Annotated in this window: 53 protein-coding genes (2 of these 53 cut by a window edge); 17 read left to right on the top strand and 36 right to left on the bottom strand. The window is 38.7% G+C overall.

Annotation, left to right across the window (positions count from 1 at the left end; genetic code table 11):
- The 4 genes from KO529_RS03930 to KO529_RS03945 all read right to left on the bottom strand — a co-directional run.
- A protein-coding gene (locus tag KO529_RS03930; RefSeq protein ID WP_215946601.1) for an SDR family oxidoreductase crosses the window boundary here: on the bottom strand, positions 1-201 show its start. 1,224 nt of this gene lie to the left of the window's left edge; the window shows 201 of its 1,425 coding nt (coding positions 1-201); its start codon is at positions 199-201; its stop codon lies beyond the left edge, outside the window.
- A 43-nt stretch (positions 202-244) separates the two neighbouring features.
- The gene (locus tag KO529_RS03935) at positions 245-1,555 is read right to left on the bottom strand and encodes an ABC1 kinase family protein (protein ID WP_215946602.1); all 1,311 of its coding nucleotides are present in this window, start codon (positions 1,553-1,555) and stop codon (positions 245-247) included.
- A gap of 9 nt (positions 1,556-1,564) precedes the next feature.
- Positions 1,565-2,221 (bottom strand): TetR family transcriptional regulator C-terminal domain-containing protein, encoded by a 657-nt coding sequence (locus tag KO529_RS03940; protein ID WP_215946603.1) that lies wholly within the window; start codon positions 2,219-2,221, stop codon positions 1,565-1,567.
- Positions 2,222-2,507: 286 nt separating this feature from the next.
- A complete protein-coding gene (locus KO529_RS03945; RefSeq protein ID WP_215946604.1) occupies positions 2,508-3,407 on the bottom strand; it encodes a MerR family transcriptional regulator in 900 nt (299 codons plus the stop codon).
- Between the two features lie 201 nt (positions 3,408-3,608).
- On the opposite strand from KO529_RS03945, the gene KO529_RS03950 reads away from it, so the two are divergent.
- Both KO529_RS03950 and nhaA read left to right on the top strand, forming a co-directional pair.
- Positions 3,609-5,843: an FUSC family protein gene (locus tag KO529_RS03950; RefSeq protein ID WP_215946605.1), complete on the top strand. Its 2,235-nt coding sequence runs from the start codon at positions 3,609-3,611 to the stop codon at positions 5,841-5,843.
- A gap of 230 nt (positions 5,844-6,073) precedes the next feature.
- The gene (gene nhaA / locus KO529_RS03955; protein WP_215946606.1) at positions 6,074-7,381 is read left to right on the top strand and encodes a Na+/H+ antiporter NhaA; all 1,308 of its coding nucleotides are present in this window, start codon (positions 6,074-6,076) and stop codon (positions 7,379-7,381) included.
- 46 nt (positions 7,382-7,427) lie between these two features.
- Here nhaA and KO529_RS03960 read toward each other — a convergent pair whose 3' ends face one another.
- From KO529_RS03960 to KO529_RS03970, 3 genes are all read right to left on the bottom strand, one after another.
- The gene (locus KO529_RS03960) at positions 7,428-8,582 is read right to left on the bottom strand and encodes a PepSY-associated TM helix domain-containing protein (RefSeq protein WP_215946607.1); all 1,155 of its coding nucleotides are present in this window, start codon (positions 8,580-8,582) and stop codon (positions 7,428-7,430) included.
- Positions 8,583-8,603: 21 nt separating this feature from the next.
- Positions 8,604-10,982, bottom strand: a complete 2,379-nt coding sequence (locus KO529_RS03965; RefSeq protein WP_215946608.1) for a TonB-dependent receptor — start codon at positions 10,980-10,982, stop codon at positions 8,604-8,606.
- A 343-nt stretch (positions 10,983-11,325) separates the two neighbouring features.
- Positions 11,326-12,168 (bottom strand): universal stress protein, encoded by an 843-nt coding sequence (locus KO529_RS03970; RefSeq protein WP_215946609.1) that lies wholly within the window; start codon positions 12,166-12,168, stop codon positions 11,326-11,328.
- 158 nt (positions 12,169-12,326) lie between these two features.
- Between KO529_RS03970 and KO529_RS03975 the strand changes: the two genes are divergently transcribed.
- The 3 genes from KO529_RS03975 to KO529_RS03985 all read left to right on the top strand — a co-directional run bounded on the left by KO529_RS03975 (position 12,327) and on the right by KO529_RS03985 (position 15,267).
- A complete protein-coding gene (locus KO529_RS03975; protein ID WP_215946610.1) occupies positions 12,327-12,776 on the top strand; it encodes a hypothetical protein in 450 nt (149 codons plus the stop codon).
- Positions 12,777-12,980: 204 nt separating this feature from the next.
- A complete protein-coding gene (locus KO529_RS03980) occupies positions 12,981-14,072 on the top strand; it encodes a DUF2157 domain-containing protein (protein ID WP_215946611.1) in 1,092 nt (363 codons plus the stop codon).
- Positions 14,073-14,277: 205 nt separating this feature from the next.
- On the top strand, positions 14,278-15,267 hold the full coding sequence (locus tag KO529_RS03985) for a bile acid:sodium symporter family protein (protein ID WP_215946612.1): 990 nt from the start codon (positions 14,278-14,280) through the stop codon (positions 15,265-15,267).
- Positions 15,268-15,326: 59 nt separating this feature from the next.
- Here the strand turns inward: KO529_RS03985 and KO529_RS03990 are convergent, their stop codons facing one another.
- The 7 genes from KO529_RS03990 to KO529_RS04020 all read right to left on the bottom strand — a co-directional run bounded on the left by KO529_RS03990 (position 15,327) and on the right by KO529_RS04020 (position 22,884).
- The gene (locus KO529_RS03990) at positions 15,327-16,748 is read right to left on the bottom strand and encodes a sulfatase family protein (protein WP_215946613.1); all 1,422 of its coding nucleotides are present in this window, start codon (positions 16,746-16,748) and stop codon (positions 15,327-15,329) included.
- Positions 16,749-16,824: 76 nt separating this feature from the next.
- On the bottom strand, positions 16,825-17,907 hold the full coding sequence (locus KO529_RS03995; RefSeq protein ID WP_215946614.1) for a phosphotransferase family protein: 1,083 nt from the start codon (positions 17,905-17,907) through the stop codon (positions 16,825-16,827).
- Between the two features lie 5 nt (positions 17,908-17,912).
- Complete coding sequence (locus KO529_RS04000) at positions 17,913-19,091, bottom strand: acyl-CoA dehydrogenase family protein (RefSeq protein WP_215946615.1); 1,179 nt, start codon at positions 19,089-19,091, stop codon at positions 17,913-17,915.
- 87 nt (positions 19,092-19,178) lie between these two features.
- Positions 19,179-20,513 carry an enoyl-CoA hydratase-related protein gene (locus KO529_RS04005; RefSeq protein ID WP_215946616.1) on the bottom strand — a complete coding sequence of 445 codons (1,335 nt, stop codon included), beginning with the start codon at positions 20,511-20,513 and terminating at the stop codon, positions 19,179-19,181.
- 55 nt (positions 20,514-20,568) lie between these two features.
- Positions 20,569-21,357 carry a glucose 1-dehydrogenase gene (locus KO529_RS04010; protein ID WP_215946617.1) on the bottom strand — a complete coding sequence of 263 codons (789 nt, stop codon included), beginning with the start codon at positions 21,355-21,357 and terminating at the stop codon, positions 20,569-20,571.
- Between the two features lie 59 nt (positions 21,358-21,416).
- Positions 21,417-22,160, bottom strand: a complete 744-nt coding sequence (locus KO529_RS04015) for an SDR family NAD(P)-dependent oxidoreductase (RefSeq protein WP_215946618.1) — start codon at positions 22,158-22,160, stop codon at positions 21,417-21,419.
- Positions 22,161-22,413: 253 nt separating this feature from the next.
- Positions 22,414-22,884, bottom strand: a complete 471-nt coding sequence (locus KO529_RS04020; RefSeq protein ID WP_215946619.1) for a hypothetical protein — start codon at positions 22,882-22,884, stop codon at positions 22,414-22,416.
- 196 nt (positions 22,885-23,080) lie between these two features.
- On the opposite strand from KO529_RS04020, the gene KO529_RS04025 reads away from it, so the two are divergent.
- Positions 23,081-24,652, top strand: a complete 1,572-nt coding sequence (locus KO529_RS04025; RefSeq protein ID WP_215946620.1) for a hypothetical protein — start codon at positions 23,081-23,083, stop codon at positions 24,650-24,652.
- A gap of 379 nt (positions 24,653-25,031) precedes the next feature.
- Positions 25,032-25,520: a Dps family protein gene (locus tag KO529_RS04030; RefSeq protein WP_215946621.1), complete on the top strand. Its 489-nt coding sequence runs from the start codon at positions 25,032-25,034 to the stop codon at positions 25,518-25,520.
- A 238-nt stretch (positions 25,521-25,758) separates the two neighbouring features.
- On the opposite strand, the gene KO529_RS04035 is transcribed toward KO529_RS04030, so the two are convergent.
- The 10 genes from KO529_RS04035 to KO529_RS04080 form a co-directional block, all read right to left on the bottom strand.
- A complete protein-coding gene (locus tag KO529_RS04035; RefSeq protein ID WP_215946622.1) occupies positions 25,759-26,790 on the bottom strand; it encodes a helix-turn-helix domain-containing protein in 1,032 nt (343 codons plus the stop codon).
- Between the two features lie 25 nt (positions 26,791-26,815).
- Positions 26,816-26,977, bottom strand: a complete 162-nt coding sequence (locus KO529_RS23640) for a lmo0937 family membrane protein (RefSeq protein ID WP_215946623.1) — start codon at positions 26,975-26,977, stop codon at positions 26,816-26,818.
- A gap of 44 nt (positions 26,978-27,021) precedes the next feature.
- Positions 27,022-27,162, bottom strand: a complete 141-nt coding sequence (locus KO529_RS04045) for a hypothetical protein (RefSeq protein WP_215946624.1) — start codon at positions 27,160-27,162, stop codon at positions 27,022-27,024.
- Between the two features lie 397 nt (positions 27,163-27,559).
- The gene (locus KO529_RS04050; protein WP_215946625.1) at positions 27,560-30,139 is read right to left on the bottom strand and encodes an ATP-binding protein; all 2,580 of its coding nucleotides are present in this window, start codon (positions 30,137-30,139) and stop codon (positions 27,560-27,562) included.
- A gap of 13 nt (positions 30,140-30,152) precedes the next feature.
- Positions 30,153-30,599 carry a response regulator gene (locus KO529_RS04055; RefSeq protein WP_215946626.1) on the bottom strand — a complete coding sequence of 149 codons (447 nt, stop codon included), beginning with the start codon at positions 30,597-30,599 and terminating at the stop codon, positions 30,153-30,155.
- 12 nt (positions 30,600-30,611) lie between these two features.
- Complete coding sequence (locus KO529_RS04060) at positions 30,612-31,175, bottom strand: helix-turn-helix domain-containing protein (RefSeq protein ID WP_215946627.1); 564 nt, start codon at positions 31,173-31,175, stop codon at positions 30,612-30,614.
- Between the two features lie 250 nt (positions 31,176-31,425).
- Positions 31,426-31,746, bottom strand: coding sequence for a hypothetical protein (locus KO529_RS04065; RefSeq protein WP_215946628.1), 321 nt, complete (start codon positions 31,744-31,746; stop codon positions 31,426-31,428).
- A gap of 212 nt (positions 31,747-31,958) precedes the next feature.
- Complete coding sequence (locus KO529_RS04070) at positions 31,959-32,150, bottom strand: hypothetical protein (protein ID WP_215946629.1); 192 nt, start codon at positions 32,148-32,150, stop codon at positions 31,959-31,961.
- 71 nt (positions 32,151-32,221) lie between these two features.
- Complete coding sequence (locus KO529_RS04075) at positions 32,222-32,383, bottom strand: DUF1328 family protein (RefSeq protein WP_072862602.1); 162 nt, start codon at positions 32,381-32,383, stop codon at positions 32,222-32,224.
- A 140-nt stretch (positions 32,384-32,523) separates the two neighbouring features.
- Positions 32,524-33,408 carry a mechanosensitive ion channel family protein gene (locus tag KO529_RS04080; protein WP_215946630.1) on the bottom strand — a complete coding sequence of 295 codons (885 nt, stop codon included), beginning with the start codon at positions 33,406-33,408 and terminating at the stop codon, positions 32,524-32,526.
- A gap of 484 nt (positions 33,409-33,892) precedes the next feature.
- Between KO529_RS04080 and KO529_RS04085 the strand changes: the two genes are divergently transcribed.
- Together KO529_RS04085 and KO529_RS04090 are read left to right on the top strand one after the other, a co-directional pair.
- On the top strand, positions 33,893-35,176 hold the full coding sequence (locus KO529_RS04085; RefSeq protein WP_215946631.1) for a DUF2254 domain-containing protein: 1,284 nt from the start codon (positions 33,893-33,895) through the stop codon (positions 35,174-35,176).
- A gap of 105 nt (positions 35,177-35,281) precedes the next feature.
- Positions 35,282-36,643, top strand: a complete 1,362-nt coding sequence (locus KO529_RS04090; RefSeq protein ID WP_215946632.1) for an NAD-dependent succinate-semialdehyde dehydrogenase — start codon at positions 35,282-35,284, stop codon at positions 36,641-36,643.
- A gap of 24 nt (positions 36,644-36,667) precedes the next feature.
- Here the strand turns inward: KO529_RS04090 and KO529_RS04095 are convergent, their stop codons facing one another.
- From KO529_RS04095 to rho, 4 genes are all read right to left on the bottom strand, one after another.
- Complete coding sequence (locus tag KO529_RS04095; protein WP_215946633.1) at positions 36,668-37,285, bottom strand: nitroreductase family protein; 618 nt, start codon at positions 37,283-37,285, stop codon at positions 36,668-36,670.
- A gap of 582 nt (positions 37,286-37,867) precedes the next feature.
- Positions 37,868-38,557, bottom strand: a complete 690-nt coding sequence (locus KO529_RS04100; RefSeq protein ID WP_215946634.1) for a hypothetical protein — start codon at positions 38,555-38,557, stop codon at positions 37,868-37,870.
- A 31-nt stretch (positions 38,558-38,588) separates the two neighbouring features.
- Positions 38,589-39,281, bottom strand: coding sequence for a hypothetical protein (locus KO529_RS04105; RefSeq protein ID WP_215946635.1), 693 nt, complete (start codon positions 39,279-39,281; stop codon positions 38,589-38,591).
- Between the two features lie 198 nt (positions 39,282-39,479).
- The gene (gene rho / locus KO529_RS04110; protein WP_215946636.1) at positions 39,480-41,174 is read right to left on the bottom strand and encodes a transcription termination factor Rho; all 1,695 of its coding nucleotides are present in this window, start codon (positions 41,172-41,174) and stop codon (positions 39,480-39,482) included.
- A gap of 197 nt (positions 41,175-41,371) precedes the next feature.
- Between rho and KO529_RS04115 the strand changes: the two genes are divergently transcribed.
- Positions 41,372-41,782, top strand: coding sequence for a DUF4293 domain-containing protein (locus KO529_RS04115; RefSeq protein ID WP_215946637.1), 411 nt, complete (start codon positions 41,372-41,374; stop codon positions 41,780-41,782).
- Positions 41,783-41,959: 177 nt separating this feature from the next.
- On the opposite strand, the gene KO529_RS04120 is transcribed toward KO529_RS04115, so the two are convergent.
- The gene (locus tag KO529_RS04120; protein WP_215946638.1) at positions 41,960-42,457 is read right to left on the bottom strand and encodes a metallophosphoesterase family protein; all 498 of its coding nucleotides are present in this window, start codon (positions 42,455-42,457) and stop codon (positions 41,960-41,962) included.
- A 224-nt stretch (positions 42,458-42,681) separates the two neighbouring features.
- Here KO529_RS04120 and truA point away from each other — a divergent pair, with 224 nt between their 5' ends.
- Together truA and KO529_RS04130 are read left to right on the top strand one after the other, a co-directional pair.
- Positions 42,682-43,434: a tRNA pseudouridine(38-40) synthase TruA gene (truA, locus tag KO529_RS04125; RefSeq protein WP_215946639.1), complete on the top strand. Its 753-nt coding sequence runs from the start codon at positions 42,682-42,684 to the stop codon at positions 43,432-43,434.
- A complete protein-coding gene (locus KO529_RS04130; RefSeq protein ID WP_215946640.1) occupies positions 43,427-45,193 on the top strand; it encodes an ABC transporter ATP-binding protein in 1,767 nt (588 codons plus the stop codon). The genes truA and KO529_RS04130 overlap by 8 nt, the downstream gene beginning before the upstream one ends.
- A 16-nt stretch (positions 45,194-45,209) precedes the next feature.
- Here the strand turns inward: KO529_RS04130 and KO529_RS04135 are convergent, their stop codons facing one another.
- On the bottom strand, positions 45,210-45,995 hold the full coding sequence (locus KO529_RS04135) for a diadenylate cyclase (RefSeq protein WP_215946641.1): 786 nt from the start codon (positions 45,993-45,995) through the stop codon (positions 45,210-45,212).
- 110 nt (positions 45,996-46,105) lie between these two features.
- Positions 46,106-46,945 carry a dihydropteroate synthase gene (gene folP, locus KO529_RS04140; RefSeq protein WP_215946642.1) on the bottom strand — a complete coding sequence of 280 codons (840 nt, stop codon included), beginning with the start codon at positions 46,943-46,945 and terminating at the stop codon, positions 46,106-46,108.
- 108 nt (positions 46,946-47,053) lie between these two features.
- On the opposite strand from folP, the gene KO529_RS04145 reads away from it, so the two are divergent.
- The 5 genes from KO529_RS04145 (at position 47,054) to KO529_RS04165 (ending at position 50,892) form a co-directional block, all read left to right on the top strand.
- The gene (locus KO529_RS04145) at positions 47,054-47,602 is read left to right on the top strand and encodes a DUF1599 domain-containing protein (protein ID WP_215946643.1); all 549 of its coding nucleotides are present in this window, start codon (positions 47,054-47,056) and stop codon (positions 47,600-47,602) included.
- An 81-nt stretch (positions 47,603-47,683) separates the two neighbouring features.
- Complete coding sequence (locus KO529_RS04150) at positions 47,684-48,781, top strand: BT_3928 family protein (protein WP_215946644.1); 1,098 nt, start codon at positions 47,684-47,686, stop codon at positions 48,779-48,781.
- Positions 48,782-48,858: 77 nt separating this feature from the next.
- Positions 48,859-49,611, top strand: a complete 753-nt coding sequence (gene tpiA, locus KO529_RS04155) for a triose-phosphate isomerase (RefSeq protein WP_215946645.1) — start codon at positions 48,859-48,861, stop codon at positions 49,609-49,611.
- 147 nt (positions 49,612-49,758) lie between these two features.
- Positions 49,759-50,595, top strand: a complete 837-nt coding sequence (prmA, locus tag KO529_RS04160) for a 50S ribosomal protein L11 methyltransferase (RefSeq protein WP_215946646.1) — start codon at positions 49,759-49,761, stop codon at positions 50,593-50,595.
- 21 nt (positions 50,596-50,616) lie between these two features.
- Positions 50,617-50,892, top strand: coding sequence for an ATP-dependent Clp protease adaptor ClpS (locus tag KO529_RS04165; protein ID WP_072862636.1), 276 nt, complete (start codon positions 50,617-50,619; stop codon positions 50,890-50,892).
- A 168-nt stretch (positions 50,893-51,060) separates the two neighbouring features.
- Here KO529_RS04165 and KO529_RS04170 read toward each other — a convergent pair whose 3' ends face one another.
- From KO529_RS04170 to KO529_RS04190, 5 genes are all read right to left on the bottom strand, one after another.
- Positions 51,061-51,474 (bottom strand): DUF6691 family protein, encoded by a 414-nt coding sequence (locus KO529_RS04170; RefSeq protein ID WP_215946647.1) that lies wholly within the window; start codon positions 51,472-51,474, stop codon positions 51,061-51,063.
- Between the two features lie 132 nt (positions 51,475-51,606).
- Positions 51,607-52,170 carry a YeeE/YedE family protein gene (locus KO529_RS04175; RefSeq protein ID WP_215946648.1) on the bottom strand — a complete coding sequence of 188 codons (564 nt, stop codon included), beginning with the start codon at positions 52,168-52,170 and terminating at the stop codon, positions 51,607-51,609.
- A 94-nt stretch (positions 52,171-52,264) separates the two neighbouring features.
- The gene (locus KO529_RS04180; RefSeq protein ID WP_215946649.1) at positions 52,265-54,322 is read right to left on the bottom strand and encodes a chitobiase/beta-hexosaminidase C-terminal domain-containing protein; all 2,058 of its coding nucleotides are present in this window, start codon (positions 54,320-54,322) and stop codon (positions 52,265-52,267) included.
- A gap of 16 nt (positions 54,323-54,338) precedes the next feature.
- The gene (locus tag KO529_RS04185) at positions 54,339-55,832 is read right to left on the bottom strand and encodes a DUF1501 domain-containing protein (protein WP_215946650.1); all 1,494 of its coding nucleotides are present in this window, start codon (positions 55,830-55,832) and stop codon (positions 54,339-54,341) included.
- Positions 55,833-55,834: 2 nt separating this feature from the next.
- On the bottom strand, positions 55,835-57,671 hold the 3' portion of the coding sequence (locus KO529_RS04190) for a PSD1 and planctomycete cytochrome C domain-containing protein (RefSeq protein WP_215946651.1). The gene runs 536 nt beyond the window's last position; the window shows 1,837 of its 2,373 coding nt (coding positions 537-2,373); its start codon lies beyond the right edge, outside the window — the gene reads right to left on this strand; its stop codon occupies positions 55,835-55,837.

A 57,671-nucleotide genomic window follows, 5' to 3' on the forward strand; every position in this document is an offset into this window, starting at 1 on the left:
TATATCTTTAGGAATGTATTTTAGGGTTTCTGGTTTTAAGAAATCGGCCTCTACAATACTAATATTTTCATCATCAAGGTAGTTTTTATCAGCTCTTAATGTGTCACGTACAGCACAGACCACATGATGCCCTTCGTTGGTTAAAATAGGGATCAATCGTTTGCCGATATACCCTGTGGCGCCTGTTACGAGAATTTTCATTTGTTATATAGTTAAGGATAAGTTGTTCAACTTCACTGTAACATTAAAATCCATTGAAGTTATTGATCTTAATGTTGTCGGCTTTTAAATCGAACATAAGATTATATAGGCCAAAAAAGGTCCTATTGATATAGATAAAATGTTTGGAACCTCTATTGCCGTTCATTTTGCGCAGTTCCGTACTCTTGGAGTAGCGCTGCCCCAGTTCCGTGATTTTTCCGAAAAATTCACCATCCGAAAAGTCGAAGGTTTCCACCTGAAACGGCTGGGTGAAAAGGCTTAGCAATTCATGGAACATTTTCGTGAAGAATTCTGTTTCCTCTTTTGAATCGTCTTCACGTAAAATTTCCAGTTCGTATAATTTGGAGACAAAGAATTTCTGGTCCGTAATATTTTCTGGTTTGGCCAGTTCAAAATATGGAACATAGAATTCATTGGGAATTATTTTCATGCAGCCAAAATCCAGGGCAATCAATTTACCTTCCTTGGACACCAAGAAATTTCCGGGATGTGGGTCTGCATGTACCTTTCTCAGCTTATGCATTTGAAACATATAAAAATCCCATAATGCCTGCCCTAGCTCATTGGCTTTTTCTTGATCGGTATTGTAGGCCGTAAACTCCGAAAGGTGTTCGCCTTGCATATAGTCCATGGTAATAATTCGATCGGAGGACAATTCTTCGTAATATTGAGGAAACAAAAGGTTGGGAATGCATGAGCAGGCTTTGGCAATTTCCTTGCTCTGTTCCATTTCCAACACATAATTTGTTTCCTCTTTTAACTTTCCTTCAACTTCCTTAAAGTACTTGTCCGAATCTTTGCCTTTTATGTTAAACATTTTAATTGCAATGGGTTTAACAAGGGCAAGGTCGGAGGCTATACTCTCGGCAACTCCAGGATATTGGATTTTCACAGCAAGTTTTTTCCCATATTTTGCTGCCTCATGGACCTGTCCAATACTGGCAGCGTTGACTGAAGTAGTGTTGAAGGAATCAAATAGTTCATTAGGCAGTTTGCCAAAATAATTTTTAAAGGTTTTAATGACCAATGGAGGCGATAATGGGGGAACGGAAAATTGGGCCAAAGAAAATTTTTCCACATATGCTTGGGGCATTATGCTTTTTTCCATACTCAACATTTGAGCTACTTTTAGAGCACTTCCTTTAAGCTGTTTAAGACTGTCATATATGTCCTCGGCATTGTTCTCGTTGAGCCGTGATCTTGCCTCAAGCTCAGTTTTTGTAAGTTTATCTCCATAGTACTTGAGATAGTTAACGCCAACTCTGGCGCCCGTGGATACTAATTTTGAGGCACGATGTATTTTTGAAACCGGTATATTGTCTATTGTTTTCATCCAATGTTTTTAATTCATGTTCATTTTTTCCTTGAAAATGAATTTTCCAAAGTCGAGCACACTTTTAAGAGGCGCAATGCTTAAAACATCAAAACTAGTGTTTACCGCTTTCTCTATAAATATGTCGGTCTTTTCAAAGGCCGCCGATGTGTCCTCCATCCAGAATTTCATGGTCAATAACAATTGTAACCAAGCCGATTCTTGTAACGCGCGCCTTTGAATTTTATCTATTTGCTCATGTTTTATGTCCAGGGTTTCTATGTCTAAATCCTCAATGTAGGAGGTAAAGGACTTTTTAAGTTCTGAAAGGACTGTTAGTCCTTTGAGGCCGTTTTTGTAGCGATGCAGTGAGTATATTACATAACTCCTATTGGCCGTTAAATTTTCAAAAAAGGTGAAGTAAAAACTTAACAGTTTATTGCGCGCATCAAAGGATTTATAATCTTCGCTTTTATCCAAAACGGAAAGGGTGTTCTTAAAAAAAGCTTCGAAAATATGTTTTTCTAGGGCTTCAAACGAACCAAAAAAATCATAGAATTTAGACTCTTCAAAATTGTTGCCTTTTGCAAAAGCGTAAACCGATTTGGGATTTTCATTATGTTCAAGGACATAATCCATATAAGATGAAATGATGTCGTTTTCTGTAATTGATTTCTTTTTTGCCATGACTTTAAATTGTATGGTACAAGATACAAAATGTTTAACGTTTTAGTTTATATATTAAACAAAATTTAACTTGGATTTATGCTGTCCTTGCTTACAAAGCCTATAACGGCATTATTATTTGCATATAATTTTAGAACTCAATAAAAGCGCTACTATTTAAGGGAGGTGGGTTTACAATCTTGGATGTAAGTAGGATTCGCTGGGATTTCTTCCCAAACCGGTTTACGGAGTACTGATGATACTCAGCTTGAAAAGAAGGTTCAAAAACTATTTAAGCCTTGGGTTGTCAAAGATTTTGGACCAATTGATCTATCTGGGAAAAGGCAACAACATTTTTGGGCAAATTTTTTTGATTTATTTCCTGGAGCATTTTTCCCGATATCCAAAGCTCGGAAGTAGTATTTTTCAGCAGCAAGTCATGAAAATCCTTTAGATATGGCATAATGTTTTCCTTGTCCGGTTGTACTGTGAAATAGGAAACGAATACAATATTATCATACAATCGTATTAAATCCTTCAAGCTAAATATAGGGATGCTTTGTCCAAGAAAAATGGCTTGATAGCCTTTGGACAGGATTTCATAATTAATGAACATTAAGCCCAACTCGTGAATTTCGTTATCCGGAAGATACAGTACAAATGTTTTGGAGTTATTGGTGGGTGTGCTGAATTGCAACTTTTCGGTATTTACCAAGATCTTTTGTTTGATCAAGGCGCAAATAAAATGTTCATGGGAGGGCTTTATGGTGTCAGTTTGCCAAAGCAGTCCTACTTCGTTTAAAAAAGGAATAAAGTCTTCATAGAAGATTTCCCTAAACGACTTTTCCTTTAAAAGGGCATTATACGTTTTAAAAAATAGTGCCTGATCAAAATTCATCATGGACATTTTAAAGGAATTTAAAACATGTCCGTTATCGCTTTGTTCTGAAACCAAATTTCTAACAACGCTCGGAATTTTATCTTCCCCTAGCTGCGAGATCTTGGAAATCTTATAACCGTTATTGTACAGAAAAGTAACATTAAGAAGTTTTTGTAGGTTCTCAATATCATAACATCTTATGTTGGTGTCCGTTCTGTTAGGCTGAAAAAGATTGTAGCGCTTTTCCCATATTCTAATGGTATGGGCCTTTATACCAGAAAGATTCTCAAGGTCTTTAATGCTAAAGGTACTCTTAACGTTGTTCATTAATTTTTAAAAAAGGTTAAACAAAAATATCATTTTTATAGTTTATTTCAAAGTTTCTACAGACGTTTAATTTACGGGGTGCGGGCTTGTGATTTAATCATGAGGGAGTTACTTTCCTAAGGAATATTTCCTAAAAACAGACTATTCCAATATTTGTCATAGCCATGGCAAATCGTATCTTTATGGTTGAACAATTATGTATTGAAAGCATACAGCCAAATCATTTTCAATAATTTTAGGGAACTGCTTCACTTCTTAAAAAGCACCAATTTCTCCAAGGCCATTCTGATTGCCATTGCAGTTACGGTACCTATTTTACTTTCCATTAGATGGGGACATTTAGAAATTGGACTTGCGCTTTGCTTTGGGGCCTTTTGGAGTTCGCCCAGTGATGTGAGCGGCAATTTTCGCCACAAAACGTTTGGGATCTTATTTTCTGCAATATTGGTAATGGTGGTAAGTTTTATTGGGGGGTATTTGAAGTTGGAAACTTGGCTGCTGGTTCCTTTTTTGGGGCTTCTAACTTTTGCAATCGCATTTATTTCGGTCTATGGGTTTCGGGCTTCCCTAATCAGTTTTTCTGGTTTGTTGGCCCTGGTATTGAGTTTTGCCCATGAATCGCAGGAACTAGAAATTTATGAATACGCACTTTTAATAGGTGCTGGTGGACTCTGGTATTTGCTCTTGGCAATACTTTGGTACCGAATAAACCCCAAAGCGCAAACCGAAGAACTTTTTTGGGAGACGTATAGGCTTACTGCTGAATTTTTGGAAACACGGGGTAAATTGGTAGGTCCGAAGACGGATCGATTGGAATTGCAATCCCATTTATATGAAATACAAAGTAAGTTAATTGAGCATCATGAAACCTTAAGGGAAATTTTACTTCTCTCAAGGAAGAGCTCTGGGAGATCCAGTTATCAGGCCAAGAGACTGTTGATTTTTGTTGAATTGATAGATATGCTTGAAACCGCTATCGCCAATCCGGTCAATTATGATAAAATGGATGCTCTTTTTGGGGACCACCCCGAGTTTGTAGAGAGCTTTCAGAATCTAATATTCGAAATGGCCAGTCAATTAAGGATAATAGCCGAAGTGGGAACCGACCATAGCAAATTTCCCAAAAATTCCAAATTGGGCATATGTTTTGAAAAGGTTGAACACGAAATATCCAATTTTAGGAAGGAGACGGACACTGAAGATTATGAGGGATTTCTCATGCTTCAAAACCTTTTGGAATATTTGGAAAAACAATTTGAAAAGCTCAAAAAGATAAAATGGCTCCTGGGGAATCCGGATATGGGTTCGGTGGATTTGGTAGACCAGGCTGCAGCCAAACGTTTTGTAGTTGCCCAAGATTATGATCCCAAGTTATTGCTGAGCAACTTTAGTTTTAAGTCTGCCATATTTAAACATTCGTTAAGATTGGCAGTGACTGTAATGATAGGGTATGCCCTAGGTAACTTCTTCGATTTTCAAAATCCGTATTGGATACTCTTAACTATTATTGTAATTATGCGGCCCAGTTACGGCCTTACCAAATCCCGTACAAAAGATAGAATTATAGGAACTCTTTTAGGAGGTGCTATTGCAACCGGTTTTGTTTTTTTAATACAGAACCCCTATGTGTTTGGGGTCTTGGGAGTGGTGTCTTTGGTTATTGCCTTTTCAATGGTCCAGAAAAATTATAGGGCAGGGGCAACATTCATAACACTTACAGTAGTATTTGTCTATGCCATTATTCGTCCAGATGTGATAACCGTTATACAGTACAGAATACTGGATACATTGATTGGAGCAGGACTGTCCTTTGTGGCCATGTTGTGGATTTTGCCGGCTTGGGGATTTATGGAGATCAGGGAGCAAATAGAAAAAAGTGTCAAGGCCAATAGAGAGTTTCTTGCCCAAATTGCCAAATATTACGAACAAAAGGGAAAGGTGACTACGACCTATAAGGTGTCGCGTAAAGAGGCTTTTGTGGAAACGTCCAACCTTAGTTCGGCCTTTCAAAGAATGGCACAAGAACCTGTATCCAAGCAAAAAAATCTGGATAAAATATATGAACTGGTAGTGCTGAACCATACCTTCCTTTCGTCCTTGGCATCATTTAGTACTTATATACAGAACAATCCTACCACAGAGGCTTCGTTAAAATTTAAAAATTTTATTTCTGAAATTGATGAAAATCTGGCGCAGGTACTTCTTGCTTTGGAGGGCTCTTATTCTGATAAGGCACCTATGGACCAACATGGCGATCAATTCCCCAAGGAACAGCTTCCCACCTTTGTACCGCAGAATATTGAGCTCTCCCCTAAGGTAGACTTAAAATTGGAGCGCGAACTTCAGGAAGCCCACTTGGTCACTGAACAATTGCACTGGCTGTTTTCCTTGAGTGGAAAAATGTTAAGGCTGGTCTCGAAAATTGAGTTTGAATAGAGGATTCACAGTAGACTTTTGGCTGTTGTTTCTTGATTAAGAGGCGAAAATTGGTGACGAATAACTCCTTACTTTATACTGATAGGCATCTGAAGGAATTGACCTTTAATCATTGAGGTTGCAACTTCCCTATTAAACAAAATCCATTAATAATTACTGGTTCTTGGCAGTTTGAAGCATTTGTGTATTTTTACATTTATGACATTTTTGTTCACTCACATTTAAATTATATGATCAAAAGAATTATTCTTACACCCTTTCAAAAATTCGTAAAAATTGAGAGTTTAAGTGGTATCCTTTTATTTAGTGCTACGCTAGTTGCCATGATCTGGGCAAATTCCGGGTTTAGTGAATCTTACAATTCCTTATGGCAATATAAAATAGGTTTTGGCTCTGAAACTTTCCAACTAACAAAACCGCTTATTCTATGGATCAACGACGGATTAATGGCTTTATTTTTCTTTCTGATCGGATTGGAAATAAAAAGGGAACTTCTGATCGGGGAACTCAACGGACTTCGAAAAGCAATGTTTCCACTCTTTGCAGCAATTGGGGGAATGATTTTTCCTTTGTTGTTGTTTCTTTTCTTAAATGATTCTCCACAAACGGCCCAGGGCTGGGGTATTCCCATGGCAACCGATATTGCCTTTTCCTTGGCAATCCTGAAACTATTAGGGGATAGGGTTCCCCTAAGTTTAAAAATATTCCTTACTGCATTTGCCATAGTGGACGATTTGGGAGCCGTAATGGTCATTGCCATTTTTTATAGCGGCGGGGTGGATTGGCTATTAATTTTATATGCATTGATTCCTTTGTTGATACTCTCTTTTCTTGGGTTTAAGGGCATTTATTCCAAGTACTGGACAGTAATTCTTGGAGTCATAATTTGGGTGCTTTTTTTAAAGTCGGGTATACATCCAACTATAGCGGGTGTACTTGTAGCCTTTACCGTGCCTATTCGGCAAAAGATCGATATGCATTATTTTAAGGAGAACTTATCCAAAATAATGACAGGTATTGCCCAATCCAATAACGAGAATGTTCCGGTGCTGTCCAATGAACAAATAGGGCATATGGACGATCTGGAAGATTTGACCGATAAATTTACCTCGCCATTACAAAAATTGGAACATCGACTTCATGGTTGGGTAGCTTATTTTATTATGCCCATTTTTGCCTTGGCCAATGCAGGAGTTGTCTTTGGTACTAATATGGAATTGAATACCTCATTAATGTTGAACATTGCTATAGCTTTGTTTTTTGGGAAATTGGCGGGTGTTACATTATTATCCTGGATAGGGGTTAAATTAAAGATTGCGGTATTGCCAGATGATATTAATTTCCTCCAGATTTCTGGAATAGCTATTTTGGCCGGCGTTGGCTTTACCATGTCCATTTTTATAGCCAACTTGGCATTTGCAAACAATTTAGTATTTATTGATTCGGCCAAGGTGGGTATCCTAATAGGGTCTGTTGTTTCAGGTTTGGTCGGATTTGTTGTATTGCGATGGAGTGGGAGAAAAGAAAAGGGCCAATAAAGGCCCTCTGTGTACGCCAATATGTTGAAACCTCAAGGAAATAGGTTTAAACAAATGCAGGTTGTTTTTTTTTCGACTTTTTTATTTTCAGTTTGTTGATCCAGATAAGGGTACCCGTAATAGGCAAACTTGTGGCGATAAGGCAGGCAATAAAATAAATTATTTTAGAAAAGTTGCCGTAAATGGTGCCCATATGTATAGGTTTGATCAAAGAGGCTATCTGAACGTTCAATGGCTTATCGGCAAAAAGCTCTTTATGTAGCAGGGTGCCATCTCTGTCAAACACAAGCTTATCGGTTATGACAGGTGAAAATCTTGAATTGTTGTTTTTGGTTATGGTATAGACCTCTTTGTCCGTTGACGGGATAGTAATGGTGGTCTCGCCTTCATAATTCAGCTCCGTTGAAGCAATCTGTAGTATCTCCTCAAAGGTTTTCTCCGTTGTACCGGGCTTTAGTGCCGATTCAAATTTTGGCCCACCGCCGCGATTTCCAAAAACTTTGGTGCCCAATACCTTGCTCCCAGCGTCCCGATACCATTCAAAGGACCAAAATAGCCCGGTAAGGGACATGATAACCAAAAAGATACAGGCATAAAATCCAAGGGTGTTGTGCAAATCGTGGTTGATCCGCTTCCAGTTTGCCTTAAGCTTAATTTTGAAGCCTGGTTTAAAATTCTTCCATTTCATTTTTTTTGGAAACCAAAGGATAATACCACTGATGGACAAGAACAGAAAGATTATGGTGGCAACACCTACAATAGGCCTTCCTATTTCCGTATCCAACAATAACCACCTGTGCATTTTGAACATGGTCATAAAGAATCCGTCGAAACTGGATTTTTGAACTTTTTGGTATTCCCCGGAATACGGATCAACATAATAGGTTGTACCCCTTCTCTCTTTCGGGGAGGTTTTTACACTGAAATTTAGGGCTTTGTCCCTAACTGCCGGGATGGTGATGTTGCCAACGATGCCTTCCTTGGACAGAGATTCCGATAGTTCCTTCATGGAAAGGCGGCTTCCCGATGCAATGGCAACTACAAATTCTTTGGCAAACAGGTCTTTTATTTCCTCTTCAAACGTTAATATGGTGCCACTTAAACAGACAAGGAATAAAATAATTCCACTGCCTATCCCCAACCAAAGATGCACATCGTTGATGAATTTTCTTAACGTATATTTTTTATTCTTTTTGGACATGTTTGGACTATTTGTGAGCTGTTAAAGAGTATATCTTAATATTCCTGCAAAGGATCTTGGATCGGTCTGGTTAATATAGCTGGTGCGATAGGCATTGTAACCAATTTGATCAAAGACATTGTTCACCATTAGCCGAACATCCCAATGATGGTTAAACTTAAATCCGGCCTGAAAATTGGTCAAGGTATAAGCTTCCACATTGAAAGGTTTTTCATTAGGGACTATACCTTCGTGGGTAACTGCGCCCGACGACCAATCGTTGATGGGTCTTTCACCGGTGTAGTATACGCCACCTCCCAATGAAAGTCCCTCGAGAGGACCTTGAAATTTATAGTCCAGGTATACATTGGCCGTATGTTTGGGGGTGTTAAGAGGGGCAGAACCATAAACGTAAGAGGTGTGTTCCTTGTATTGAGCATCAATGTAGGAATAGCCGGCAACTGCGGTCAAGTTTTCCAGAATTCGACCGGTTAGCTCCACTTCAACTCCCTGTCTTTGGTCGTTACCACCTTTTTGGTAATATCCGGTGGCTACCCAGTTTTCATCGTACACGGGTAGGTTAATGTTCTTATTGTTTATTTTAAAAAGGGTAAGGTTAAATCGTAGACGGTCGGCAAGCCAACTAGTTTTTACTCCGGCTTCCAATTGATCAAATCTTTCATTTCCTAAGGCTTCGCCATTGACACCTAAGCGTGCAGCGGTTCTGGGATAAGCACTATTGGTGTAGGAAGCAAAAACGTTAATATTTTTAAAAGGATTAACTATAATGCCGCCGAGAGGACTAAAGGCATCACTTTTGTCATTTTCTACATCTGTAATGGTTTCCGTAGTACTATATCTAATTCCCAAAAATGTCTTGAACCAGTCCGTCCAGGAAACCACGTCCTGTGCCACAAGGCCCAAGGATTTGCTTTCGGCACCTCCAGGATTCCCACTGCTGAGTGCCACATTGGGCAAAGTATTGGAATTGTTCTCAAAAACATTGATGGTGTCTATGGCGCTAAGGGATTGGCTGCTTGTAGCATATTTGGAAGTTTTGTAGTCGAACCCTACCTGAAATGTGTGTTTTATGTTTCCGGTTTTAAAATCATCGCCAATTAGATCAATCTGTAATACACCGTTATCATCGTTTCGGGTAGAGGTAGAGTAGCCTCTGGTACGCAGATTGAATTGTTCCACATCATCTATGGAAACCACGCTTCCAAGGCTTGCTCCTTTGTCGTCCAGTTTTAGATGTGATTTATAAAAAGCGGTTTTCAAAGTAAGTTTATCGTTCAGTTGTCTATCGAACCGCAGCGAATAGGTTGTGTTTTTAGTAAGTGAACGGTCGTTTTCGAACCCTAGAAACTGATCGGCAGGAAGATCGTAAATGGCACTTACATCATTGGAGGCCAGATTTACCGTACCGAGATCGGGGGTTCTGCTATCATCAAAATGATCAAACTCCAGGGTAATCTTCGTCCTGTCGTCTATTTTCCATTGTAGCGAAGGGTTAATGTAGATGCGCTCGGAACTGACACCGGTCCTAAAACTATCGGCCCGTTCCAAGGCACCATTGATACGGAAGGCAATAGATTGATTGTCATCTAGAGGGCCATAAATATCGAAGGTGGGCCTTACCTGTCCAAAACTGCCGAAGCGTTGTGTAACCGCTCCTCCAAATTGGTAGATCGGGGTCTTGGTTACAATGTTAATAACCCCTCCCGGGCTTCCCAAATCTGTTGCAACCCCCTGAGTTATGGAAGCTGCGCCTTTAAGCACTTGTATGTTGTCCACTCCCTGCATATCCGTTAAAATACCAACACCCCTAAAATCGGAATGTACCCTTACCCCATTTTTTAGTATGGGTATCCCTCTAAAACCGCGGGAGGACATACTCTCACGTTTGTTGCCATAGGTAGCAAAAGTATATACCCCGGGAACATTTTTGGTAGCTTCTGAAATGGTAAGCGCACCTTGATTTGCTATTAATTTTTCGGAAATGACAGATATACTCTGAATTTGTTCGTAAGGCTCCAATGGAAGACGTGTAAGGGCTTCAATCTTGTCTGGGTGCGACATTCGTCTTCCGAATACCTCTACTTCGCTCAGGGCATTGTCCATATTCAGTTTAATAACCATATTGCTGATTTGTGGAGAGGACAGGTTCAAAGGAAATTTTATAGTTCTAAACCCAACCGAACTAACTTTAATCTGCCATTCGCCATAAGGTATTTCGGTTAGGGTATAATGGCCAAACTCATCGGCCATCCCACCTTTTTTTAGGTTTTCTATATAGATATTGGCGAATGGAACAGGACTGTTGTCACTATCCAGTATAGTTCCGCTAACGGTTCCATAATTTTGGGCAAATATGGAGGTGGTTATTAACAGATTAATAAATAACAATAAATTTCTCATCTTATTTTAAATTAGACTGGTTATAAATAAGGCGCTAAAATAGAATGGAAATTTTTATTGTCCAAAACTATTTAGAATAATTTTAAATAAGAATGTAAAAATGATTGTTGAGTCCTCATTTTATGGGATTGGGCAAGCAATAGCTCTTATAAAGAAATTCCCAAATCCATCAAATTAAAATAATTTTATGAGCAAATGTAAATGGGTTTCCATAGTTAGAACCCTAGAAAAGGCACGGAAAAAAGGTATAATGGGCAGAACTTCAGGATTGATGTCTATTGTGTAATTATTGTTAAGACTCTGCAAAGGAGAATTTTACAAGCTCGGTAATTTGAAGCACGGCTTATAGTCCCCCAATATTAAAACTAATAAGGGGAATGGTAATACCCGATACCATTTTATTGATCATATCTGTTTGCAGGAATTTTTGCGAAAAGGAGTTGTCCTTTCTCTCCAACATTGCCAACAGGCTGGCATTGGACTTCTCCAAATACCTATTTAATCCTTCAAAAATGTCATCGTCCAAGATCAGATCGAATTCCATTTTGTCATAGGTCACTTTTTGATTTAGCATTTCTTTAAACCATTCCATTTGCTGATCACCAGCATATTCCCGGCTGGTGGATATATGAACGATACTTATTTTCGAGTTGAATTTCTTGGCAATTTCCACAAGTCTATTGATGGCAAAAATGTCGGCCTGTTCAAAATCAGTGGCATAAACCATGGTTTTGAAATTTTCGGGTGAGGACATGGCAGGAACTGCCAAAACAGCACAAGGCGCCTTTTTGATCAAAGCTGTGGTTGCACTTCCCATAAGAAATTCCTTGATGGTACTAGTACCTTTGGTACCTACAACAATGAGATCAACTTCAAGTTTTGTAGCCTTCTCCAAGACGCCCTGAACTACCGAAACATCTTCTTCAACTAAAAAATTAATATTACCACCTTCCCAGGTATCCCCTAAATGTTCCGTGCAAAACTTTTTCAGCTTGGAGTGGTTTTCTATCATTAATCTTTTCTCCTTTTTTATGTGGCTTATAGATACTGTGCTCAGGGTTACCGGAATATCAAAAACATGCATTACAAACAATTTTGCGTTAAATTTTTTCGTCATTAGGTGGGCCAACCGTAATGCCGCGACCGAATTTTGGGAATAGTCCGTTGCGTAGAGAATGGTTTTCATCTTTTGCTGATTTCGATTTCAGTTCCTAAACTACTGTATAAATTCTATGTGCAAAATGACCGTTGTCATGCATCACTTATAGCTCACCTGATATATGTCATTTTCAAAGACCCGTGACTAGACTAATTTTAATGCTTTAACCTTTAATATTTAATATCATGGAACATACCAAAAACAACAAGGAACTTCAATTTGTTGAGGACGGACCATGGTCCGAATTGTATGTTTTAACGGAGCATTGGAAATCTGATTTGGAGTTTTATAAGGACGACCTTCGCTTTTTACATCATTTAATAGATAAATACTTTATGTGGATTACCAAACCGGAAAATTTGGATATGGTAAAAGAGTTAAAAGTTGGATTGTTCGACTTAAAGAATAAATGCCAGGATTTATTGAAGAAAGTAGGAAGACATGGGACTCATTTGGGCCAAATGGTTGAGGATTATAATAAGGCTGACGCCAGTATAATCAGGACAGAACATGAACATCTTGAAGAGGAGGTGGCAAATTTCGTAACGCTGTTTCGTAGCAATAGGAAAGAGGTCTTTGCAATAACAGAATTTATAATTGATAGTGAGTCCCTTGCAAATTTGATGGACAATTGAAATTAACAACTTTGCCGACCCTAGCTGCATTTTTGTGCAATATTATTAATAGTAATACTTTCCCTTGTAACATATAGGGACTGCAAATATTTTAGTGGCCAAGGATTTTGGGAGAAGAGCAAATTAGCAAATTTTTGGCAAATTCAACTAATTCCAATGAGTTATGAGTGGATTCATTGATTATTAATTTTAAAGGTGTAGAACATGCGCATTCTGTTAATGTCATTAATGATTCTACATGGCCTTATACATTTTATGGGTTTTGTCAAAGCTTTTCAATTTGGGGAGATGGCACAATTCACCAAAGAAATTTCAAGGCCAATGGGAATACTTTGGTTTTTGACTGCCGTACTCTTTATAGTGGCAGCAATCGGATTCTTTTTAAGTAAAAATTGGTGGCCATTACTTGGTATTGTATTGGTCGTTATTTCCCAAGGCCTGATTTTTACTGCCTGGGTGGATGCCAAATATGGAACAATTGCGAATGTCATTATTTTGGGCGCGGCTATCATAGGTCAATCCAACTTGATATTTGAAGGAAGTTTTAAAGAAGATGTTGCTTCTGCCATGAACACGGTTGCCACAACTCCGGAAGTTTTAAGTGAAGAGGATTTGGCTCCTTTGCCCATGTGCGTTCAAAAGTATCTAGGTTACGTAGGAGCTGTAGGAAAGCCCAAGGTTTACAATATGAAAATTGTGTTCAAAGGCGAAATGCGGGACAAGGGCAAAGATTGGTTCCATTTTACGTCGGAACAATACAATTTTATGGTTTCTCCAATGCGTTTGTTTTTTATGAAGGCCAAGGTAATGGGCCTGCCCACTTATGGTTATCATAAGTATACCCCAGAAACGGCAAGTATGCAAATAAAACTCCTATCTCTTTTTTCTGTGGTGGACTTGAGGGAGCCGGAATTGTATCCTACGGAAACCGTCACCTTTTTTAATGATCTATGCCTATTTGCCCCAGCTGCCTTAATAGACGACAGAATTAGTTGGGAAACCTTGGATACCTTGAGCGCAAAAGCCACCTTTAATAACAATGGAACCATTATATCTGCCATTTTATATTTTGATGAAAAGGGACAATTGGTGAATTTTGTTTCCAATGACCGCTATTCCGTTTCGGAAATGAAAGCATATCCCTTTTCAACTCCTGTAAGTAATTATAAAAATATAAACGGCTACCAATTGCCTTCCTATGGCGAAGCTACATGGCATTACCCTGATGGAGAATTTGTCTATGGAAAATTTGCGGTTGTTGATATCACCTATAATGTTGCCGATTCCAATAGGTAGTTATTATATGTAATAAGAAAGGTTTAGGAATATCTATGACTGCCTTATAAAATTATATTCTAATTTTGACACCGTAATTTATGCTTGTTAGAAGTCCGTATAGGTCGGATTCTTAAAGGTAAAGGCCGTGGTTTTAATACAAATCCATACGTCTTGGTTCTACCACAATTATTTAAATGGGCATACTATAAAACAGGGATTGAGTATGAAATTTAGGATCGATGGGTTTGTCCTATCCATAATGGCTGTCATTGGCATAGCTTATATTTTTCCACAATGGGGTAAGGCAGACAGTCGTGTTCCTATCGATACGATTAGTGCAATAGGAATTTCTTTAATCTTCTTTTTTTATGGATTAAAATTAAGTCCCTCCAAATTAAAGGCGGGACTTAAGAACTGGAAGTTACACTTATTGGTGCAGGCATCCACGTTTTTGATTTTTCCCCTAATTGTTTTGGCATTTTATCCGCTCATGCAAAATGCAGAACAGCAGACCTTATGGTTGGCCTTCTTCTTTTTGGCAGCCTTACCATCCACGGTATCTTCATCCGTAGTAATGGTCTCAATGGCCAAGGGCAATATCCCGGCTGCAATTTTTAATGCCAGTATTTCTGGGATTATTGGCATCGCTATTACACCACTTTGGATGGGGCCCTTTGTGCAGGAAACAGGAACAGATTTTGACTTTACCGACATCTATACGAAACTCATCCTGCAAATTATTCTACCCGTAATACTCGGATTGTTTTTACAGCGATTTCTTGGGGTATTGGCGCAAAAATATAATAGGTACTTAGCTCTTTTTGATAAGTCCATTATCCTACTTATCATCTATAAAAGTTTTGCCGGATCATTTGAAGAAAATATTTTTGGAGCGGTATCCTATTTGGATTTGTTGATACTATTTGTAGCTGTTTTGGCTTTGTTTTATACAGCTTTCTTTTTAACAGGTTTTGTAGCCAAAAAACTGAAATTCAATACGGCGGACCAAATTACGGCCCAGTTTTGCGGAACCAAAAAATCCTTAGTGCATGGGACCGTTTTCTCCAAAATTCTTTTTGGCAATATGGCGTCTATAGGCATAATTTTACTGCCCCTAATGATATTCCATGCTACCCAGATTTTAATTTTGAGCATAATTGCTGGAATACGGGCCAGTAGACCAGAGGAGCAGGAACCTATCGTAGAAGCATAGTACTAAAATACAATGGACCAAGTATCCATTATAATTTAGGGCTGTTTTCTTATAATTATTTATTCAATATCCACCAGTTGGTCTTTTCCTTTTACTAAATTGGACTGGTGCTCCTTGACCATAAGATCAATTTCGGCAAGAATTTCTGGGTGACTTGCCCCTAAATCAAAGTTTTCGGATGGGTCCACACTTAAATTGTATAGGATTGGTGGATTATGTACTTCCTTTTCGCCAAACTGGCCATAGGAACCCTCAGTAATATAATGCGCTTTGTAATCTCCAAGTCGGGCCGCATACAATTGTGTTCCCCTATAATAGAAAACACCCTTTCTTGGAGTTGGATCGCCTTTCAATAAGGTGCCACTTATGTCAAACCCATCCATAATTCTGTCCTTGGGCATTGGAACACCGGCTAAGGCACTAAAGGTTGAGAAAAGATCCATGGTTGTACCCAAATCGGATATCACTGCTGGCTTAATGTTGGTAGGTGACCAAAATATACAGGGTTCACGCATGCCACCTTCCCAGGTCATCCCTTTTCCGGCTTTTAATAAGCCTGCACTTCCGCCATTAACCCCATAGGAAAGCCAAGGGCCGTTATCCGAGGTAAATACCACAATGGTATTCTTGTCCAATCCTTCTTCTTTTAGGGCAGCAATAATTTGACCTATGCCATGATCAATTTCCTCCAATACATCACCATAAATTCCTCTTTTACTTTTACCCAAAAAGTCCTCTGAGGCAAATAGGGGTATGTGGGGTAGGTTGTGGGCCAAGTAAACAAAGAAAGGATTGTCCTTATTTTTTTTGATGAAAGAAATGGTTTCCTCTGCGTATCTTTTGGTGATGGTATTTTGATTGGCAGGCCTTTCTATAATTTCAGTATTCCTCATTAAGGGGACATTAAAATTTTCGGTGGGCAAATTTCCTCTGGCCTCCTTAAATTTTGTTCGGTCGCCCACAAAATCCATGTCGTTGGAGTAGGGGATGCCAAAATAATAATCAAAACCATTTTTGGTAGGCAGGTATTCTTCCTTATGGCCTAAATGCCACTTGCCAACACATGCCGTACTATAGCCTACTTTTTTTAATTGTTCTGCCAAGGTTATTTCCGAGCTAGGTAAACCATATTTAGAGTTTGGGAACAACACCCTTTTTGTATCACTTGCCATTCCGCTTCTTACGGGTAACCGGCCAGTTAATAAGGCCGCCCTACTAGGGGTACATACACTGGCCCCCACATAAAAATTGGTCCATTTTTGACCCTCGGCCGCCATTTGATCCAAATGCGGTGTTTTAATGGTGGGGTGACCATAAATACCTAGATCGCCATAACCTAGATCGTCCGCAAAAATGATGATGAAATTAGGGGTTTTACCTAAATTTTCCTGGCTATAGCCAATGCTGCAATAAGAAGATAATAGTGCTAGAGTGAATAAGGTTTTAAAATTTATGCCTGTTTTAAGCCAATGTTTGATCATTTTTTTTGGTTGTTGTTATTTCGGATTTGAAGATAACAAAAAATGGTAAAGTAAGATTTAAGAACACACAAAAGGTTCAAAACAGATTGTCCAATCTTTTTTTTGCAATAGCCTGCTGTGCTATTTCCCCAAGTAGGTTTACTCCATCGATAAGTTTTGCAAAGCGCTTGTCCTTAGTGAAGCCTTTTTTATAGCGAAAGTATATTTGTTGGATGATTACTGCTATTTTGAAAAGGCCGTAGACATAATAAAATATAATATCGTTTACTGCTTGCCCACTTTTTAGACTGTATTGATGCACCACTTCTTCCCTCGAAAGATTACCTGGTAGGTGGGTCGGGGTAAGGTTTAAGGCCTTCACAAAGTCCGGGTCATTGGGGTTTACCCAATATCCCAAGGTGGTTCCCAGATCCATCAACGGATTTCCTATGGTGGCCATTTCCCAATCCAGCACTGCATTTACATTGGTCCAATCCTGGGGATCCAGTACCAAATTGTCGTATTTAAAATCGTTATGGATCAGAGAATAGTTTTTGGGTTCCTTGGGCGTATTCTGTCCCAACCATTTGGCCGCAGCCTCAATTCTTGGTATTTCATCGGTTTTGGATTTGAAATATCGTTTGGTCCAGCCTTCTATTTGACGTTGCATATATCCTTGGGGTTTACCAAAATCATCCAAGCCAATATCCTTGACATTGAGTTGGTGCAGATCAACAAACGTATCTACAAAACTGTTGGATATGCCCGTCATCAGTTCTGTTGAGGGAATCATCCCAACAGGCATTTTTGCCCTTAAAATAACTCCTTCTACCCGTTCCATCAAGTAGAAGGGGCAGCCTAAAATGGTTTCGTCTTGGCAGTAAAGTATTGGAGCCGGGACTTTACCGTAGTTAGGTTTTAAGGCCGTTAAAATGTCGTATTCGCGCTTCATATCGTGGCCGGATTTTATATTGGCCCCTATGGGCGGTCTTCGCAATACATATTCCATCTTTCCCAATTGAACCAAATAGGTCAGGTTGGAATAGCCACTTGGAAATTGGGTTACTTTTAAATCGCCCTGGTTGGCAAAGAATTGTTGCAAATAGGATTGCAAATTATACATTGGTAGTTCTTCCCCTTTTCGGATGGTCGTGGATTTATCGTTCCATGTGTCCAACATAGCTTTTAAATTTTGTATTCTTTTAAAATTTGTCTGGCCAGGCTGCTTTTGTGCACCTCGTCTGCCCCATCGTAAATTCGGGCAGCCCGCTCATGCCTGTAATAAAAAGCCAGAATGGTATCGTCCGTCAGGCCCAAGGCACCATGGACTTGTATGGCCCGGTCCACCACTTTTTGTAGGACGTTGGCACAGTAAAATTTAATAATGGAAATTTCCTTTCGGGTTTTATAGGCTCCCTGTGTGTCAATTTTATGGGCAGCATCCTGGATCAACAATCGGGCGGCATTAATTTCGGCCCGGGATTCGGCAATCCAGTTTTGAACAGTCTGTTTATCGGCCAATGTTTTTCCATATGCCAATTCCCTGGATATGGCGCGTTGGCACATTAGGTCAAAAGAGCGTTCGCATATACCCATCCAGCGCATGCAATGGTGTATACGCCCTGGTCCCAAACGTTTTTGGGCAATGGTGAATCCTTCGCCATCACCCCCAAGGACATTGGTCAATGGTACTTTTACATTGTGGAATTTAATTTCTGAATGACTCTCCCAGCCATTTCCGGCATGGCCCATAACGGGAATGTTTCTAATAAATTCCATGCCTGTGGCATTGGTGGGGACAATAACTTGACTTGCTTTTTTATGCGCTTCCGCTGCTTCTGGATTGGTTACCAACATTACAATGGCAAAGGCCGCCCCATCAAATCCTGTTGTAAACCATTTATGACCGTTTATTACATAGTTGCCATCTTTTTTAAAGGCCATTGTACCCATATTTACGGGATTGGAGCCCGCAAAATCGGGTTCGGTCATCGCGAAACAGCTTCTAATATCTCCCGCTAGAAGAGGGTAGAGGTATGCCTCTTTTTGTTCCTTGGTTCCGAATTCGATCAATATTTCCATGTTGCCGGCATCAGGGGCCTGACAATTGAAACAATAATGTCCGTAGGGACTGGTCCCTAAGATTTCGCTGATTTCCCCGTGCTCGGTATTGGTTAGCCCTAAACCCCCGTATTCCTTTGGAACCTGCGGTAACCAAAGACCTTCGTCTTTTACTTTTTGACGTAGTTCATTGAGTTTTGGCAGTTTTTCATCCCAGCTGCAATTTAATATCCAGGGTTCCAAAGGAAAAAGATTCTCCTGAACAAATGCTCTTATCCTACTTTTTATATCATCGAAATTCATTTGTTTTGTTTTTTGGAAGTTCTGATCTTCATTTGTAATCGGCTAGGGATATCTTTTGAATTCGGCGGCACTACATTCAATAAAGTATTATTTGCCTATAAATTTAGCGGGACGCTTTTCCAAAAAGGCATTGACACCTTCTGCAAAATCGCGACTACCAAACGTGGCAACTTGCTTTTCCGCTTCATAAGCAATGGTGTCGTATAGATCATGTCCCATGGCATAGAACATATCTTCTTTGGTAACACCAAAAGCTAGGGTTGGGCGTTTGGCCAATTCATGTGCCCAGGCTTTGGCGGTTTTAAGCAAATCGGAGTCGTCCTGTACCAACTTATTGGTGAGTCCAAGACCCAAACATTCCTTAGCCATTATTTTTTTACCTTCCACGGCTATTTGTAATGCTTTGCTATATCCAACTTGTCTTGCCAAAAGCCAACTACCACCCCCGTCGGGGCCTAATCCAATATTAATAAAGGCGTACAACAAAGCACTGCTTTCGGACATTACCCTAAAATCGCAGGCAAGGGCCAGGGAAGCACCTACTCCGGCCGCAGTTCCGTTAATTGCCCCGATAATGGGTTTGCGAAGTGTAAAGAGAGTGCGCATCAATGGTTGGTAAGTGCTGGTAATATATGCCCTGCCTTCTTCGGGTGTAATTTGGCCAAAGACAGCCATATCCGCACCTGCACAAAAACCTTTTCCAGCCCCTGTAATAACCACTGCGCGAATGTCATCATCCTTGCGGATTTTGTTTATGGCAATGGTAATTCCGTTCACCACATCGTCGGTAACCGCATTGTATCTTGAAGGCCTGTTCAGGGTAATAATTCCGATATCGCCTTCCTTTTCAAAAAGTACGCTCTCATTATTGTTGTTTTCAATTTTACTTGGGGTGTCTTTTTTAGGTGAGGAAGTTGTTTTCTTACTATTGGGATTTGAATAGGCTTGGGCTATAAATTCGGCAACACATGCGGGTTTTTCTTCCCCTTTTAGTTCAAATACAAGCTTCAATTTGTATTTGGCCCCGCCTTCAAATGGGCTGAATTCCATTAAAGACACTCTAGCCCTTAACAAGGCGCCTACCGGAGTGGCATTCATGAACCGCACTTTATCCAATCCATAGTTTACCCCCATTGCAATATCCTTTATCTTGAGAGTTTCAAAGCAGAATTTTGAGGCGAGGGACAGGACTAGAAATCCATGTGCCACCGTTTTTTTATAGGGTGAATGTTTGGCAGATTTTTCAGGGTCTATATGAATCCATTGGTTATCGTCCGTTGTTCTGGCAAAGGTGTCGATCATATCCTGGGTTATTGTCATCCAATTGGATATCCCCAATTCCTTGCCCTGATAATGGGTCAAATCCGACAGCTGTGGAATTTCTGTGGAATACGCCTTGTTGATTAGTTTTTCTTCTGCCATTCGGTTCGTTTTTTTTCTTTTAAATTGTTTGGTATGTTCTAGCTTCGTTCAAATACTAATTAAATCCGCCAGCAATCATGTGCCCTCCATCAGCTGTAAAAACCGATCCGGTACAATAGCTGGACGCATCGGAGGCCAAAAAACAGGCTAGGCCGGCCATTTCGTCCGGAACGGCCATTCTTCCCGCCGGTAAATGCCGGGTTACCTGGTCCAATATTTTTTCGTTCTGCCAGAGGGCCGAACTGAATTTGGTCTTGATAAGTCCAGGGCAGATGGCGTTGGAACGGATACCAAACTTGCCCCATTCCACGGCCTGTGATTTTGTCAACATAATTAAAGCCGCCTTACTAACACTGTACAGCCCCAATCCAACACTTGGTTTCATTCCTTCTACCGAGGCAATATTAATAATACTTCCGCCTCCCCTTTTTTTCATAATGGGATAACATAGATTGGCCAAAAGGAAAGGGGCCTTGGTATTTATATCCATTATTTTGTCAAATAAAGCGTTTTCCATGGTGTCCAAGGGTCCATAAAACGGATTGGTAGCGGCATTGTTCACTAGGATATCCAAACCTCCAAAAGCATTTACCGTTTCCTCTACCAATTTTTTTAATTGATTTTCATCACCAACATGGCAGGCTATCCCCAAGGCATCGTATCCATTCGCTTTTAAATTGTTTGCAACTTGGTCAACTGCTTCTTGGCTACGGGAACTAATGACTACCTTGGCGCCGTATTCGGCAAGACCTCTTGCAATAGATTCTCCTATGCCTTTACTGGCACCAGTGACAATGGCCACTTTGTTCTTTAAATCGAATTTTTGTTTTATCCTTGTTTGCATCCCGCTTATTTTATTAGAGTTATAGGTTCTAAATATTTCTTATGGGTATGAGGCTCAAATTAAACCGGCATAGCACCTCCATTGGCATGCAAGGTGTGGCCACTTATAAATCCGGCTTCCTTGGAAGCCAGAAATAAATAGGCGTGTCCCATATCTTCCGGTGTGCCAATCCGGCCTACGGGAATCATCGAAATCCCTGCTTGGATAACATCCTCAGGCATTGAATCTGTCATTTCAGTTTTAATAAATCCCGGGGCAACAGCATTTACGGTAATATTGTATTTGCCAACTTCCCTGCAAAGGGAATGTGTAAAGCCTACTATAGCAGCTTTACTGGCGCTATAGTTGGTCTGCCCAAAGGCGCCTTGGAAGGCATTCACGGAAGAAGCGGAAATAATCCTGCCGTAATTGGCCATTTTCATATGTGGCACAATTGCCTTGGCGGTTATGTAAAGGGAGTCTAAATTTACCCGCATAACTTGGTCCCATTCCTCGCGACTCATTTTTAGGATAGATCGGTCACGAATTATTCCGGCGTTGTTAATGAGTACATCTATCTTTCCATATTCGGAGATGACCTTTGCAACAGCCTTGTCAACAGAATCTTGGCTGGAAACATCCACATTCTGGTAAAATATTCTGCCGCCATCCTTGGCAATTTTGTCCGCAGTTTTCTGGCCTTCTTCCAAAACATCCCATAGGGCTACAGTGGCGCCTTCATTGCAGAATACTTTACAGATTCCTTCACCTATACCTCTTGCTCCGCCGGTAATGATTACAACCTGACCCTCTAGTTTTTTCATTTTTTTTTAATTATTTAACTGGTTTTAATTCAGTAATTTAAAAAACTTTGAAGACAAACTCTAATGAAGTAACAAGTATTATTGGCAGAGGACAACTGTGGTAAGCCCTTATGGCAATCTGGGTAATTAAAAGTTTGAAATAATTTTTAGTTGGCCAAAAGCAACTATAGAATGAAAATACCCTAGAAATCAAGGAAATTGATACTAGGGTAATTGGTGTTTATATTTTTAATCATTTCAAAACTGATACCTATTAAAACTGATACCTAACACCTAATGCAATATCCAGATCCAGGTCATCGGAATAGTTATCATTGAAACCCAACTCGGGACGTATGTCCAAGGATAACAGAAGGGGGAAATCAAAATTACATTCTATACCTATATCTCCGGCAACTAAAGCAAAGGTACCATCTCCTCCCGGGGAATCGAAGGAGCCTAATCCTGCCCCTGCACCTACATACCAGTTAAATAGTCCTTCTATTGGCATCACCCATTGATATAGTCCAACCAACTTAAAGGCATCAACATTTTTGGAATCGCGCCAACCTAGGTCAAATTCAAGCCTATTGTTATCCGATACCGCTCTTTGATAGGATACTTCCCCTCCAAATCCGTCATTGTCCCCAAGCCTTAGACCAATGGCGTTTTTGGAAATTGCTTGGGCATTGGCCGCCGCTATTGTCATTGTTATAACTGTTAAAGTACTCAGTATTTTTTTCATGATTATGATTGTTTTATTTTTTACAAGAATAGATATTCTTTGGTTTCCCCATTGTCCCCATCAAAGCAAATTATAACTCCATTGGTACCCATAGGGATGAACTTTTGAAAAAGTCAATATTTAATTTTGTAGGGGCATTAATCAAAATTGTTTGCTCGTACTTTGTGGATAGTAGTTTTCAATCTTTAAACTGATTATGGCCGACCGCAAACCGAAAAATAGAATATTTTGGATCATCGCTATTGCAATAGCCCTGATGCTACTTTTATTAGCCGTCCTGCAATTTAAGGCCAGAAGTTATATTGAAAATTTCTTGAGCCAAAAAATACCTGACCACATACATTTGACCTATAGCCAAATTCATGTAAACCTGATAAGTGGCTCCGTGGGATTAACAGACGTTGGGTTGGATTTTTTGGATGAGGACTCCAATCGTAGAAAAGCGGGGATGAGGTTGGATGCTATTGATATAAAGGGTGTAGGTTATTATCAGGCCTTATTTGGTAACACAATAAGTGTTAGAGAAATTCAATTGTTAAGGCCAAAGGGGGAATATTATCAAGGGGGGCATCAAGTTGAAAAAGATGGGATTTCGGCCTCTGACAGTGCCAAGGAAAGAACGTTGTCCATAGCCCAATTGTCCGTTGTAGATGGCGAATTCAGGATATTTGGAAAGGATCCGGACACTTTGGTTTTTTCGATGGAAAACTTGAATTTGTCCCTTGAGAATCTAAAAATGGACAAGGAAATTGTAGAACGTATAATTCCATTTGCCTATGGCGATTACGATTTGAGTACCGGAATGGTTTATGCGGATCTTGGACCATTTGAAGCGCTAACCCTAAGCGGTACAACTATCACGAACAAAGAATTACAACTTAGTAATTTATCCTTGAAGTCCAAGTATAACAAGATAACTCTTTCCAGAAAATTGGACAAAGAGCATGATTACATTGATTTGGAAATACCCGAAGTTGTTATGACTAATATGGATTTTGGATTTAATGCTGAACGATTTTTCCTAAACACCAAATCGGTTGTTCTCCAATACCCAAAAATGGAAATCTATCGCGATAAGCTTGTTCAGGACGATTATGAACAAAAAAAACTATACAGCCGAATGTTACGCGAGTTGCCCATAGATTTAAATGTTTCAGAGATTAAAGTCAACGACGGATATATTTCGTATTCGGAATTGGTGAAAAGTGGGACAGTTCCGGGAGAGATTGTATTTGCCGATCTTGGCGCTACAATAAGCAATGTTTCCAATACCCAGGAAAGCGGCGAAAAGACCGAGATTAAGGCTGTGGCCCAACTTATGGGGGAAGCCCCAATTGAGCTGACATGGAATTTTGATGTCCACAAGGAGAACGATGCATTTTTCGTATCTGGTGTTGTCACTAATTTTAAGTCCAAAAGCATTAATCAATTCCTGAGATCCAATCTACGCACGGAGGCCGAAGGTGATGTGCAAGAGCTTTATTTTACTGTTAGTGGTGATGCAATTAGTTCTACTGGGGATATGAAAATGAACTATGAGGATTTTCGTTTTACAGTGCTTAAAAAGGATAGGATGGGTGTAAATAAACTATTGACCTTTGTTGGCAATATTTTCACCAATGATGGCTCCAAAACGGACGAATCGGGCTACAGATATGGGGAAATATATTCAGAGAGGGATAATACCAAATCATTCTTTAATTATTTATGGCTCAATGTAATGGACGGCATTGTCAATACACTTACCGGTGATGGCAAAAAGGAATAATTTTTTACCAGGATCAGATCAAGCTAAAAATAGGATGGGATATTCTGATTTAGGGGTTACTTTTTTGGCGCTGTATAGAATAGGGATATCCTTTTAAAGGACCAATCAAAATTGGCATTCATATAATCCGGGCAGAATACTTAAAAAGAGCTAAGCTTCTCCTAAACAAATATACACTTACATTGCTATACCTAAGGTAGGTTTAGCATCATTCAAAAAGTCTCACAACGGCTGTTTTTTAGTTTGTAAATAGCTGCTTAAATGCATCTCTTTGAATCTTACTCAAATAGAGCAAAGCAAAAAATCGTTTGGATCAATGTTTCCGTACAAAGTGCCTTAACTTGTTGTTATTAACAAAAAATAAAATCATTAATATATTATGGAAACAACACAAGCAACTATCGGAATCAAAAAAGACAATAGAAAAGCCGTAGTGGCCATGCTGGGCAAACTTTTGGCGGACGAGTATTTGCTGTACACCAAATTGAGAAATGCGCATTGGAATGTAGAGGGAATCGATTTCCATACCAAACACGTTTTTTTTGAGGAAGAATACAATAAGATAGAGAAAATTGTAGATGAGGTTGCCGAGAGAATACGTATGCTAGGTTTTTATTCTCCGGGGACTTTGAACGAATTTTTAGAACTATCACATTTGAAGGATGAAAGTCCAAAAAAGAACGATAGCTCCAGTTTTATGGAAGTTTTATTGGAAGACCACGAAACAATTATCAAGTTTATTAGAAAAAGTATCAGTGAAAATGCAGAGGAGCACAATGACGAAGGTACGGCCGATTTCATAACAGGAATTATGCAATTGCATGAGCAGATGTCCTGGATGCTACGGGCTTCCTTAAAAACCTTTTAATAAGCAATAGGACTTAGAAAGTTATTAGACAACGGCAGGAAAAACTCCTGCCGTTTTTTTATGAAGTAAGAGATTTTAAGGCCGGTCTGCAGCATCCAGTAATTGGTATTTAGTATTCCTTGAAGGAGGGGTGAATGGGACATAGATGGGCCAATAGGGATGTAGGTCTATTGATCAAGCCTTTAAAAACAAAAAAACCAGTCTAAAGACTGGTTGTGTAAATAATCTCAACTATATATTAGGCTGTAACAGCTACCAAATTTTGATGGTCCTGATAATGTTTAGGACTACAGTTGTATTTTTCCTTGAATATTTTGGAAAAATAGCTTCTGCTAGTTAGGCCTACACTATACACTATTTCCGAAATGTTGAGGTCGGTAGTCTTAATAAGGTGTTCTGCGGTCTCTACCCTAACGTTCCTAATGTAATCTGTGACCGTTCTGTCGAACAACAGTTTAAAACCTTCCTGTAATTTCGCCGGTGAAAGACCCGATTTCTTGCTTAGGTATTTTAGGCTGTATTGAATTTCCGGATAATTTTTGATGAAGTTGGATAACTCTTTTATATCATCCATTTCATCTTTGGTCAAGGATCCGAAATTGTTTTTTGCATTTTTTCTATCTTCCTTATGTTGTTGAATTTCCATGGCCAAAATAACATGTACAATACCTTTTATCAAAAGATTTCTAACCAATCCCTTTTGGGTAATAGCACCCAACTGTTGTATTTTTTCGGCAATCTTTAGGTTGTATGAACCGATATAGGCAAAAATGTTCTGTCCTAGTTTTGGCAAAAATGTTTTTAGTAACTGATTTCTTAGAAGGTCGGTATTTTCATCATCTTGATCAAGTTCATGTGTATCCACCATTATATTGGATAGTTTTACAACTTCATTTTTCCTAAAGAACAAGGTGGTATCCTGACTGGGGTCACAGGAAAATATTCCTGTTTGGAATTGGTTAAGGAGTCTTTTTTCTCCTTTGATTCCGAAACTGTGACTGATTTTTCCTTTGGCACAATACATAAAGTGAATGGGGTTGGTAATCGGCATATTATTGATGAGAAGCATATCTTCCTTGAAGACAATGTCGTATTCCATAAAAGATATATTATTCTTAAAGGAAACCCCGCTAATGACACCGCTTACCAAATTATTGTGCAGTTCTAGGTTATACTCCTGTGGTCGAATTTTTAATTTTCCGCCCAAGTCTTGCTGTAACTGATTAAATATGTTGGCTATATTGTTCGTTTTAAGATATACAATTTTCATGTTTCCGTATTTTAGAATTAGTACTTCATTTATCTCTAATAACCCTGGTAATAAATAATACCACGGCAAGTAGTAGGAATAGATGTATTATTATGCCGACGTTGAATATAAAAAAGCCAATAGCCCATAGAAAGAGCATTATTATTGCTGCGATAATCAACATTTTTGGCATTTTCCTTTTTATCATAATCAAAAGGCCACTTGGCCTTCGCAATTAATTAAGTCTTGGACTTAGTTGGCTTCTGAATGGCTATTGGTCATGCCCATGATAAAATTATCAGGAAGATCATAATTTTTGTTGTCCTCGGAATCCAAGGTCCAACTTTTTCCAATTTTTGAATTCAGTTGATAGGGTTCTGTTGTCTTTTTCATGTTGGCTGTCTTTATATTGCTTATTGTGTTCCACAAAGTTCGTTACAGAGGGTGCCTTTTATGTTATACAATTTTTATATTCTGTTATATAATTCCACGAAATGACCCCTATTTTATTAAAAAGAGCAAGATTTTAATGGACAGAATCAATGATTAACAAGAATTTAAGTAGCTGTTTTATTGGGATTTTTGGTTGTGTTAGAGTATCTTTTGCTAGGTATTTTTCTTGATAAAAGGAAGTTATTGGTTGTACCCAATCTTAGGGTAATATTTAATTTAAAGTGATTTTGTTATAATTAAGAGGAGAGGATTCAACTACTAAAGAGCATGTTTAATGCGGTAGTTTTTGAGATTGATGCCCGCTTAGAAGAAGATATTTCTGGGGTATATGTCTTATTTAGACAGGCAAATAGATGTAAAAGGTAGCTCCTTTGTTTACTTGGCCATAAGCCACGATATGTCCTTTGTGTTTTTCCACGATCTTTTTGCAAATAGCCAATCCTATTCCCGTGCCGGAATATTCGTTTTTTTGATGAAGGCGTTGGAATAGTTCAAATATTTTATGGGCATTGGCCTGCTCAAAACCAATACCGTTATCCTTAACGGAAATACAGTAATATTCCTTGGCTTTTTTATGAAAATCATCAGGAATTGAAGTGCGCTGCATTTTTTTGCAAGCGATTTCTATTTTTGGAGTATCAAGAATACTGTGATATTTGATGGAATTGGAAATCAGGTTGCTGAATAGTTGCTCTAACTGAAAGGGGACACCTTTTACCTCAGGAAGGTCGCCAAGTACGAATTCTACCCCCGACTCCCTAATTGGGGCCTCCAGATCTTCCTGTACTTTTTCCATAACAAGATTCAGGTCTACTTGCAGGAAGTCCTTTTTCTTTTTGCTAAGTCTGGAATAGGATAGTAGGTATTTTATAAGGGTCTGCATCCGGTTGGCAGAGGATTTTACTTTGTCAATGTATTGCGCTTGTTGTTCCGTAAAATTTGAGGAATTGGAATCCATTATCCTCGAAATGAACATTTGAATTTTCCTTAAAGGCTCCTGAAGGTCATGACTGGCAACACGGTTAAAAGATTCCAATTCACTATTGGTGCGTTTTAGTTCCAGGTTTTTATCCTTTAGTTTTTGTTCATTTTTTAGTTCTTTGGTGATATCTTTGACTACCCCGATAAATTCGGTCTTTAAAAAATGGCCTGTATTCTGAAGGTGTTTTACCTTCCCTTTTTTGGTTATAATGCGATAGGTGAAATTGGTGATTATTTTTTTCTCCAAGGCCAGGTTTAGTTTTTCGTCATAAACCATAAGGTCTTTTGGATGCACAAAGGGCCTGTAATTTTCAGGTGCTGGCTTAAACTCGTTGGGTTCGCAATCCAATAACCTGAAAAAATTATCGGACATGGTGGCCTCTTGGGTTTCAATATTCCAACGGTAGCTACCAATTTTGGCAACCGCCTCCGCATCATTTAAAATAGAATTCTGTATCGTTAATTGTTCGTTAAGCTCCAATAAACGTTGTTTGGTATTAATTACCTGAGTGCTGTCATAGGAAGTAAGGGTAATACCATCGTTTAGTTTATTTATGGTAGTATGGACCCAAACGCGCTTTTCTTTTAATGGATATTCGGTTTCATGTGTTTCAATGGTGCCATTGTTGGCACATTTTACCATCAAGTCATATAATCCCGTTTCATGTACAAAGGGGTAGATTTTGGAGATGGATTTTCCTATCACTTCATCGACCTGTTTTCCGGTAAGGTTCTCACTTTCGGTGTTGGTGAATAAATATTTGAAATCTATTATTTTACCATTCGAATCTCTCTCGGTAATAAGATGACTAACAGTATTACTGGTGCTTTCAAGAATATTGTTCAAAAAAGACTTGGTTTCTATCAAATTGTGGTTCTGCTTTTCCAGCTGTTGGTTCAAATCCTTTAAATTCCGTGTAAATTCCCTTTCGGAGGTCGTATCGATGGAAGTGGTTAAAACCCCGTCCTCCATTTTTACAGCAGTGGTCCTGAACCAAAACTCATGGCCATTGTATTGAAAATGTTTTTCGAATTTACGGGTGCCCCCCTCTGCAATAACCTTCGATAATTCGTCAAAAATGCCATTCTCAAAGTTAACGGGAACTAGTTCGGACATTTTACGTTGCTCTATTTGGTCGGATTTTCTCCCTAGAACCGATTCAATTTTTTCATTGGTAAATACGATGGTAAAGTCTTTTATTTCACCGCTTGTATTGTAAATGGGCAAGAAGTAACTTATAATATTGTCTGTACTACTTAAAATATTTTGAAGGAATTTCTCTGCGGTGACTGTTTTTTTTCGCTGCGAGTTTATCTGTAGAAATGAGATAATGAAGATAAATAAGGCAAACATACCCAAGAGTAAAGTCATTAGGGGCGTAAATAATATTTGCGATCTATATTCTTCCTTGCGCTTTGCAAGTTGAATCTGCTTTTCTTGATACATTTGGTTTCTAAGCAGATTCAACTGGGTAATGGACTTTGAAACCTTGGTTATTTTTTTCCTATCACTGGAAGAGTAATTTGTTTTTTGGAAGGGAATATTTGCTATAATCTTTAAGGAATTATAAAGGCTGTCCTGCCAGGATTGTACCGAAAGTAGAATTTTCTGATGTACAGAATTATCTTGGGTTAGCTTCCTAAGTTTTTGGAAGGACTCCTGTACTTGCGGTTTGTAGTTTTCATAGGAAGAAATACCCAATGTGTCCTGGGAAAGCAGATTTTTAAGCTCCGTAGACTGCATTTGGGCATAATAGGAAAAAAGTTGATTTATTTCCATGTCCACCTCCAAGGTATGGGAAACCATATCTGCCGATTGTCCAAGCTGTACGATCTGCTTGTAACTGATGCTCCCAAGAAACATAAGTAGGGCAATGGCCAAAATAAGCGAGACGGCAAGTACTTTTGGAGAGGATGTTATTTTTCTTATCGGCATGCCTTAACTCCCTTTAGATCCTTAATAAAAAATTATCCTTGTTCAAGGCCGAGGTATGGTATTGCCAATTGAGCTGTAAAACCTTTTCAATTGCCTGTTTTAGGGCCCCAAAGCTATTGGGTTTATTAATGTAAATATTGGCGCCGTTTACAAAGGTTTCTTCAATATCGGCTTCGGAAGAAGATGTTGAATATATGGCAACCAGTAGGTCCTGAAGTCTAGGGTGGTTTCTTATTTCATTGAGGCACTGCATTCCATTCTTGACGGGCATGTTTAAATCCAGAAATACTATTTCCGGTAAGATCACATTGGGCAGGACCAAGTAATCCATTAACTCTTTTCCATTATTGAAAAGAGATAATTTAGTCTTAATTTTAATTTCATTCATGGCTTCCTTGAACAATGTTCTGTCATCTTCATCATCATCGGCCAAGGCTATGTTTAGCGTATGTAAGGGCATATTTTGGTCTGGTTATTTTTGGGTTAAGGCTCTTTCTTTCCGTTTAAGGATTATTTTCTGAAAGGCGGAAGGAGTAAGTCCGGTCGTTTTTTTGAATTGGGCCGATAAATGTGATACGCTGCTATAGTTAAGCTTATAAGCTATTTCGGTTAAAGTTAGTTCATTTTGAAGGATTAAACTTTTGGCTATATCTATTTTTTTTAAAATTACAAAGTTCTCAATTGAAGAGTAGGTCGCTTCAGAGAATACTGAGGACAAATAGGTATATGAATAGTCCAGTTTTTCAGAAAGATAGGTGGAGAAATTGTAAAGTTTAGGGTTCTCTTCATCATTGATCCATTCTGTAACGGAATCTTTAATACGTTGCACCAATGCCATTTGTTGGTCATCCATAATTTCTATACCATATTTTCCCAAAAGAGATGCCATTTCCTGTTCTTCCCCAGCTGTAGGCCTTCTTTCAAATTCAATTTCCCCTACACCGTGAATGGTGTATTTCATTCCTAAGGCGTCCAATTGTTCCTGTAGAACAGCTTTACAGATAAGGTTAAAATCAAATTTTAAATAGATTCTCATTAATTGCATATAATATGGGCCTGTTACATGGATTCCCGTAAACAGGGAAAACAATTTAGGCGTTATACACAAAGATGATGATTTTTTAATTTCAATTAAACTGCTCAGTGAATTTTTTATCCATTGTACACCTAATTGATACCGTAGCTAATATTTGCTACTATCTATATGTGCAGCCTTACTCGCATTCTAGGAAGTGGTTATAATGCCTTGTGCATGCTGTGGTAGCTTTATTAGCGATTAAATGGTTTTAGTTTGTTATGTAGTTTTCTTCGGGAATTTCCTTAAAAAATTCTGCTGTTTCAATATTGCTCGATGGGCTATAATTGGCCAATACTGTTCCCTTGCTGCCGTCGTTTGTTTCCAAAATATATAAAATGGACATGTCGGACGGATTGCTCATACCTTCGAAGCGATATTCCTTTAAAATAGTAACATTTTCAGGCGAATATTCAATTTTCGTCTTCAAGTCGATCAATTTCATGTTTTCCACCCGGTAGTTGCCATTAAAGCCTTTTTTTTGATATTTATCTATAATTTCTTTTTCGTTCTTGGCAAATTCATTCTTCATTTTCATATTTTTTAAATTTATATCGGATTATATTTTTAATTGAATCTTTGGAAAAAGGTTCCTTTGTTTTTTGTAACCAAAAATCATTGGTTATACTATTGGGTATGAGGTCTGGGCATTGTCATGTATTTCCTGGGCGAAATAAAAACGGACAAAATCCGCAAAGGAAAATGTCCGTTCATAACAAAATCTAACCAACCAAAGAGAATCTTTTAATTGTCGTCCGTGGCGTCATCTATTTCATCACCAATTTCTTCCACACCTTCCTCAATATCGTCACCTACCTGTTCTATTCCGTCCTCAATCTTCTCACCTGTAGTTTTTTCTTCCCTGCAACTGGTAAAGGTGGATAAAGAAATAGTAAATAGTAGAGCGAATAAAAAGTATATTATCGATTTTTTCATTTTTATAGTTTTAGGATTACGTACTTGTGTACTTAATGTTGTTAATGATAATTATTACAAAGCTGTCTTATTTAGACCTTACTTCTGCCTGTAAATAATGATATTACAAAGAGAATCAAGAAAATAAAAAATAAGATTTTGGCAATACTGGCAGCTCCTGCTGCTATTCCCCCGAATCCGAAAATTGCGGCGATTATTGCTAATATTACAAATGTTACTGTCCATCGTAGCATGATATATGTGTTTTTTAGGTTAATACTATAAATTGTTCTTTAAACAATCTCTGAAACAAATCTCGGGATATTAAATCACTTTGATTAACGTTATCACATTAATGGTTAACACAGATGGTTTTAGTGTAACTTGTTTTAATTCAGTTGTTTGTAGGGTTGGTGAATTTGATGTTTTCCGGAATGTCCAATGTTCGTATAGGGAAGGGGATATTAATGTTGTTATCGTCAAAAGCTTTCTTTATGGCTATCATGGCGATAGTTTTGGCTTTTAAGACCTCTAGAGAGGAGGTGGATTGAATCCAAAATCGAGTTTCAAAATTTATGGAGCTATCGCCAAATTCGGTATAAAGAAAAATTACTTCCTTGGCATTTTCTACGTTGTCAAAATGGGAGGCAATGGTCTTACATACCAAGTCGCGCACAAATTCCAAATTGGACGAATAGGCAACACCGCACTTAAGGATTACACGGGATTGTGCTGTTGTTGAGAAATTTCTTATTGGGTTCTCCAAAACCAATTTATTGGGAATGTAAACCAAATTATTGTCCGATTGTTTTATGGTTACTGCCCTTAGGTCTATATCGATCACCTCACCTTCATAATCATTGCTCTCTATCCAATCCCCAAATTTTATATGCTTTATATAGGAAAGTACTATACCGGAATAGGTGTTGGCCAGGGCGCCCTGCAATGCCAGACCTACAGCCAGACCTGCTACCCCTGCACCCGCTAAAATTGTATTTAGCGTTTTGCTTAGGTCCAAGATTCCCAGCACTAGAAATAACCCGGTTAGAATTACCAAAACAGAAATTAATTTGGTAATTAAATTCTTCATGGATTTTTGTAGACTGCTTTTCTCCAATAGTTTCCACGTAAGTTTGGTGAAATATTTGGAAAGTAGAATTACGATGGTGAATACGAACAGAGCTAAAATAATATTGGGTAAATTCACTATTAAACTGTCTACCCAAGACGTTAGTCTATTGATCATTTCCTCCCAGGCCTCGTCTATATCTAAATCCATAACCGTACTTTTAGTTGTTGTTTTAAAAGTTAAGAAGATTTTCAGGAATAACCCCATGATTCTTAAATATACGTTTATAATAAACGCTGATCCAATAAAAATGGTTCCGATATTTAAGTATATCGGAACCATTAATTAACAACCAACCTAACCATCTTAATCGAATTACTCTTGTAGTTTACAGTAATTCAAAGAAGAATACATTTAAACCCAAATGTCCCCCCGAAATTATGGGTTTACCTGATTGCCAAAACGTAAATGGCAATATTCTTTTTCTAATAAACCAAAATTATCAAAGGCGTTCAATATATGTGTGCTGTAATATCAATAAGATTGACTCTTTTGCTAATCTATAAAGTAGATGACATGGGTTGATTTGTTCAATTCATTCAATTTCAATGGTATGTGATACAATTTATTGGTATTGGGTTAGTGCAGTAAAAGGGATTAACTACCTTTAATCAACTTGTTAATTGGTTGCGACATGTTTAAATCTGCTATTAAAATAGTCAAGGTATTATATCGTAGAGTGCTATTGAGCATTGCATTTTACCCTGTGCTCATTTCATTCGGCTATTGTCTATTGGCATTTATAATACTGGAACTGGAAAGTTTGGAATTGGCCAAAAGGTTTAAAGAACAGATTCCTTACCTCTTTATAGAGGATTATGAAACGGCTAGGGCCATATTAACAACTTTAATTGGTGGCATTCTTTCTTTAACGGTATTTAGTTTTACCATGGTCATGGTGGTACTCAGCCAGGCTTCTTCCAATTTCTCTCCAAGATTATTGCCAAGTCTGGTCTCCAATAAAAGACATCAATTAATTTTAGGGGTTTATATAGGTACACTGTTGTATTGTATTATAATTCTCATTGTTCTTGGAGCCAATGATATTGAAACCCATTCGGTGGGGTTCTCAGCCATGTTGGCCGCAATTTCAGGAGTATTTTGTACAGGATTGTTTGTATATTTTATCCATAGCATTTCAGTCTCTATTCAAATTCAAAATATAATAGATAATATATTTCGATCCAGTTCAAAATATTTGGATAAGGACTTTGAGGATTCTAGTAGCCTAAAGGTTGGGTTGCGAGAATTTAAGATGGATGATTTTGAAACCATTAACTCGGATAAGTCGGGCTATTATAGAGGGTTTGATGACTCTTTGTTAAGCGATTCCTTAGTTGGGAATTGCCATCAATTTGAAATACTGCCATTCGTTGGATGTCATTTATGGGAAGGAATGCCATTGATAAGAGCCCAGAATTCGCTTTCGGATGAGGATTTGAAAAACTTAATGTTGTGTATAAATATTTCCAGTAATAGAAGTGATCAAAACGAGGGAATAGACGGATTTATTAAATTGATGGAAATAGCGGTCAAAGCCATGTCACCGGGGATTAACGATCCTGGAACTGCCATTGATGCCATTAATAAATTGGCACCATTATTTGTGAAGATTTTGAGATTTCCGCCTAAGACTTCCAACTCCTTAAGGGACGGCAAGATTATCATAGTCAGAAATAACGTTATGGCCAGGGAATTACTTCAGACAATTATTCAGCCTATCAGGTTGTATGCAAAAAAGGATAGTTCAGTTGTTATTGCCTTGCTTGGGGCCTTAAAATTTATAGCGCGTGATGCAAAGGTTTCCAAGGAAAATAAGGAAGATGTGAAAAAGGAATTGGAAGCTTTAAAAATAGATGTGGAGGGAAATATTGAGAATAAATTTGATCGCGAAAAAGTTTTGGCAATGTTTGAATAGAAAAATTATTAAGGAGCAATTCTGTAACTGGTTTGTTGTATTGAGTTATACCATTTATACAAACCTTTTATCTTGCATTTTGTAACAATATAAAAATTAAAACACATGGAATATATAGAGTCAGTAAACTCATATAACGGAAAGCCTTTGGAAAAGTATAGAATGTTTTCTGATAGTGATATAAAGAGGGTATTGGAAAAGGCCGAACTTGCCTTTGAAAGTTGGAAAATTGAAAGCGTGGAACATAGGTCGGGACTGTTGAAAAAACTGGCCAAGGCATTGTTGAAAAATAAAAAATCCTATGCCCAGTTAATGTCCAAGGAAATGGGAAAGCCTATAAATCAAGGTATTGCCGAAATTGAAAAATGCGCATGGGCCTGCGATTTTTATGCCAAGAATGCCGTTAGGTTTCTTGCAGATGATCTTATAGAAACCGAGGCTGACGAAAGTTTTATAAGTTACGACCCCATTGGTTGTGTATTGGCTATTATGCCCTGGAATTTTCCCTTTTGGCAGGTTGTCCGCTTCGCGGCACCTACGCTCACTGCCGGTAATACTGTAATATTAAAGCATGCCAGTAATGTTCCCGGTTGTGCCATGGCACTTCAGGAACTATTTCTTTCGGCAGGCTATCCAGAGGGAAGCTTTCAGTCTATTATTGCGGACCATCAACAGCTTGAGTCTATCATTGGAAATTCCATTGTACAAGGTGTTACCCTGACGGGAAGTGAGAAGGCAGGTAGGGCTATTGCGGCCCAGGCAGGAAAGCATTTAAAAAAATGTGTTTTGGAACTAGGGGGCAATAATGCCTGTATAGTTTGGGAAGATGCCGATTTGGACAAACATTTGGACACCATGGTAATGGCCAGAATGCAGAATACCGGACAGAGTTGTATAGCGGCAAAAAGATTCATAGTAGTCGAGGCTATATATGAGGAGTTTCTAATGAAATTTTCCAATAGAATCCAAACTCTTAAATCTGGAGATCCGTTGGATAAACACACAGATATCGGTGTAATGGCCAGGGAGGACTTGGCCAAAACATTGGCGCAACAAGTAAATGATTCCTTGGACAAGGGGGCTCAGGTTAAGCTTGGAAATAAACGGGACGGTGCCTATTATGAGCCTACAGTACTTACTGGTGTAGTTCCTGGTATGCCCGCCTTTGATGAGGAACTTTTTGGCCCAGTGGCAGCTGTGGTCAAGGCAAAAGATAGAATGGAAGCCATTGAGATGGCCGCAAATTCTAAATTTGGTCTAGGATCCATGCTATTCACAGAGGATATAAAATCTGCACGGAAAATAATAGGGAATATACCGGATGGGGCATTTTTTATCAATGAAATGGTAAAATCCGATCCAAGATTACCTTTTGGAGGTACAAAAGCGTCGGGATTTGGTCGTGAGCTTTCCATGGAAGGTATATTGGAGTTTGTGAACAAAAAGACGGTTTATATAAGGAAATAGAATTTTAATGGGAATTTGCTATTGCTATATATTTTGGTCTGTACCCCAACTATTCCTAAAAGCGAATTGATTTTGGGGCATACGTTGCCGTTCACTTATTTCTTTTTTCTGAAGCTTTTGGGGCAGATCATCCAGTTCCCCGCCATAGTAGCCTAGGGCAATTGCCGTAACAATATGGAATTCTTCTGGGACATTGAAGATGTGTTGGGCCTTTTTGTAGTCTAAACCGGCCATATGGTGCATGGCTATCCCCATGTACTGTGCCTGTACGGTCATTGCACCCAATCCCATGCCCAAGTCGTGAAGGGCATGGAAATTTTCTTTTCCGTTTTTGCTTTCTTTCTTATATGCTGTAAGCATTAAAAGAGGGGCATTTTTTGCCCAAATCTTATTGGAATCTGTTAGGTTGTCTATGATTTTTCCATAAGCCTTTGAACCTTTTTCTGCATATAGGAATCGCCAAGGTTGTTCGTTATTGGAACTTGGAGCCCAACGTACAGCTTCAAAAAGTTGGTGCAAATGTTGTTCAGTGACTTTTCTATCCTTAAAAATCCGAGGGCTATATCGCTGTTTTAAGAGTGCAAATATTTCATAATCGGAATCGGCGATATTTTCTAATTGTATTTGTTCCGGTGCTGTCATGTTTCTTTTTTTTAGCAAAGTTTTATTAATCCGTTTCTTTTTCTTGCAATAAATGGGTTGCCAAAATAAATGCTTCTGCCATAGCAGCTTTTTTTAGTTTGGCCGCTCTTTTTATGGGTTTAGGGACTTGCTCTAGGGTTTAACATCATTAGTTTCTAATTTTATTAAATGGATCGTATTGCAGTTATGGTCCAACCAAGGAGCAACCGCTTTGGTTGAACGCGGTAAATGGGTCTTCTTTATTCCTGGTTATTTTGAGCTGTATTTGCCGCTGGTAAAGGGCAATGTGTGCCTCTGATCCGTTTGTTTGTAGCATCCCCAGGGGATGGCCCACAGGGGGCTTAAACTGTATAGGCTTTAAAAATTATATCAATAATAATAACTTGTGGGATAATTTATTGACCCAAAACCAATAATAATTGATTCTTTTCCAACTGGTTTTTAGAGCTAATAACGATTGGCAGGGGGCCATATAGTTGTTGTAGTATATACGCCTGAAATAGCGTCAGGGACAATGTGGTAGGCAATTTGGCAGGTGGTACTGCTACAGAGAAACTCCAAGGGGTTTTAGCTTGTCCTAGGTTAAACCCAAAACTTACGTTTCATTCTTAGGAATCCGATAATAAAACTGATATACATCAATACGATCAGTGATAGGTGTATTCTTCTAATATGAACATATTCATTTAATTGGTAGGTATAATTATAAAATCTGGAAGCCTTGATGGGGGCATAACCCAGGTAAAAAATTAACAATCCAATGCTAATCCATTTAATTCCTGTAAACCTATAATCCAATTTTTTTGAACTATGCCTGTGTTCCAAGAAAAAGAGGATAATACATATTAAAATGGCAATAGCTCCCGCCAAATAACTAAATACCTGTGATTCTAGTTTAAAGTTTTGAAAAAATGGATTTATCAGCGAGGCGGTCAGATAAAATATTCCGGCCAATAATATATAATTTTTATATGTTTTGTTCTCTATATAGCACCAATAGACGTAAAAAAAATAGCTAAAGAAAACTAAGTTATAAATATTGTAAATAAAAACATTGTGCTTAACAAAAGCAGAGAAAATGGAAATATGGAATACCTCATAGTTCTTTGTAAAATAGCCCAATAATTCTGTTAGGAAGGTGTACATTATAAGTATTGGGAAATACTTTAAAGGTGTACTGTAATATTTGGGGTATTTTATTAAGGCTATTAATAAGGTTACGGCATAGAGAGGTTGACTGGCATTCTCTAAAATAGTATCCAATATTTCCATTTTTGCTTTAATCTGGGGTTAATGGGTCTTATTAATCCTCATGGTATGGTGGAGGAACCATATTGGCCTCGTTCAACACCATACTTTTATTTTTGGCATAGAAGGGGGCAGGGGATGCTGTTGGCATAAAGGAAGCCTCGGATTTACTTTCACTAGACTGCATCCTGTCCATTCCTTCCTCTTTTTTTGGTTCCAAATTATCTGTAAGTAAAACGGGGACATTTTTGCCATCGTCCTCTTCCCTAATGTAGTACCCGTATTCCCGATTGTTTTTATCCTTAATGGCAGGAATGATAAAAAATGAATTTTGCTTTGGATGTTTTATTTCCCTGCCATCTTCAAAGGTCTTTTTATCTGGATAATTGGAAAAATAAAAACGTAGGGAGGAAATTTCCACATTGGCCTTTTTAGCTTCTTGTTCAATATAGTTCATATATTCCTTTATGGTATTGTAATCATAATAACCAAACCGGGCTACATCAAATTTCTTCTCAGGGGCCAGTTCATTTTCATATTTTTCAATTAGGCCAACCCTTCGCTCGCCGTAGGCATCGTACATAGTTTTTGCCTGGGATACGGAAACAATCTGCTTGGGAGCATTAATTTCCATAGGTTCAGGTTCTGTCATAGGTGATTTTTCCTTTTTTTGTTCACAGGAAGTGAGACCAAAAACAACAAGGATTCCAAGGCACAAGTTTGCGTGAATTCTTTTTAGGTTTTTCATAATTTAAATTTTTACAATTAGTTGTTAATTAAAGTAATTATTTAGTGGTAAGCGTTGGGGGAAAACACTTGTTAAATTATATGTTAAAGTACTGATTATTGTACATCTAAAAAAATCATGTAAAAAATAAATCCCATTTGGCAAAGGCCAAATGGGATTTTAAGACTGTCCCTATTTTAAGGGATTATACTTATTAGGTTATTGATTCATGGTCAACAAAAACTCTTCGTTGTTCTTGGTTTGCCTAAATCTTTGTTCAATAAATTCCATGGCCTCAACCGGATTCATGTCGGCCAAATACTTTCTCATGATCCACATTCTCTGAATGGTGTTTTCATCCAGTAAAAGGTCGTCCCTTCTTGTACTCGAAGAAGTAAGGTCGATAGCAGGGAATATTCTACGGTTGGATATTTTTCTATCCAATTGCAATTCCATGTTACCTGTTCCCTTGAATTCCTCAAAGATTACTTCATCCATTTTAGAACCGGTTTCGGTAAGTGCAGTTGCAATAATGGTTAAGGAACCTCCACCTTCAATATTACGTGCAGCTCCAAAGAAACGTTTTGGTTTGTGAAGGGCGTTGGCATCCACACCACCACTCAAGACCTTTCCGGAGGCAGGTTGTACGGTGTTGTAGGCACGGGCAAGACGGGTAATGGAATCCAATAGGATAACCACATCGTGACCACATTCTACCAAACGTTTTGCTTTTTCCAAAACAATATTGGCAACCCTAACATGTTCTGTAGCTTCCTTGTCAAAAGTAGAGGCAACAACCTCACCGCGAACATTACGCTGCATGTCCGTTACTTCTTCTGGACGTTCATCTATCAAAAGGATAATTTGATAAACTTCTGGATGATTTGCAGCTATACCATTGGCTATATCCTTCAAAAGCATGGTCTTACCAGTTTTGGGCTGGGATACGATCATACCTCTTTGACCTTTTCCAATGGGACTGAATAAATCTATAATTCTTGTAGAAATGGTACTTTGTCTTTCCGCAAGATTGAATTTTTCCTGTGGGAACAATGGGGTCAAGTGTTCAAAAGACACCCTGTCCCTAACTATTTGGGGATCTATCCCGTTTATCTTATTCACTTTAATAAGTGGGAAATACTTTTCACCTTCTTTTGGCGGACGTACATTCCCAAGTACGGTATCTCCAGTTTTTAATCCAAATAATCGTATTTGGGACTGGGATACATAAATATCATCTGGAGAAGAAAGGTAGTTGTAATCAGAAGATCTTAAAAATCCGTAACCATCCTGCATAATATCCAAGACACCTTCACTTTCTATAATACTGTCGAACTCAAATTCCGGTTCTTTGTATTTGTTTTTTAGGTCCTTATCAAAATTGCTGTTGTTTTTGTCAACATTGCCTTTTTGATGGTGTGGATTTTTTTTATGCTGAGGTTTGTTGGCTTGCGGAGTATTTTGCTGTGATGCATTTTGTTGTGGTGCACCCTTTTGAAATTCCTTTTTCGCCTGAACAGGACTGTTGTGTTGGCGGGGCTTTCTTTCGCGTTTAGTATCCTCTTTTTTATCTTCGACCACAGTTGGAGTTTCTTCTGGGGTGCTGGGTTTTTCTGTTGGAGTAACAGATTTTATTTCCGGCTTTCCCGGTGCAGCGGCTTTTGTTCCGGCCTCTTTTGGCTTCGACTTGATTATTCTGGACCTTTTTGGCTTTGCTGGGCTACTTTCCTCTGTAGTTGTAGTTGTAGTTGTAGTTCTTTCTTGAACTATTTTTGGATTGGATGCTTGTACATCCAAAATTTGATAGACCAAATCAAGCTTTTTTAAAGTTTTAAATTTGGCAACATTTAGGCCCTGGGCTATTTCCTGAAGCTCAGGAAGCTTTTTTGATTTTAAATCTGAAATCTCAAACATTAAGTTTTGAATAAATTATACTTATTACGAAAATATGAAGTGTATGTTGTTCTTGTTTTTGGATAATAAAGGGAATGAAATCCCCTGTTGGTAAGTAATCTGACTTATAACGTAGCAATATTACAAATTATTTTCAATATTAGGGTGATAATTTTTAAAAAGACGCTTATTTTTGCTTCTAAATTGTATTATAAAGCATGATTCAAAGAATTCAGACTCTTTATTTAATCGTAGTTATACTATTAGGGGCGGTTGTACCGTTTTTTGTAAATCTATGGTCGGATGCTAGGGGAAATGAGATATTTGCGGAAAATGAAGTATTTGTTTCCATTGCTTTTTATGCCGTTGCAGTCCTTGGACTGTTGGGGATAGTTTTATTTAAGAATAGACAAAATCAATTTGTAGTTAACAGGTTGAATATGATATTGAATCTTTTTTTACTAGGATTTTTCGTTTACCGATCACTAAACTTATCCGGAGAAACTTTGGTTTCTGAGAAGGGTATTGGGATGCTGATTCCTGTATTTTCTATCGTTTTTTTAGTCCTGGCCAACAGGGCAATAAAAAAGGATGAAGATCTTGTAAAATCTGTTGATCGATTGCGTTAAGCCTAACATCTTAGTAGTATTAGTGCGTGAACCCGGGGTAGTGCCCGGGTTTTTTTTTGGTGAAACTCAGATTTAAAAAGTTGCTTGTAACGAATTTAAAACTGTTAGTTGAACTAATCCCTTTTTTTTAGCGGGATATTGTGGTTTATCCCTTAGTATCTTATAGGCCAATGATAATCATCCCCTCTTACCAAGCTCAATAATCTCTAAATCCTTAATATTCTCTTTGTCTATTGCAAATCGCAACATGGTCCGTATTTGATGAAAACCATGGATGCCGCACGCTCCGGGGTTCATATGTAACAGGTTTAACTTTTTATCCCACATTACTTTTAGGATATGGGAGTGTCCGGAGATGAAAAGTTTTGGTGGGTTCCTTTTGATCTCTTCCCTGATCCGTACATTGTATTTATTGGGGTATCCACCAATATGGGTCATCCAGACATCAACATCCTCACATTTAAATCGGTTGTCCAATGGATACTCCAATTGAATCCTATGTTCATCTATATTACCGTAAACTCCTTTTACCGGCTTTATTTTTTCCAACGTATCCATTACCTCCAAATTACCAATGTCTCCAGCATGCCATATTTCATCGGCCTCCCTAGCGTATTTTAGGATTTTTTCGTCCATATGCCCATGGGTATCGGAAAGAAGGAGTATTTTTTTCATGCGTTTAATTCTTTTTAATTTTTTTGCCAAGAAAGCAAATTGCAAATTTAAAAACTGTGTAAACCTAAGGTTCCTGCCTTGGAATTTTGGAGCTGTAAACATAAGGGAATTGGATAAATGGGCATAGTAAAACTTTATAACAATATTGTATTAAAACATTTCAGCTATCTGTTTTTCTCCCTTAGAACAAGTATCTTTGCCAACCACAAAACTAAATTATTCATTTGAGATATTTCGTCCAATTTTCTTATCAGGGCAGGTCGTATCACGGTTGGCAAAAACAGCCTAATGCAATAAGTGTACAGGAGGTTTTGGAAAACGCTTTTTCCTTAATTCTACGGGAAACAGTGTCTTTGACCGGTGCGGGTAGGACGGACGCTGGAGTCCATGCCAGGGAAATGTTCGCCCATTTCGATTCCGATGCGGTTTTTGAAGGTGTGGAATTGGTTCATAGGTTAAACGTCTATCTTCCTGAGGATATAGCCATTGTTTCTATTGTTGAAGTTCCGGCGGAGGCACACGCCCGTTTTGATGCTTCTGAGCGTACATATGAATATTGGATAGTTCAAAAAAAGAATCCCTTTTTGGTAGATGGGGCCTATTATGTGAAATATCCGTTAAATATAGAGCAGATGAACAAAGCTGCAGCTATTTTAGTGGAACATAAAGATTTTGAGTGTTTTTCAAAGTCGAATACCGATGTAAAAACCTATCTCTGCGATGTTAGGAAGGCTCAATGGACCAAAGATGGGGACAAGTTGGTTTTTACCATAAGTGCCGATAGATTTTTGCGGAATATGGTCCGAGCCATCGTTGGAACACTTATAGATGTCGGTTTGGACAAATCCTCCCCGACCAACATAGAATATATATTGGCCAGTAAGGATAGAGGAAAGGCAGGGGTATCGGTACCTGCAAAAGGATTATATTTGACAGCAATAAAATATCCAAAAAATATTATTGATTACAATGGATAAGGATACGGGTAAAGCATTTGATTATAGATTGTTCAAGCGTCTGCTTAGACATGTTAGGCCATATAAATTAACTTTTTATGGCGTTGCCATAGCAGCAATCTTACTGTCGGGTTTTGCTGTTCTTACCCCTATTTTGGTGGGTGAGATAGTTGATAATGCCATTACCAATAAGGATGGTCAAAAATTATTGACCTTGACCTTGGCCATGGTGGGTGTACTGTTGGGCGAAGTTTTAAGTCAGCTTTATTTTAATTATTACGCCAATTGGTTGGGAGAATCCGTTATAAAGGATATTCGGATAAAACTATTTAACCATCTTATGGGGTTTAAGATGAAGTATTATGACAATTCTTCCATAGGTTTATTGGTTACACGAGCGGTGACGGATATGCAAAGGATAGGGGAGATTTTTAGTGAAGGTTTCTTCGTTATCGTGTCCGATTTACTTAAAATGTTGGTGGTGGCCATTGTAATGCTTGTAGCCAATTGGAAGCTGTCGTTAATAGTATTTGCTGTTTTGCCTATAATTTTATACGCTACAAGACTGTTTCAAAAGGCCATGAAGGTTGCTTTTATTGAGGTTAGGGCCCAGGTTTCCAATCTTAATTCATTTGTTCAGGAACGTATTACCGGAATGAAGATAGTGCAGTTGTTCACCAGGGAAGAAATAGAGAAGGAGAAGTTCAGGGAAATCAATGAAAAACACCAAAATGCTTGGTTAAAAACGGTATGGTACAACTCCATTTTTTTTCCGGTCGCTGAAATTGTATCCTCTATTACCGTAGGATTGATAGTTTGGTACGGAGGTCTGCAGAATGTTGCCAATATTAGTAAGGAGGAATACGGTACCATTTTCATGTTCATATTGCTGTCCAGTATGTTGTTTAGACCACTGAGGCAAATTGCGGATAAGTTCAATACCCTCCAAATGGGAATGGTAGCTGCCAACAGGGTGTTTAAAATATTGGATACGGACAGTAATATTCAAGATGTAGGAACAATAGATAAGGATAGTGTTAAAGGTGATATTGAATTTAGCAATGTACGCTTCGGCTATTTGGAAAATGAGGAAGTGCTCCATGGAATTTCCTTTAAGGTAAAGGCGGGAGAGACCATTGCTATAGTAGGGGCAACAGGTGCTGGGAAATCCACCATAATTAATTTGCTAAATCGTTTCTACGAAATTAATTCAGGCGCTATTTTGATTGATGGTATCAATATCAAGGACTACAAATTAAGCTCATTAAGGTCTAAAATTGCCGTGGTGTTGCAGGATGTATTTCTCTTTGCCGATACCATTGCCAATAATATTTCCCTGAAGAATGATGCTATTACCATAGAACAAATGGAACAGGCTGCCAAGCAGATAGGTGTCCATGAGTTTATTTCCAGTCTTCCAGGAGGGTATACCTACAATATTAAGGAAAGGGGAACTATGCTTTCCAGTGGTCAGCGACAATTGATAGCCTTTTTAAGGGCCTACGTGAGCAACCCCAGTATTTTGGTATTGGATGAGGCTACTTCATCGGTAGATACGTATTCCGAACAGTTGATACAACGTGCAACGGAAAAGATTACCGAAGGGCGCACTTCCATTATAATTGCCCATCGATTGGCAACGATTAAAAAGGCCGATAAAATATTGGTAATGCAGGACGGCTTGATAGTAGAGACCGGAACCCATAAAGAACTATTGAAACAAAAGGGGTATTATCAAAATTTATATGAAGCCCAATTTTTGGCAGAAGAGGTAGCTTAAAGAAAAATAAGTGCTGTTACATTAGATCGGACTTGATTATACTGGCCAGTTCGGTCAAATCCTTAAACAATACAAACTCCCCATTTTTTATATAGGAGATCAGACCCGTTTCTTCGCTGACAATAAGCGCTAAGGAATCGGTTTTTTCGGTGATGCCAACAGCAGCCCTATGCCTTAGTCCAAATCGCAATGGTATGGAGCGTTCATTGGAAACAGGGAGAATTACGCGGGTAGCCACTATAAAATTATCCTCAATAACCGCCGCTCCATCATGTAAGGGGCTGTTCTTATAAAAAATACTTTCCAGAATAGGCTGGGTTATTTCGATATACATTTTATCTCCGGTCGACTTAACAAAGTCCAAGGAATTATTTCTGGCAATTATAATCAGTGCACCAGTTTTAGTGCTCCCCATTTTTTCACAGGCAGCTATAATAGCGTCTACATTGGTTCCTATGGTAAGTCCGTCTTCCTTAAGGAATTTAAAGTGTTTTAAAAAGTTGCGCTTTGAGGCTAAATTGGTAGAGCCTACCATTAACAGAAATTTTCTGATTTCCTGTTGGAAAACAATGATAAGGGCAATTAGTCCCACTTGCATAAAACCACCTACCATGCTACTGATCATTTTCATCTCCAAAACTTCAGTTAACTTCCAAAAAGCCCAAACAATAACAATTCCTATAAATATATTAATGGCTACGGTACCACGGACTAATTGGTAGACATAATACATTAGTACAGCCACCAAAAAGATGTCTATAATATCTGTAACACTAAAATCTAAGAAGTTTAAAAAATCCAATCCTGTGGTTTTTGTAAAAATAGGAAATAAGCTATAACCTCAAATTAAATTCTAAGAAATGTTTTGACCCTTTTTTGAACAATTTTTCAATGGCTAGGAATAAAAATTGGTCACAAATGATTCTCGGAGCCATTAATGGCATTAAATAGATGAATGCATTCCATGGCCTCCTTAACATCATGTACCCTTAATATTTGTGAACCTTTGGTAAGCGCGTACATATGGAGGGCCGTACTGCCGTTTAAGGCATTGTTAGGAGTGGTTTCGAGTAGCTTATAAATCATGGATTTCCTGCTAATACCCGTTAAAACAGGCAGATCCATAGCGTGCAGCAAATTAAATTTTTTGAGAATTTCATAGTTCTGTTCCAAGGTTTTTGCAAATCCAAAACCAGGATCAATAATAATATCGTTAATGCCGGCAGCACGCGCCATGGCTACTTTTTCGGAAAAATAATAGAGTATTTCTCCCAGGAGGTTTTTATAGTTGGTCATGCCCTGCATAGTGCTGGGAGTGCCTTTCATGTGCATCATAATATAGGGCGCTCTGTGCTTCCCGACTATTTCCAACATTTTTGGATCCAAATTGCCGGCAGAAATGTCGTTGATTATTGCAGCTCCAAGGGCCAGACATTCATCGGCAACCCTACTTCTAAAGGTGTCTATGGAGATAAGGATGTCCGGAAAGGTCTTTAGCAATAGTTTTACGATAGGGATAATTCGAGCCAATTCCTCACTTTCATCTACGTGATCGGCACCCGGTCTGGAACTATAGGCTCCAATATCTATAAAACTTGCCCCATTGGCCAACATATTTTCCACCTGCGCAATAATCTCGGTCTCGTCTTTGTATTTGCCACCATCATAGAAGGAGTCGGGAGTAATATTAATTATTCCCATTACTCTGGGAGTACTTAGGTCCACTAATTTTCCTTTGCAGTTAATGGTCATGTTTTTTATTGGATAAAGGGGAGTAAAACTTTTGGTAGTTAAGTTTAAATCTCGATTTTTGAATAGTTTAAAATTTTAAGCGAAATTTACACAAATTAGAAAGATTAAATGCATAATACTTCCGAGCAATACAATGCCGTTATTAAAATTTGTAGGGACCTTTTCCTGAAAAAGATGCAAGATTACGGCAGTGCATGGCGAATTTTAAGGCTTCCATCCCTTACAGATCAAATATATATTAAGGCACAGCGTATTAGAAGTTTGCAAGAAAATGAAGTGCGCAAGGTGGATGAGGATGAGGTTTCCGAGTTTATCGGAATTATTAATTATTCCATTATGGCCTTGATTCAAATTGAAAAAGGAATAGTTGATCAACCAGATCTTTCTGCAGAGGAGGCTGTGGCCTTGTTTGATAAGCACATTTCCATCACCAAGACCTTAATGGAAAATAAGAACCACGATTATGGTGAAGCCTGGAGGGAGATGAGGGTGAGTTCCCTGACAGATCTAATTTTGCAGAAGTTGTTACGTGTTAAGCAAATAGAGGATAATAAAGGAAAAACGTTGGTGAGTGAAGGGATAGATGCCAACTATCAGGATATGATCAACTATGCCGTATTTGCAATGATACATCTTGGAGAAAAAACAACATCCTAAATTCCATATTTAACCCTGGCTAAAAAAGGCTGATAATTAATAATATCTAGTAATTTATAAAAATCGGAATCGTATTAGAATATGAAGTATATAGTGACTTTAAGCCGTTTAATTGTCGGCGTTTTATTTATTATCAGTGGATTTATTAAATTGAATGATCCCGTTGGGTTTTCCTTTAAATTGGAGGAATATTTTAGTCCAGGCGTACTGGATTTGGAATTTTTGATGCCCTATGCATTGGGGATCTCTATTTTTGTGGTAATCCTTGAGGTATTGTTGGGTATTATGTTATTAATAGGATTCAGAGTTAGAATTACGGTTTGGAGCCTACTTTTGATGATCATTTTCTTTACTTTTCTTACCTTTTATTCCGCTTATTTTAATAAGGTTACCGATTGTGGCTGTTTTGGGGATGCCATAAAATTAACCCCTTGGGAATCCTTTACCAAGGATGTGGTTTTGTTGATACTTATTGTTGTACTCTTTTTTGGGGTAAAATATATTGGATCGCCTTTTGGTGATGGTTCCAAAAGACTTATCGTAGGGCTTAGTTTGTTAGTTAGTGCTATCTTTGCCTATTATGTGCTTAACCATTTGCCGGCTTTGGATTTTAGGCCTTATAAAATAGGGGCCAATATTGAAGAAGGCATGAGCGTTCCAGAGAACGCACCGGTGGCCATTTTTGATTACAGTTGGAAGTTTAATGTAGATGGTGAAGAAAAGGTAGTGGTTACCAATGGCGATTATCCGGCTGTAGATGGCGAGTTTATTGATGTAGAAACCAAGGAAATTCAAAAAGGATACGAACCTCCGATCCATGATTTCACTATTGAACAGGATGGTGAGGATATGGCCGCCTCCTTGCTGCAGGAACCAAAATTGGTCATGGTGATAGCCTATGATCTGGCAAAGAGTAATTACCGTGCTTTTACTGAGATAAAGGAGGTGACGGATAAGGCTATAAAGAACGGATATAAGGTTATTGGAATGTCCGCTTCAGGTAAGGATTATACCCAAAAAATGAAAAAGGAATATCAATTGGGATTTGATTTTTATTTCACGGATGAAACCACTTTGAAAACCATTGTAAGATCCAATCCCGGAGTGTTGGTATTGGAGAAGGGGACCATTATGCAGAAAGTCCATTTCAACGACTTGGAAGATTTAAAGTTTGAATAATTTTGAGGCAATGCCTCTATAACCAAGGATATATTAGCCTTACTGATAATAAGGGAACAACATAAATTAGAATCAAAATGAGAAGTAAAATAGTAGCAGGAAATTGGAAAATGAACAAGAATTTAGCGGAAACAGAAGTTTTGTTGGCAGAACTTTCCGCTAAACTTCCAGATACCAAGGCAGAGGTAATGGTGGCACCTACGTTTGTGAATTTGAGCGCTGCGGTGGATAAATTAAAATCATCTACTATTGAGGTAATTGCCCAGAACATGCATTTTGCAGAAAATGGTGCCTACACTGGCGAAATATCGGCCAATATGCTTTTAGGAATAGGGGTAGATACTGTAATTATAGGTCATTCGGAAAGAAGGGCTTATTTTGGGGAGACCGATGAAATTTTAGCCAAGAAAGTCGTAGCCGCATTAGCGAAAAACATGAGGGTAATGTTTTGCTTTGGCGAGGAATTAGAGGATCGTAAGTCTGGTAACCACTTTAAAATTGTGGAAAGCCAATTAAAAAATGCTTTATTTTCCTTGGATGCCTCGGCCTGGAGTAAAATCGTCCTGGCCTATGAGCCGGTATGGGCCATTGGTACAGGAGAAACAGCTTCGCCAGAACAGGCGCAGGAAATGCACGCTTTTATAAGAAAGACTATTACCAATGCCTATGATGCGGCCATAGCAAACAATGTTTCCATACTTTATGGAGGTAGTGTAAAACCGAATAATGCGGTCGAAATTTTTTCTAAACCGGATGTTGATGGTGGTTTAATAGGTGGAGCTGCATTGGTAGCGGATGACTTTATTGCTATAATTGAAGCAATAGCATAAGCAGCTAACTATAAATATTTGGATTCAAACCCAGTGATATTTACTTATTTAAGAGGTTTGGGTGCAACAAAATAATTTAAAGACCCGTTGAAGTTTCAACGGGTTCTTTTACTATAAAATGGTGTTTAATTAAGGTGTTTTAGTAAAATGTCGAATTCAATATATCTAGAGTATAATTTTAAGGTGGCCCCTGTTCAACCGGCTTCCGATATTCTCATTGCGGAATTGGGGGAAGTGCAATTCGAAAGTTTTGTGGAAACGGAAGATGGGGTTCAAGCTTATATTAAAAAAGAAGATTGGTATCCTAATATTCTGGATGACCTACAGATTCTTTCCAATCCTTTGTTTAGCATTGATTATGATTATTCGGAGATAGAACAGGAGAATTGGAACGCTACCTGGGAAAGTAATTTTAACCCTATTCAAGTAGGTGACCAATGCGTGGTTAGAGCTCCTTTTCATGATAAGCCCAAAGTGGATTATGATATTATTATTGAACCAAAGATGAGTTTTGGGACAGGGCATCATGAAACAACCCATATGATGTTACAGCATATACTGGACCATGACTTTAATGGTAAATCTGTCTTGGATATGGGGAGTGGAACAGGTGTTTTGGCTATTTTGGCGGCAATGAAGGGAGCTAAAGATATAGATGCCATAGATATAGATAACTGGTGCTACTTAAATGCCAAGGAAAATGTTGAGCGCAACAATTGTAGCCATATTAATGTTTACGAAGGAACTGCCGATTTACTGGTGGACCAGAAATACGACATTATCATAGCCAATATTAATAGAAACATTTTGTTGGAGGACATTCCGTCCTATGTGAAATGCCTGAACAAGGGTGGTATGTTATTTTTAAGTGGCTTTTATAAGGAGGATATACCGCAGATTTCGGAAAGATGTGCGGAAGTAGGGTTAAAATTTGAAAAAAATCTGGAAAAGAATAATTGGGTTGCCGTAAAATATGTATTTTAGAAGGTATTAAAATTGAATTCTATGAGTACAAAGGAAAAAGTCTCGGAAGAATTACTTTTGGATGAGGAGACTGTAAAGCAAAATGAGATTGTTTTGTTCAATGATGAGGTTAATACTTTTGATCACGTTATTGAAACTTTAATAATGGCCTGCGACCACACTCCGGAACAGGCGGAGCAATGTTCCCTAATTGTACATTACAATGGAAAATGTACGGTTAAGACAGGGGAATATAACGATTTAAAGCCTAGGTGCAGTAAGCTTTTGAATGCTGGACTAAGTGCTGAAATTGTTTAAGTAAACAATAGCTATAAAAACCTTTTTTTCTTTATTTCATTAAGCCAACCCGCTTCCTAATGACAGGAGGAGTTTTGGGCATATCCGTATACCTATAATTAATTTGAAAAATTAGGTTTATGGTTATCGGTAACACAATCCCCACTTTGTTGGTCTATGTGTGTGATTTTAATGGGGCAATTTCTTCTGAAGTAGGCCGTAGGTGAATGTGCCCAATAGGGCAGCTGCAATAACAATGAACATACTAAAAACACCTGTACCTACCAGAATGTACATGGGTCCAGGGCAAGCACCTGCCAAGGCCCATCCTAAGCCAAAGATGGTACCGCCAAGGATATATCTTGCCACACCTTTTTCTTTTGGAAGCAAGTCTATTTCTCGCCCTTCTATGCTCTTAACCTTGTATTTTTTAAAGATCCAAATAAAAAGAACGCCCAGAAATACTGCAGACCCAATAATTCCGTACATATGAAAGGATTGAAACTTGAACATTTCATAGATACGATACCAAGACACTGCTTCCGATTTCACTAGAACAATACCAAAGAAGATACCGACCAACAAGAATTTTAAGAATTTCATTTTGTTTCTGTTATGTGCTTTTGCTGAAAACAATTTCTCCAGCCTTAAGTTTATTATTAATTGATATTACAATAATTGATGAATCCAATATTTAGCTCCACGTATATACGGTATGCTTCTTGAAATTCATTTTTAAGATCCAAAAATTAAGGGTAGAATAAAGAAGGTCATTATAAGTCCGCCAACAAAGAAACCTATTACCGCTATGAGCGAGGGTAGCTGAAGGTTGCTTAGGCCTGTAATAGCATGGCCCGAAGTACATCCTCCGGCATACCTGGTTCCAAAGCCTACTAAAAATCCCGCAATGACCAAGACTGAAATCCCTTTTAGGCTCAACACATTTTCCCAACTATAAATCTCGGGGGGTAGGAGGGTTTCCCCTGCCTCATTAAACCCTAAGGCATTTAGATCCGAAATGGTTTCCGCGCTTAAGGCAATTGCCGAACCATCGGATAAATATTGTGTTGCTATGAATCCACCAAGGATGGCTCCAAGAACAACGGTGAGATTCCAGCGCTGTGCCTTCCAATCCAGTCTGAAATAGTCCGAAAATTTCCCTGCACCGCCAATGCTGCAAAGTGTCTGTAAATTGGAGGACATGCCGAAAGTTTTTCCGAAAAACACCAAAATTAGCATTACGAGGGCAATCAAAGGCCCGGACACATACCATGGCCAGGGTTGAAGTATATAATCCATATTATTTATTAAGATGCAAAGATAAAGTTATCTAAAATTCTCTATGTAACAATTGTTACACAAGAGATTTTAGAGGTTGCACTATCCAATATTTTTAATTAAGGACTATCTCGTCTACGAACAACCAACTTTTCCCCCCAGGGTTAGCATGCCAGGACGGGTTCTTAAGTTGACTTATTACTTCTACTTTTACATAAGTAGATTTGGTTGGAGGTATGTTTAGGTCGAAAAATTGAAATTTGGTATCCGAGTTGGGTTTTTCCGTCGGAACTTTCTCCGTGTGGACAAGCTTAAAATTATTGCCATCCTGTGATACCCACACTTTGAAACCTGTTGGATAAAAAATCCATTTTTCAGGTGAAGAAAATGCCCCTACCGATACCGTAGATATCAATTCTTCTTTTTGGAGTTTTAGAGTGGCTGCAAAATTACTGCCTTCATAACCTATCCAATTGCCGTCAACAAAATTGATGGTTCCTCTTTTAAGATCTATCAAGGTGTTTCCTCCATTTCCTTTGTATTTTTCGTTGGGTTTATTGTTTAGGGTAATGGAATTGGGTAGAATATTCGATTTTTTAAAACTGACGGTTTTAACAGGGCTTAATTCCCAACCCGATTTATGACTAACAGCTTTGAGCTGGGTAGAGGTGGTCAGTAAAATGGGTTCATTGTATTTCGTGGATGTGGTGTCCGGTTCTGAACCGTCCAAGGTATAGTAGAGGTCCACTCCCTTGAAAAAATAATCTAGGGTCACCTCAATCGAATCCTTGAAGAAATCGGTATCTGCAATAATGGATGGTGGTTCCAAGCTGGATGGGGTAAAGAGATCTTCGTTGATGCTTACCACTGTAACCCCCTTATACTTATTGCTAAAGTGATCCAGAGCTTCTTTGGTGATTTTGGAATTCCATGGATATAAAGTTTTTAAACCATTTAGAGCGGTTAACTTTTCCAGACCCTGATCCGTAATATCGGTACCATAAATATTTAGGGACTCCAAGTGTTTTAAATCTCCTATGGACGCCATGGACTTATCCGTGATCTTTGTATTTTGTAATTGTAATTTGGTAAGATTCTTGAAGGAAGTTAAATACGAAGAAATAGTATCATTAAAATTAGAGTTGCCCAAATTGAGTTCAACAATGTTTTCGGCATGCTTTTTTAGTGCTTTCAGATCATTTTTTTCCAAACTCTGATTGCCCGACAAGTTTACTATTAAAAGGGGATTTTTTTCCGCCAATTTTGTGATAATAGGTCCGTTGATGTTTATGGAGGCCAACCAGTCTTCGGGAACCATTTCCACTTCTTTTGCAATAAGCGCCCTAGTGGAAGTGTCTTCTTCCAATGAATTTAAAATATCATTGATCTTTTCGGTTTTATCCAAAGTTCCGGCCACACAATCAAAACAGTTTTCATGGCCTATCCACCATTCCAACAATTGAATTTCGTGATTGGTCAGTTGCACCTTACCCTTTGGAGGCATATGGTCCTCGTCTTCCATAGGTAGTTTTATGTGGTGTATCAATCTGGGGACTTCGTCCTTTTCGGCAACCAATAAGCTGCCCGATTCTCCCCCCAAAAGCAGTTGCTCTTTGTTGGTCATAATTAAGCCTCCCTTAACCTTGTTGGGATTGTGGCAACTTACACACTTTTCATCCAGAATTGGCATTATGATGTCATTGAATACCAAGGCATTGTCAACGTCTGTAATAACTACCTTTTTCGCTTTTTCATTTTTATACAGATAGTCCTCCCCATGGGTCATGCTCCCACCATAATGTCCTGTTAGGCCTAAAAGGGCCATAACGCTTATAAAAAGGGGTAGGTATATGTTTTTGGACCAGGCCTTTGGATATTTTTTAATAAAATATAGAAGGGTAGTGCCTATGGCCAATCCAACGGCCATCCAGCGATGCCTAAACAACAAGGTCTCATCATAACCCCCCTCTTCGCCCAATAACCAACCACTGGCCACTGATAGCACTGTGCTTGCTGCAGCAATGGCAAGAGTAAATTTAATAATATCGTTTTCCGTTCCGGAATTTTTCTTTCTAAAGTATAGTTCCATTAGAAAGGCCAATACAAGAATACCAATGGGCAAGTGTACCAATAGGGGATGTAGGCGACCAAGGCTTATAATCTGTAGTATCATTCTTTGGTGTATAGGTTTAGGTTAGGATATCCTTTACAATATGGCCTTCCACATCTGTTAATCTAAACCTTCTTCCCTGGTATTTATAAGTTAATTTCTCATGGTCTATTCCTAATAAATGCAACATTGTTGCTTGGAAATCGTGTACATGCACCGGGTCCTTTACAATGTTGTATCCAAAATCATCCGTTTCTCCATAGACGATACCGGGTTTTATACCTCCTCCGGCCATCCAAATGGTAAAAGATCTTGGATGATGGTCCCTACCATAATTGGTATCCGTTAAAAGACCTTGTGAATAATTGGTTCTTCCAAACTCTCCTCCCCAAATCACCAAGGTATCCTCCAATAATCCACGTTGTTTTAGATCGGCCACAAGAGCGGCAGAAGCTTGGTCTACGTCTTTTGCCTGTTTGGCAATGGCCCCAGGTAGATTGTCGTGTTGATCCCAACCCATATGGTACAATTGGATAAAACGTACGTCTTGTTCCGCCAATCTTCTTGCCAAAAGGCAATTTGCTGCATAGGTTCCCGGAATTTTAGCTTCGGGCCCGTACATTTCATAGATATAATCGGGTTCATTGGCAGTGTCCATAACATTTGGGACGGAGGTTTGCATCCTGTATGCCATTTCATATTGGGCAATTCTACTTTTTATTTCAGGATCACCGGAATCTTGATAGTGCTTGTCGTTCAAAGCCGCTAAATTGTCCAACATTTCGCGTTTAACCTCTTTGGTAATGCCCTTGGGATCGTTCAGATATAGAACGGGATCCTTGGCTGCCCTAAATTGAACACCTTGATGAAGCGAGTGTAAAAAACCATTGCCCCATAACCTAGTGTATAAGGGTTGTCCGTTGGGTCTACCCGTGCCTCGTGACAACAGGACCGTGAATGCCGGGAGATTTTCATTTTCGCTGCCCAAACCATAACTTAACCATGATCCGATACTGGGCCTTCCGGGTTGTTGGGATCCTGTCTGGAAGAACGTAACCGCAGGATCATGATTTATGGCTTCCGTGTACATGGATTTTATAATGCATAGCTCGTCTACCATTTTAGCGGTATAGGGAAGAATATCACTTATGTAGGTGCCGTTCTTGCCATGCTGGCTAAAATTGTGCAGGGAACCGACCAAGGGAAATTTATCCTGTCCGGCAGTCATCCCCGTAAGCCGTTGTCCATTTCTGATAGATTCTGGCAGATCTTCCCCGCGTCTTTTATTCAAAAGTGGTTTATAGTCAAAAAGTTCCAATTGGGAAGGTCCCCCACTTTGAAACAGATAGATTACCCTTTTAATTTTGGCCGGGTGATGGAGTGAATTTAAAATTCCCTTAACCCCTTCCAGGCCATCATCCTTGGTAAGTATGCCATTTTTATCTTTTCTAAATAGGTTTGCACCTAAAAGGGATGCTAGTGCTACCCCGCCTACGCCTAAGGCCGTTTTGCCTAAAAATGACCTTCGGTTTAAAATCAAGGATCGTTCTTCTATAATTTTTTTTTCGCTCATGATCAACCCCTGGTTATAGTTTCGTCTAAATTTAAAATAGTATGTGCCGTTAATGCCAAGGCGGCCAATTGGTTTTTTGAATAGGAACTATCTATTTCAAAATCTCCAATGGACAGATAGTCCTGCGGGTCTATACCTTCTTCATCCACTTTTTGGAGCATGCTATTGTAATAATTGTTCAACATGGACAATTCTTCCTCATCCGGAGTTCTGGACGTTGCCAGTTTAAATATATATTTTATTTGTTCGCTGATTTCTTTATTGCGATCAATGGCGTTTTTGGCAATGAGCCTCGATGCCTCAATGATTTGGGGATCGTTTAACAATACCAATGCCTGTAAGGGGGTATTGGTTTCTTGCCGTTTTACAGTACAAAGATCTCTGGATGCCGCATCAAAAGTCATCATGCTTGGTGGAGGAACGGTTCTTTTCCAGAAGGTGTACAAACTTTTTCTATATAGGTCTTTTCCCGTGCTGGTAATGTAGGTGGCCGTACTTCCTCCTCCGCCTCCAGTGGTGGCCTCCCAAATACCGGCGGGTTGATAAGGTTTAACACTTGGGCCGCCCACCTCTTTGTTGAGCAATCCACTGATCTTGAGGGCTTGGTCCCTAATTAATTCGGCTGTTAGCCTTAATCTTGGGGCACGTGCCAATAGTCGGTTTTCAGGGTCTAATTCCTGTAATTCCTTGGATACCTTGGTGCTTTGTTGGTACGTGGCCGAAAGGGCCATATATTTTAATATTTTTCTTGAATCCCAACCTTCTTCCTTTAATTTTATGGCAAGGAAGTCTAGCAACTCTGGGTGTGTAGGCAATGAGCCTTGATTGCCAAAATCGAAGGAAGATGCCACCAAACCTGTGCCAAACATGCGTTGCCAATACCTGTTTACGGTAACCCTGGCAGTCAATGGATTGTCTTCATGGAAAAGCCATTTTGCCAATCCCAATCGGTTTTTGGGATATTCCTCAGGGAAAGGGAGTATGGATTCGGGTGTATTGGGGTATACCTGTGTAGTGGGTTGGTCGTAAACGCCCCTGTTCAAGATATAGGATGGTCTAATTTCCTCCATTTCGTTCATGACCATTACAGGAACTTCTTTCATGGTGGATTTTTGGAGTTGAACAAAGCTCAATATGCCATTTTTCTCCTTTTCGGTAATGGTCATATATGGTTTTGGAATTTTTCCAGCCCCACCTGGTGTCAGTCCTAATTCGTCAATATTATTGAAGAAACTGAACAATTCAAAATGGTTTTTTTGACTTATTGGGTCATACTTGTGATCGTGGCATCTTGCACATTCAAAAGTTAAACCCAGAAAAGCAGTTCCAAAGGTCACCGCCCTGTCCTCTACATACTCAATACGATATTCTTCGGGTATAACCCCGCCCTCAAAGGTAATCTTGTGGTTCCTGTTGAAACCTGTGGCAAGAATCTGTTCCGCGTTGGCATTGGGCAGAAGATCTCCCGCTAATTGATAGGTGACAAACTGGTCATAGGGCATGTTCTGCTTAAAGGCGTGAATTACCCAGTCGCGCCAAGGCCACATGATTCGTTCAAAATCGTCTTGGTATCCATGGGTGTCCGCATATCGCGCAATATCCATCCATTCAGCGGACATGTGCTCTGCGTAGTCCATAGTATTTAACAGGGAATCTATAATTTCTTCAAAGGCAGTGGGGGAGTCGTTGTTGACGAAGTTGTTTATTTGTTCCACGCTTGGTGGTAGCCCGGTTAGGTCGAAGAACACCCTTCTTAACAATTTTTCTTTTGAAGCTTTTTCACTGGGTTGCAGGCCTTTTTGTTCCAGTTGTGCTAAAACAAATTGGTCAATTTCATTT

Source organism: Arenibacter algicola (assembly GCF_018860365.1).
Classification (GTDB): domain Bacteria; phylum Bacteroidota; class Bacteroidia; order Flavobacteriales; family Flavobacteriaceae; genus Arenibacter; species Arenibacter algicola_B.

Excerpts from the sequence above, each read along its gene's own strand:
- KO529_RS03935 (WP_215946602.1), bottom strand. The coding sequence starts at position 1,555 with ATGAAAACAATAGACAATATACCGGTTTCAAAAATACATCGTGCCTCA.
- KO529_RS03940 (WP_215946603.1), bottom strand. The coding sequence starts at position 2,221 with ATGGCAAAAAAGAAATCAATTACAGAAAACGACATCATTTCATCTTAT.
- KO529_RS03945 (WP_215946604.1), bottom strand. The coding sequence starts at position 3,407 with ATGAACAACGTTAAGAGTACCTTTAGCATTAAAGACCTTGAGAATCTT.
- nhaA (WP_215946606.1), top strand. The coding sequence starts at position 6,074 with ATGATCAAAAGAATTATTCTTACACCCTTTCAAAAATTCGTAAAAATT.
- KO529_RS03960 (WP_215946607.1), bottom strand. The coding sequence starts at position 8,582 with ATGTCCAAAAAGAATAAAAAATATACGTTAAGAAAATTCATCAACGAT.
- KO529_RS03965 (WP_215946608.1), bottom strand. The coding sequence starts at position 10,982 with ATGAGAAATTTATTGTTATTTATTAATCTGTTAATAACCACCTCCATA.
- KO529_RS03970 (WP_215946609.1), bottom strand. The coding sequence starts at position 12,168 with ATGAAAACCATTCTCTACGCAACGGACTATTCCCAAAATTCGGTCGCG.
- KO529_RS03975 (WP_215946610.1), top strand. The coding sequence starts at position 12,327 with ATGGAACATACCAAAAACAACAAGGAACTTCAATTTGTTGAGGACGGA.
- KO529_RS03980 (WP_215946611.1), top strand. The coding sequence starts at position 12,981 with ATGCGCATTCTGTTAATGTCATTAATGATTCTACATGGCCTTATACAT.
- KO529_RS03985 (WP_215946612.1), top strand. The coding sequence starts at position 14,278 with ATGAAATTTAGGATCGATGGGTTTGTCCTATCCATAATGGCTGTCATT.
- KO529_RS03990 (WP_215946613.1), bottom strand. The coding sequence starts at position 16,748 with ATGATCAAACATTGGCTTAAAACAGGCATAAATTTTAAAACCTTATTC.
- KO529_RS03995 (WP_215946614.1), bottom strand. The coding sequence starts at position 17,907 with ATGTTGGACACATGGAACGATAAATCCACGACCATCCGAAAAGGGGAA.
- KO529_RS04000 (WP_215946615.1), bottom strand. The coding sequence starts at position 19,091 with ATGAATTTCGATGATATAAAAAGTAGGATAAGAGCATTTGTTCAGGAG.
- KO529_RS04005 (WP_215946616.1), bottom strand. The coding sequence starts at position 20,513 with ATGGCAGAAGAAAAACTAATCAACAAGGCGTATTCCACAGAAATTCCA.
- KO529_RS04010 (WP_215946617.1), bottom strand. The coding sequence starts at position 21,357 with ATGCAAACAAGGATAAAACAAAAATTCGATTTAAAGAACAAAGTGGCC.
- KO529_RS04015 (WP_215946618.1), bottom strand. The coding sequence starts at position 22,160 with ATGAAAAAACTAGAGGGTCAGGTTGTAATCATTACCGGCGGAGCAAGA.
- KO529_RS04020 (WP_215946619.1), bottom strand. The coding sequence starts at position 22,884 with ATGAAAAAAATACTGAGTACTTTAACAGTTATAACAATGACAATAGCG.
- KO529_RS04025 (WP_215946620.1), top strand. The coding sequence starts at position 23,081 with ATGGCCGACCGCAAACCGAAAAATAGAATATTTTGGATCATCGCTATT.
- KO529_RS04030 (WP_215946621.1), top strand. The coding sequence starts at position 25,032 with ATGGAAACAACACAAGCAACTATCGGAATCAAAAAAGACAATAGAAAA.
- KO529_RS04035 (WP_215946622.1), bottom strand. The coding sequence starts at position 26,790 with ATGAAAATTGTATATCTTAAAACGAACAATATAGCCAACATATTTAAT.
- KO529_RS23640 (WP_215946623.1), bottom strand. The coding sequence starts at position 26,977 with ATGATAAAAAGGAAAATGCCAAAAATGTTGATTATCGCAGCAATAATA.
- KO529_RS04045 (WP_215946624.1), bottom strand. The coding sequence starts at position 27,162 with ATGAAAAAGACAACAGAACCCTATCAACTGAATTCAAAAATTGGAAAA.
- KO529_RS04050 (WP_215946625.1), bottom strand. The coding sequence starts at position 30,139 with ATGCCGATAAGAAAAATAACATCCTCTCCAAAAGTACTTGCCGTCTCG.
- KO529_RS04055 (WP_215946626.1), bottom strand. The coding sequence starts at position 30,599 with ATGCCCTTACATACGCTAAACATAGCCTTGGCCGATGATGATGAAGAT.
- KO529_RS04060 (WP_215946627.1), bottom strand. The coding sequence starts at position 31,175 with ATGAGAATCTATTTAAAATTTGATTTTAACCTTATCTGTAAAGCTGTT.
- KO529_RS04065 (WP_215946628.1), bottom strand. The coding sequence starts at position 31,746 with ATGAAGAATGAATTTGCCAAGAACGAAAAAGAAATTATAGATAAATAT.
- KO529_RS04070 (WP_215946629.1), bottom strand. The coding sequence starts at position 32,150 with ATGAAAAAATCGATAATATACTTTTTATTCGCTCTACTATTTACTATT.
- KO529_RS04075 (WP_072862602.1), bottom strand. The coding sequence starts at position 32,383 with ATGCTACGATGGACAGTAACATTTGTAATATTAGCAATAATCGCCGCA.
- KO529_RS04080 (WP_215946630.1), bottom strand. The coding sequence starts at position 33,408 with ATGGATTTAGATATAGACGAGGCCTGGGAGGAAATGATCAATAGACTA.
- KO529_RS04085 (WP_215946631.1), top strand. The coding sequence starts at position 33,893 with ATGTTTAAATCTGCTATTAAAATAGTCAAGGTATTATATCGTAGAGTG.
- KO529_RS04090 (WP_215946632.1), top strand. The coding sequence starts at position 35,282 with ATGGAATATATAGAGTCAGTAAACTCATATAACGGAAAGCCTTTGGAA.
- KO529_RS04095 (WP_215946633.1), bottom strand. The coding sequence starts at position 37,285 with ATGACAGCACCGGAACAAATACAATTAGAAAATATCGCCGATTCCGAT.
- KO529_RS04100 (WP_215946634.1), bottom strand. The coding sequence starts at position 38,557 with ATGGAAATATTGGATACTATTTTAGAGAATGCCAGTCAACCTCTCTAT.
- KO529_RS04105 (WP_215946635.1), bottom strand. The coding sequence starts at position 39,281 with ATGAAAAACCTAAAAAGAATTCACGCAAACTTGTGCCTTGGAATCCTT.
- rho (WP_215946636.1), bottom strand. The coding sequence starts at position 41,174 with ATGTTTGAGATTTCAGATTTAAAATCAAAAAAGCTTCCTGAGCTTCAG.
- KO529_RS04115 (WP_215946637.1), top strand. The coding sequence starts at position 41,372 with ATGATTCAAAGAATTCAGACTCTTTATTTAATCGTAGTTATACTATTA.
- KO529_RS04120 (WP_215946638.1), bottom strand. The coding sequence starts at position 42,457 with ATGAAAAAAATACTCCTTCTTTCCGATACCCATGGGCATATGGACGAA.
- KO529_RS04130 (WP_215946640.1), top strand. The coding sequence starts at position 43,427 with ATGGATAAGGATACGGGTAAAGCATTTGATTATAGATTGTTCAAGCGT.
- folP (WP_215946642.1), bottom strand. The coding sequence starts at position 46,945 with ATGACCATTAACTGCAAAGGAAAATTAGTGGACCTAAGTACTCCCAGA.
- KO529_RS04145 (WP_215946643.1), top strand. The coding sequence starts at position 47,054 with ATGCATAATACTTCCGAGCAATACAATGCCGTTATTAAAATTTGTAGG.
- KO529_RS04150 (WP_215946644.1), top strand. The coding sequence starts at position 47,684 with ATGAAGTATATAGTGACTTTAAGCCGTTTAATTGTCGGCGTTTTATTT.
- tpiA (WP_215946645.1), top strand. The coding sequence starts at position 48,859 with ATGAGAAGTAAAATAGTAGCAGGAAATTGGAAAATGAACAAGAATTTA.
- prmA (WP_215946646.1), top strand. The coding sequence starts at position 49,759 with ATGTCGAATTCAATATATCTAGAGTATAATTTTAAGGTGGCCCCTGTT.
- KO529_RS04165 (WP_072862636.1), top strand. The coding sequence starts at position 50,617 with ATGAGTACAAAGGAAAAAGTCTCGGAAGAATTACTTTTGGATGAGGAG.
- KO529_RS04170 (WP_215946647.1), bottom strand. The coding sequence starts at position 51,474 with ATGAAATTCTTAAAATTCTTGTTGGTCGGTATCTTCTTTGGTATTGTT.
- KO529_RS04175 (WP_215946648.1), bottom strand. The coding sequence starts at position 52,170 with ATGGATTATATACTTCAACCCTGGCCATGGTATGTGTCCGGGCCTTTG.
- KO529_RS04180 (WP_215946649.1), bottom strand. The coding sequence starts at position 54,322 with ATGATACTACAGATTATAAGCCTTGGTCGCCTACATCCCCTATTGGTA.
- KO529_RS04185 (WP_215946650.1), bottom strand. The coding sequence starts at position 55,832 with ATGAGCGAAAAAAAAATTATAGAAGAACGATCCTTGATTTTAAACCGA.